The sequence below is a fragment of the Ureibacillus suwonensis genome (assembly GCF_042655065.1).
Lineage (GTDB): Bacteria > Bacillota > Bacilli > Bacillales_A > Planococcaceae > Ureibacillus > Ureibacillus suwonensis.
Genome location: NZ_JBHSNQ010000038.1, coordinates 1 through 56,812, shown reverse-complemented (window position 1 = coordinate 56,812; position 56,812 = coordinate 1). Strand labels below are relative to the sequence as shown.

Here is a 56,812-nt window from a genome sequence, read left to right as displayed (position 1 = left end):
TTCGGAGCTTATGAGAATCGCAAAAACGAAGGGCATCGCAACTTTCCTGGTCGGGCATGTAACGAAAGAAGGGCAAATTGCAGGTCCGAGAATATTGGAGCATATGGTGGATACGGTTCTTTACTTTGAAGGGGAGAGACATCACACGTACCGGATTTTAAGAAGCCATAAGAACCGATTTGGCTCCACAAATGAAATTGCCATTTTCGAGATGATTCACTCCGGTTTAAAAGAAGTATTAAATCCTTCTGAACTCTTTTTGGAAGAACGTTCACAAGGTGCTGCAGGCTCTACGGTGGTGGCTTCCATGGAAGGGACAAGGCCGATTTTGGTTGAAATCCAATCGTTGGTAACGCCGACAAGTTTCAACTATCCAAAACGGATGGCGACAGGCGTGGATCAAAACCGGGTTCAATTATTGATGGCCGTTTTGGAAAAAAGAATGGGAATGCTTTTGCAAGCCCAAGACGCATACGTGAAAGTGGCAGGCGGGGTAAAATTGGATGAACCGGCCATTGACTTGGCTGTTCTTACATCGATTGTTTCCAGTTACAAAAATCAGCCTGTGAATGTCACGGATGTGTTCATTGGGGAAGTGGGGCTTACTGGAGAAGTAAGACGGGTATCCCGTATAGAGCAGCGGGTTTATGAAGCTGCAAGACTTGGTTTTAAACGTGTATTCATCCCGGCTTCCAATCTGGGAGGATGGGAAAATCCAAAAGAAATTGAAGTGATCGGTGTTCAAACAATCAATGAAGCGGTGAAACTTTGTTTTGGCAATTGAGGGAATTTTACCATGTTTTGAGAAAAATGGGCATTTTTTCTTCAGGAATTGGAAAAAAATAAAGAAGAAGTTGATTTAATTTGCGAAAAAAAGGTAAAAAAGTCCAAAAAATGCGATGAAGCGTTCTTACAAATCGCAAAGGATTCATGAACCATGTATAATTATCAGTAAGATAATATATCAGAAAAAAGGAGGTGGCAGGATGCTGAAGAGAATCATTCAAATTGCGTTTCTGTTTATTGGTGGTGCTTTGGGTTTTGTCTTTTTACCGCCATTATACGAAATTATTAATTTATCATCTAGTCCATGGTTAAATAATCCATACACATCGGTAGCAATAGGGGCGTTATTGTTATTTCTTCTTTCGTTTTCATTATCAGACTATTGCGTGAAATTTATCAACTGGATGGAAGAGGTGCTTTTTAAAATTCCGGCAGCGGACTTATTCTTTGGTACTCTAGGGTTGATTATCGGTTTAATTGTAGCATATTTTGTGGGATTTGCGATTGAACGAATTAACATTCCGGTTATTACCGATTTCTTGCCGATTATTTTATCCATCATTCTGGGATATTTGGGATTTAGAGTCGGCTTTAAAAAAAGGGACGAACTTTCACAACTATTTACAAAATCAGGAGTCGGTGCGAAAAAGAAAGCCGGAGAAGCCGGCCAGCCCGGATCTGAAAAAACGTTATATAAACTGCTGGATACAAGCGTTATCATCGACGGCCGCATTGCGGATATTGCGACTACAGGATTTATTGAAGGGGTATTGGTGGTGCCGCAATTCGTTTTGACGGAATTGCAGCATATTGCGGATTCCAGCGATACGTTGAAACGCACCCGTGGACGCCGGGGGCTTGATATGTTGAAAAAATTGCAGGACGGAAAATCGGTAAATGTGATTATTTCAGAAGAGGACTTTGATGATATCCAAGAAGTTGATTTAAAATTAGTGCGGCTGGCGAAAAAAATGGGCGCGAAAATTTTAACGAACGATTTTAATTTAAATAAAGTGTGCGAACTTCATCATGTACAAGTATTGAATATCAATGAACTGGCAAACGCGGTGAAACCTGTTGTCATCCCCGGGGAAGATATGCAGGTTGTTGTCATCAAAGATGGAAAGGAACAAAATCAAGGAGTCGCCTATTTGGACGATGGCACAATGATTGTTGTTGAAGGTGGCCGTAATTATATCGGCCAAGCAATAACGGTTACGGTGACAAGCGTATTGCAAACATCCGCCGGTCGCATGATTTTTGCAAAACCGAAAGACGAACAAGTAGCATAAAAACACGCAACAATTGTAGGAGTTGAGCTTGTGGGTTATGAAGTGGTGTTGCCGGCAGCCGGCAGCGGAAAACGGATGGGGGCAGGAAAAAACAAATTATTTTTGCCATTGGCCAATAAGCCGATTTTGATCCATACTCTCGAAGTCTTTGAAAAGGATCCAAAATGCACAGGGATCTACTTGGCGGTTAAGCCGGAAGAAAGAGAATATATTCAAAACTTATTGAATGAATACGGTATTACTAAGGTAAAGGGGTTGCCGAATGGAGGGGAAGAACGCCAACATTCCGTTCATGCATGTTTAAAAGTCATGAAGGATGTGGAAATCGTTCTTGTCCATGATGCCGCAAGACCCTTTATACTTCAGTCGGTGATTGACCGTTTAGTGGAAACGGCTTATGAAAAAGGGGCTGCCATTGCGGGAGTCCGCGCAAAGGATACGATGAAAAAAGTGCGGGACGGCATCATCGTTGAAACGGTGGAGCGGGATGACTTATGGGCCATCCAGACGCCGCAAGCTTTCCGTTTCGAACTGTTGCTTCATGCAGAGGATGTCGCAGAAAAAGTGGGTTTTTTAGGAACGGACGAAGCGATGCTTGTGGAACGTCTCGGCTATGAAATTCACATCGTCGAAAGCAGCTATGAAAATATTAAAATTACCACAAAAGAGGACTTGGTCTTTGGTGAAGCGATATTAAGAAACCGGCAGCTGAAAACCTCACAAATCTGATCGATTCGTGAGGTCTTTTCTTGTTTAATGATCTAAAAGGATTGTTTGGGAAAAATGCTTACAATCCATACAAATGGGAAATATGTTAATATATGAAGTGGTCATTTGGATTCAGATATTATAGTAAAGGATGGTGAACGCTGCATAATAGACAGAAAGCGTCTAGTACATGCAGCTGATATATGTTTCGGGTTGGACAAGGATTTGACGTTCATGCATTTCAAGAAGGGCGTCCGCTGATTATCGGCGGTATAGAAATCCCCCATACAAAAGGGCTTTTAGGGCATTCCGATGCAGATGTACTATTACACGCGATTACAGATGCGGCCCTTGGAGCGATTGGTGAAGGGGATATCGGCCGCCATTTTCCGGACACAGATCCGCAATATAAAGATGCGGACTCAGCAAAATTATTGGAATATATCTGGAAAATCGTTGAGGAAAAAGGGTATGTTCTTGGAAATGTGGACTGTACGATTATGGCACAAAGACCAAAGATGGCTCCGTATATTGAACAAATGAAAAACCGGATCGCTCAATTATTACATGCGGAACCTTCCCAAGTGAACGTGAAAGCGACGACAACGGAAAAACTGGGTTTTGTTGGACGGGAAGAAGGCATTGCAGCGCTTGCGACCATTTTATTGATCAAAAAACAGTAGTACTTACATGTAAGGAAAAATCATTACGTTTCAGAAATGACAAAATTTCTTTCCTACCATCAACTTTTCAATGCTGCACTGGAGTGGTAAAATGTACAAAAGTCGAGGGAAGCATTGGAAATAGTAAGATTTTAGCAATGTAATAACGAAAAACACAGTTTGTCAACTGCACAACTTAGGAGGAAAATAAGATGGCAAAAGAAGTTCGTGTTCGGTATGCACCAAGTCCTACCGGTCATTTACATATCGGTGGAGCACGCACAGCGTTATTCAACTATTTATTTGCAAAACATTACAACGGAACATTTGTTGTGCGCATTGAGGATACGGATATAGAGCGCAATGTAGAAGGCGGTGAAGCATCCCAGCTTGACAATTTGAGATGGTTGGGCATTATTCCTGATGAATCCGTTGATATTGGTGGACCTTATGCACCTTACCGCCAAACAGAGAGATTGGATATTTATAAAAAACATGCGGAAGAGTTGTTGGAACGCGGTTTGGCTTATAAATGCTTCTGTACGCCCGAAGAATTGGAAGCTTCAAGGGAAGCGCAAAGAGCAAAAGGTATTGCGGCTCCAACATATGACGGTAAATGCCGCCATTTGACGAAAGAAGAAATCGCGGAAAAAGAAGCGCAAGGAATTCCATATACAATCCGCTTCAAAGTGCCTGAAAATGTCACTTATAAATTCAATGATATGGTGCGCGGAGAAGTATCGTTTGAATCAAAAGATATCGGCGATTGGGTCATTATGAAAGCGAACGGAATCCCTACCTATAACTTTGCGGTTGTACTTGATGATCATTATATGGATATCACGCATGTATTCCGTGGCGAAGAGCATTTATCAAACACACCGAAACAAATGATGATTTTTGATGCGTTCGGTTGGGAATATCCGGAATTTGGCCATTTGACGATCATTGTGAATGAAAATCATAAGAAATTATCAAAACGTGACGAATCCATTATTCAATTCATCTCTCAATATAAAGAGCTGGGATATTTGCCTGAAGCGATGTTCAACTTCTTCGCATTGCTCGGTTGGTCTCCGGAAGGGGAAGAAGAAATCTTTACGAAAGAACAGCTTATTGAAATGTTTGATGAGAAACGTTTATCCAAATCACCTTCCATGTTTGACCGGAATAAACTAACATGGATGAATAACCAATACATCAAAAAATTGACTTTGGAAGAAGTGGTGGAACTGGCGCTTCCTCACTTGCAAAAAGCGGGGCTGCTTCCTGAAGAGTTGAATGAAGAACAAAAAGAATGGGCGACAAAATTGATCGGCTTGTATCATAATCAAATGAGCTATGGCGCAGAGATTGTGGAACTATCAAGCCTATTCTTTAAAGACGAAGTGGAATATGATGAAGAAGCGCAAGAGGTATTAGGTTGGGAGCACATCAAAGAAGTGGTTTCATCATTCAAACAGCAATTGGAGTCCTTGGAAACATTCGATGCCCCTTCCATTAAAGCGGCGCTTAAAGCGGTGCAAAAAGAGACAGGATATAAAGGGAAAAACTTGTTTATGCCAATCCGGGTGGTGACAACCGGCCAAACTCATGGACCGGACTTGGCTAGTACGATTGAGTTGGTTGGTAAAGAAAAAGTGTTGGCCCGTTTAGAAAAATTGGCAAACTAAGATGTTCTTAATGAATGGTGCGAATGGTCGATAATTAAATAAAAGCGAAAGCGTTGAAAAGGAGAAGTACGTAAAATATGTTTGAAAGAGAGGGTCACCATTGGCTGAAAGTGACCTAAACCTCTGTTTTACGGAAATGCACCTTTGAGCACTTGGCTGAAATGGAGTAGGCAAGTCGGCTGGTCACCGTTACAGGCCGCAGAGTGGAAAGCGTTTATGCTTTCAATCAGAGTGGAACCGCGCGACTTTGGCGTCTCTGTCATAGAAATATGATGGAGGCGTTTTTTATTTAAATAATCCAAAACCAATGTTTTGATTTATTGGCTTCTTTCATAGAAAAGATGGTAATTTAAAAATAGGAGAAAAATGCACGGAAAATTCGATGATTCAACAAACAAATGGAATTTTGTAAAGGAGAGACTGGCATGGCAATTCAAATTTACAATACGTTGACACGGAAAAAAGAACCTTTTGTTCCTCTCGAAGAAGGAAAGGTGAAAATGTACGTATGCGGTCCGACCGTTTATAACTATATACACATCGGAAATGCCCGTCCGGCAATCGTGTATGATACAGTGCGGAGATACTTGCAATATAAAGGGTATGATGTGAAATACGTTTCAAACTTTACGGATGTGGACGACAAAATCATCAAGGCGGCCAATGAATTGGGAGAAGAGGTTTCAGGGCTTACGGAACGATTCATTAAAGCTTATTTTGAAGATATTACGGCTCTCGGCTGCAAGAAGGCGGATGTGCATCCCCGGGTAACGGAGCATATGAACGATATCATCGAATTTATAAAAGTATTGGTTGATAAAGGATATGCTTACGAGTCCCAAGGAGATGTCTATTTCCGCACACGTAAATTTGAAGACTATGGAAAGCTCAGCCATCAATCTATTGATGATTTAAAAGTGGGTGCCCGCATTGAACCGGGTGAAAAGAAAGAAGACCCGCTGGATTTTGCCCTTTGGAAAGCGGCAAAACCTGGGGAAATCTTTTGGGAGAGCCCTTGGGGAAAAGGGCGGCCTGGTTGGCATATCGAATGCTCTGTGATGGCCCGGGCGCATTTGGGCGATACCATTGACATCCATGCTGGAGGGCAAGATTTGACTTTCCCGCATCATGAAAACGAAATTGCCCAATCAGAAAGTTATACCGGAAAAACTTTCGCCCGTTATTGGATGCATAATGGGTATATTAATATCGACAATGAAAAAATGTCAAAATCCTTGGGGAACTTTGTATTGGTCCATGATATTATCCAAAAAATCGATCCGCAGGTATTGAGATTTTTCATGTTGTCCGTTCATTATCGCCATCCAATCAATTTCTCGGAAGAATTGATCGAATCGGCGCGCAGCGGGTTGGAACGCTTGCGCACAGCGTACTTGAACCTGCAGCATCGTTTGCAATCGACGACAAACCTTGCTGATGAGAGCGAAGAGTATTTAGAAAAAATTGATGAATTGAAAAAAGAATTTGAAAAGGAAATGGATGACGATTTCAATACGGCCAACGCAATCAGTGTTTTATTTGAACTGGCCCGTACGGCAAACACGTATTTGAACGAAATCAATACCGATGAAAAGGTGTTGAAAGCATTTATCGAAACTTTTGATGTGCTTAGTGAAGTATTGGGAATTAAACTGGCCCAAGAGACGGAAATTTTGGATGAAGACATTGAGAAATTAATCGAAGAGCGGAACATAGCAAGAAAAAACCGGGATTTCAAACGTGCGGATGAAATCCGGGATCAATTATTGAAGATGAACATCATTTTGGAAGATACGCGTCAAGGTACCCGTTGGAAACGAGGTTCATAATATGGCTCCATTAGTAGATGTCAATCAAATGAACGCGCTTGCCCTGGCCTATATGGGGGATGCGGTGTTGGAGGTGCGCATCAGGGAACATTTGCTGTTGAGCGGACGGATGAAGCCGAATACGCTGCACCACGAAGCGACAAAATATGTTTCCGCCAAAGCCCAATCCATGATTGTGCACCGCATGATCGAAGAACATTTTTTGACGGATGAAGAGCTGGCCATTTTTAGAAGGGGCCGCAATGCAAAGTCCGGCACCGTTCCGAAAAATACGGATGTCCAAACGTATCGCAACAGTTCAGGATTTGAAGCAATTCTGGGTTCTCTTTACTTAACGAAACAATATGAACGCATCGATAAGATTATTGATTACGCCATACAAATTGTGGAGGAAACGAAAGGAGTCGCGAAATGAGCGGGAATGGAGAGATTATTGCTGGAAAGAACCCGGTATTGGAAGCACTTCGTTCAGGCCGCGAAATGAACAAAATTTGGATTAGTGAAGGCGTGAAAAAATCGGGAATCAAAGAAGTGCTCGATTTGGCCCGTGAGCGCGGAGTATTTGTACAATTTGTTCCAAAGAAAAAAATCGATCAACTGTCAAACGCCAATCATCAGGGAATCGTCGCTTCCGTTGCTGCATACAAGTATGCGGAACTTGATGATTTATTTCAAGTGGCGAAAGAAAGAAATGAAGATCCATTTTTCATCATTTTAGATGAGTTGGAAGATCCCCATAATCTCGGTTCGATTATGAGAACTGCCGATGCGATCGGGGTTCATGGTATAATAATACCAAAAAGGCGTTCTGTAGGTCTTACAGCAACGGTGGCGAAAGCTTCAACCGGAGCAATTGAACATGTGCCCGTTTGCAGAGTGAACAACTTGGCGCAAACGGTGGATGAATTAAAAGAAAGAGGACTTTGGATTGCAGGGACAGACGCAAAGGGCAGCATCGATTACCGGAACATGGATGCTGCCTTGCCCCTGGCTATCATCATTGGAAGTGAAGGGAAAGGAATGAGCCGGCTTTTGAAGGAAAAATGCGATTTCCTCTATTCGTTGCCAATGGTCGGCCATGTCAATTCATTGAATGCTTCTGTCGCTGCGGCATTGTTGATGTATGAAGTGTACCGAAAACGGCAAGAAGTGAATGGTTAGTTATGGAAAACATTTTGATCGTTGATGGATACAATATGATCGGCGCTTGGAAAACGTTGCGCGCTTTAAAAGACACCAATTTGGAGGAAGCGAGGAACCGTTTGATCGAGCTTTTGGCCGAATTTCAAGCGGTGATGGGCTGGCGCGTCATTGTCGTCTTTGATGCTTATCACGTTTCGGGAGCCGAAAAGTCATATGTTCAAAATTCGGTGGAAGTCATATTTACGAAAAAGAATGAGACCGCCGATGAACGGATTGAAAAGTTATCCAATGAACTCAAGGGAAGAAAAGTCCAAATCTATGTGGCTACTTCCGACATGACGGAACAAAACGTCATTTTCGGAAATGGCGCGCTGAGAAAATCGGCCCGCGAATTGGAAATCGAGATGGAGATCATCCAATCAAATATATCAAAAAAAGTGGAAACATCGCAGAAAGAAAAACCGAAATCTAGAATCCCCTTATCGAAAGAAGTAGAGTTAGCCTTTGAGAAATGGAGAAGAGGTTTAAAATAACTCATTGACCTGTATTTTCCAACTCATTTATACTGTTCCTAATACGATTTATACGTCTGGGGTGAGGCCGTTGCTAAAAACAGAGCAATCGCAAACAGCACAATCCTTTGAAGAGATGACGGATGAACAACTTGTTGAACTGGTGCACCAAGGGAATACAGAGGCGTTGGATTTTTTGATTAATAAATATCGGGTGTTCGTAAAAGCGAAGGCGCGTTCTTATTTTTTGATTGGAGCGGATAAGGAAGACATCGTCCAAGAGGGGATGATTGGTTTATATAAAGCTGTCAGGGATTTTAAAGAGGATAAGCTGACATCCTTTAAAGCCTTTGCGGAATTATGTATTACGCGCCAAATTATTACAGCGATAAAAACGGCAACGCGTCAGAAACATATTCCGCTCAATTCTTATGTTTCGCTCGACAAACCCATTTATGATGAGGAGTCGGATCGGACGCTATTGGATGTCATCACAGGTGCGGAGTCGGAAAATCCGGAGCATCTGATGATCAACCGTGAAGAATATTCCCATTTGGAAGAAAAAATCAGCGAAATATTAAGCGAACTTGAACAACAAGTCCTTTCATTATATTTGGATGGACAATCCTACAATGAAATCTCCGAAGAATTAAACCGGCATGTCAAGTCGATTGATAATGCCTTGCAAAGGGTGAAACGGAAATTGGAGCGCCATTTGGAAAATGGGGAAATTATTTGAAACTCTGTTCGCAATTATTGACAGCGAGTTTTTTTGGTGTTAGTCTTTAAAAGATAAAATGCCAGAATAGAGGTTATTCCTGTGGCAAAGAAAATCGTTTTATGCTGTGAAGAGTGTGGTTCGCGGAATTACACTTACCCTGAAAAAGAGAACGCAACTAGAATAGTGCTCAAAAAGTATTGTCCACGCTGCAATCGACACACGTTGCACAAACAAACGCGCTAGTTGATATAGAGAATATAGATGAGTTATTCGGAGGTTACGCGAGAATGGGCAAAATCAAGAAATTTCTGCAAGAAGTCATGTCAGAAATGCGTAAGACAAGCTGGCCAAAGAGCAAGGAGCTTACAAAATATACAATCGTTGTAGTAACGACAGTCATTTTTGTAGCCCTCTATTTTGTGCTGGTGGATTTGGGGATTTCTGAATTGTTCCGCTGGTATTTAAATATATAATGAATCTTTAGCAAGCGATAGCTTAGAAAATAGCCCGTTCCTTATCCTACGGGTTTTTTTCATTTATTTTGTAAATTATAATATTAAACACGGAAAAGCCGTCAGCGGGTATGCGCATTTGTAAAGGAGGGAAGGACGAGGAGTCCGACAGGCATTATGGAAAAACAATGGTATGTAGTTCATACTTATTCTGGTTATGAAAATCGAGTGAAAGCAAATCTCGAAAAGCGTGTAGAAACAATGGGAATGCAGGATCTTATTTTCCGGGTCATTATCCCTGAACACGAAGAAACGGATTTGAAAGACGGAAAAAAACGAACAGTGATGCGTAAAGTATTCCCTGGTTATGTATTGGTTGAGATGATTTTGACGGATGAATCCTGGTATGTTGTCCGCAATACCCCAGGAGTGACAGGATTCATCGGGTCTTCAGGCGGCGGCGCGAAACCGACACCGCTACTTCCGGAAGAAGCGGATCGCTTGCTCCGTTCCATGGGCTTGCACAAAAAAGCGATTGGCGAGTTGGATATTTCGGTCGGCGATTTGGTGGAAGTGTTGGACGGTCCATTCAAGAACTTCAAAGGAAACGTGGAAGAAATCGATGTGGACAAAGGAAAAGTAAAAGTTTCTGTGGACATGTTTGGACGGGAAACAAAAATGGAATTGGATTTTGAACAAGTTCAGAAGGTATAACGGCGCAAAGCGTTCATCCTGACCGGTTTCATGCCGGAAACAGGCTGGAATATCAAATAATTTATCCCTTCGTAACATTTTTGCTTGCTTCATAATAAGAAAAATGGTATCATTTCAAAGGTCAGACTAGTTTTTCAGTCTGAGAAATGAGTTAAAGATATTTTATCGGCATGGCTGATAAATGGATATTTGAGTGGGAGGGGCAACCCAATATACCACATCACGGACTTTAAGGAGGTGTGTCTCGTGGCTAAAAAAGTAATTAAAATCGTTAAACTTCAAATCCCTGCTGGTAAAGCGAATCCGGCTCCACCGGTTGGTCCTGCGTTAGGTCAAGCTGGTGTAAACATCATGGGATTCTGTAAAGAATTTAACGCTCGTACTGCTGATCAAGCAGGTTTGATTATACCTGTTGAAATTACAGTATTCGAAGACCGTTCATTCACTTTCATTACGAAAACTCCACCTGCAGCTGTATTACTTAAAAAAGCAGCAGGCATCGAATCAGGTTCTGGTGAGCCAAATCGTAAAAAAGTTGCAACGGTTAAACGCGATAAAGTTCGCGAAATCGCAGAACTTAAAATGCCTGACTTAAATGCTGCGTCTGTTGAAGCGGCTATGAGAATGGTAGAAGGTACAGCACGAAGCATGGGTATTGAAATCGTTGACTAATCCCTTTTAAATCGTGTTGTGTTTCTGAGGTTGCGCAAGTTCTGTAGAACCCGCAACCTTTATTCGTGGGAGGTAAATTCCGCTAAAACCACAAAGGAGGAAAAAACAATGGCAAAACGTAGCAAAAGAATGCAAGAACTTTTAAAATTAGTTGATCGCACAAAATTGTATCCTGTTGAAGAAGCAATTGCATTAGCTCAAAAAACTAGCAATGTAAAATTCGATGCGACAGTAGAAGTGGCATTCCGCTTAAATATCGACACTCGTAAAAACGATCAACAAATCCGTGGAGCAGTTGTGCTTCCAAACGGAACTGGTAAAACTCAACGCGTGTTAGTGTTTGCGAAAGGCGAAAAAGCGAAAGAAGCCGAAGCTGCAGGAGCAGACTATGTAGGCGATTCAGATTATATCAACAAAATCCAACAAGGTTGGTTCGATTTTGATGTAATCGTAGCTACACCTGATATGATGGGTGAAGTTGGTAAACTTGGTCGTGTATTAGGTCCAAAAGGATTAATGCCAAACCCTAAAACAGGAACAGTAACTTTCGATGTAGCAAAAGCAATCGCAGATATCAAAGCTGGTAAAGTGGAATACCGCGCTGACAAAGCTGGTATCGTTCACGCTCCTATCGGTAAAGTTTCCTTTGATACACAAAAATTGGTTGAAAACTTCTTGGCTGTATTTGATGCAATCCAAAAAGCAAAACCTGCTGCAGCCAAAGGTACTTACATGAAGTCAGTAAACATCACTACTACAATGGGGCCATCCATTAAAGTTGATGCTTCAAGCGTAGTAGTTAACTAATAAATAAAAAAGGATAAAACTATTGACAATTATCCTATCCATGATTATTATGGATGATGTTCTGAATTAAATATAGCGACTCATTTGTACCGTAGACAGTAGGGGTGCATTCGCACTTAAACTTTCCCTACCGAGGTCATAAATCGATTCTTTTGATGATGACGTTTTATGCCTTCGTGTGTCTACACGGAGGCTTTTGTTTTATCGGTATGAATGACCCAATCCACAGGAGGTGTCAAAATGTCTAAAGCAATTGAAGCCAAAAAAGCGCAAGTACAAGAAATCGCGGATAAATTCAAAAACGCTGCTTCAGTAGTGATTGTTGACTACCGCGGTTTGAACGTAGCTCAAGTGACAGAATTGCGTAAACAACTTCGCGAAGCAGGCGTAGATTTCAAAGTGTACAAAAACACTTTAACACGCCGCGCTGTTGAAGAAGTTGGATTAGAAGGACTTAACGATTACTTAACAGGTCCAAATGCGATCGCTTTCTCAAGCGAGGATGTTGTAGCGCCAGCAAAAATTCTTAACAACTTCGCAAAAACTAACGAAGCGCTTGAAATCAAAGCTGGTGTGATCGAAGGTAACATCGCTTCTGTTGAAGAAGTGAAAGCTCTTGCCGACCTTCCATCCCGCGAAGGCTTGCTTTCTATGTTGCTTTCTGTATTGCAAGCTCCAATCCGCAACTTCGCTCTTGCTGCAAAAGCGGTTGCAGAACAAAAAGAAGAACAAGGCGCGTAATGATCGCTTAACCCATTATTTCGAAATCAGGCAAATTGCCTAACAAAATTACCAATATAGGAGGAATAAAGAATGACTAAAGAACAAATTATTGAAGCTATTAAAGAAATGACAGTTCTTGAATTAAATGATTTAGTAAAAGCAATCGAAGAAGAATTCGGTGTAACAGCTGCTGCTCCAGTAGCAGTGGTAGGTGGCGCTGCTGCAGGTGCTGCTGCTGAAGAAAAAACTGAATTTGATGTGGTACTTGCTAACGCTGGCGACCAAAAAATCAAAGTTATCAAAGTTGTACGTGAAATCACTGGCCTTGGCTTAAAAGAAGCTAAAGACTTAGTTGACAGCGCTCCAAAACCACTTAAAGAAGGCGTATCTAAAGAAGAAGCAGAAGAAATCAAAGCTAAACTTGAAGAAGTTGGCGCTTCTATCGAACTTAAGTAATAATCGCTTAAGGATTGTTTATACTAAAAATAAAAAAGCTCGTCGTATTTGGCGAGCTTTTCTTCATTTCTTTAGGGGGGCCGCCGAAATGACTGAACATTATTATTCCAAAAAGCCTCAAGTACAGAGTAATCCGCAGCAATGGCGTTATACGCTTTTGGGACATTCTTTTTTATTTGAAACGGATTCTGGAGTATTCAGCAAAGGCGAAGTAGATTTTGGGTCCCGTTTGTTGATTGAAACATTTGAGATGCCGGACATGGATGGGGCCGTATTGGATGTGGGTTGCGGCTACGGTCCAATCGGGTTGGCGATCGCAAAACAATACCCTGACCGCACAGTGTTCATGATGGACATAAATGAAAGAGCAGTGGAATTGGCGAAAAAGAATGCGGAAATGAACGGAATTCAAAATGTACGTATCTATGAAAGCGATGGAGTTTATATTGATAAAGGGGTCAAAGTTGCAGCCGTTTTAACAAATCCGCCGATTCGTGCGGGCAAAGAAACGGTCTTCAAAATTTATGATGGAGCGTTCCACCATTTGAGCGACGGCGGAGAGCTTTGGGTGGTCATCCAGAAAAAACAAGGCGCACCATCAACGCAGAAGTATTTGGAAGAAAAGTTTCGTTCAGTGGAAGTAGTCGAGAAGAAAAAAGGCTATTGGATTATCAAAGCTGAAAAGTAAATGGAATGACCATAAAATATTGACTTGACAAATTGGCTATGATAACATAATAAAATGCAAAAATATTATTTTTTGGGAGTATGTCCTTTTGTATGCAATGATTTCTAAGTGGGTATACTTGCCGTGGATAAATTAAGTTTAATCGAAAATGAGGTTTTAGAAAAGTCTCGTTTTCTTTTTGTCTTTGGAAAATCATACACCATTTATTTGATTTTGCAAAGACCTATTATCGCTTTATTGAGGGGTGAATAAGTTGACAGGTCAACTAGTTCAGTACGGACGACACCGCCAGCGTAGAAGCTTTGCGCGCATTAAAGAGGTGTTGGAGCTTCCAAATTTGATTGAGATTCAGACATCCTCTTATGACTGGTTCCTTAAAGAAGGATTGCTTGAATTGTTTAAAGAAATTTCTCCAATCGAGGATTTCACAGGTAATCTTTCTCTTGAATTCATCGATTTTTCATTGGGCGAACCAAAATATGATGTCGATGAATGCAAGGAACGTGATGTAACTTATGCTGCTCCATTGCGCGTGAAGGTACGTCTTCATAACAAAGAAACTGATGAAGTAAAAGAACAAGATGTTTTTATGGGTGACTTCCCATTAATGACAGAAACAGGAACATTTATTATCAATGGCGCCGAACGTGTTATCGTATCACAATTGGTACGTTCACCAAGCGTATATTACCATGATAAAACGGACAAAAACGGCAAAAAAGGATTCGGTGCAACAGTCATTCCAAACCGTGGTGCATGGTTGGAATTTGAAACGGACGCAAAAGATATTGTCTATGTCCGCATCGACCGCACTCGTAAATTGCCTGCTACCGTTTTATTAAGAGCGTTAGGATTCGGTTCCGATCAAGAAATCATTGATATTCTCGGTGATAATGAATATTTGCGTAATACGCTTGAAAAAGACAATACAGACAGCACGGAAAAGGCGTTGATCGAAATTTACGAACGCCTTCGTCCAGGCGAACCACCGACTGTTGACAGCGCAAAAAGCTTGCTGTATTCCCGTTTCTTTGATGCGAAACGATATGATTTGGCAGCCGTTGGTCGCTATAAAATGAACAAAAAACTTCATATTAAAAACCGTTTGTTCAATCAAAAAATTGCAGAAACATTGGTCGATCCTGAAACAGGAGAAATCATCGTTGAAAAAGATACAATTATCGACCGACGCACATTGGATAAAATTCTTCCTTACCTGGAAAAAGGTGTCGGATTCCGTACTTTATCCCAAGCAGGTGGTGTATTGGATGGAGACGTTACAGTCCAATCCATTAAGATATATGCTCCTAATGATGAAGACGGTAAAGTCATCAATGTAATTTCCAACGCGAACGTTGAAGAAGAAGTGAAACATTTGACGCCGGCCGATATCATTGCCGCACTATCCTACTTCTTCAACTTGCTGTACGGTGTAGGAAATGTTGACGATATCGACCATTTAGGTAACCGCCGTTTACGCTCTGTTGGTGAGCTGTTGCAAAACCAATTCCGTATTGGATTATCCCGTATGGAACGGGTTGTACGTGAACGCATGTCTATCAACGACACAGCTTCCATCGTACCGCAACAGTTGATCAATATCCGTCCTGTCATTGCCGCGATTAAAGAGTTCTTCGGAAGCTCTCAATTATCGCAATTCATGGATCAAACAAACCCATTGGCAGAATTGACGCATAAACGCCGTCTTTCCGCTTTGGGACCAGGCGGTTTGACAAGAGAACGTGCCGGTATGGAAGTGCGTGACGTTCACTATTCCCACTATGGCCGCATGTGTCCAATTGAAACGCCAGAGGGTCCGAACATCGGATTGATCAACTCGCTATCAACTTATGCGAAAGTGAATAAATTTGGTTTTATCGAAACTCCATACCGCAGAGTCGACCCTGAAACTGGGCGAGTAACAGATCAGATTGATTACTTGACAGCCGATGAGGAAGACAACTATATCGTGGCTCAAGCAAACTCACCATTAAATCCAGACGGTACATTTGCCAAAGAAGAAGTTTTAGGTCGTTTCCGTGGGGACAATACAGTTTTCAAAAGAGAATTGGTTGACTACATGGACGTATCACCTAAACAAGTCGTATCTGCTGCGACAGCATGTATCCCGTTCCTGGAAAACGACGACTCCAACCGTGCGTTGATGGGTGCAAACATGCAGCGTCAAGCAGTGCCTTTAATTCAGCCTGAGGCCCCTTATGTGGGAACAGGAATGGAATATGTAGCTGCCCGTGACTCTGGAGCTGCGGTAGTCAACAAATATGACGGTATCGTGGAACATGTTGAATCCCGTGAAATCCGTGTTCGCCGCATTGAAATCAAAGACGGCAAAGAAGTAAAAGGCGAATTGGATGTTTATAAACTTCAAAAATTCCAACGTTCCAACCACGGTACATGCATCAACCAACGTCCAATCGTGAAAGTTGGAGATCGCGTAAAACCAAAAGATATTTTGGCTGACGGACCTTCCATGGATAAAGGTGAACTCGCTTTAGGCCGCAACGTCCTTGTTGCTTTCATGACTTGGGAAGGTTTCAACTACGAAGACGCGATTATTATGAACGAACGTCTTGTGAAAGACGATGTCTATACTTCCATTCATATTGAAGAATATGAATCTGAAGCCCGTGATACAAAATTGGGACCTGAAGAAATTACACGCGATATTCCAAACGTGGGTGAAGATGCGCTCCGCAATCTTGATGATCGCGGTATTGTCCGCATTGGTGCGGAAGTCCGCGATGGCGATATCCTGGTTGGTAAAGTGACGCCAAAAGGAGTTACTGAACTTACTGCCGAAGAACGTTTGTTACATGCAATTTTCGGTGAAAAAGCCCGTGAAGTCCGTGATACATCATTGCGTGTACCGCACGGTGCTGGAGGAATCGTTCTTGATGTAAAAGTCTTCAACCGCGAAGACGGAGATGAATTGCCACCAGGCGTTAACCAACTCGTGCGTGTTTACATTGTGCAAAAACGGAAAATCCGCGTCGGGGATAAAATGGCCGGACGCCACGGTAACAAAGGGGTTATTTCCCGCATTTTGCCTGAAGAAGATATGCCGTTTTTGCCGGACGGAACTCCGGTTGACATCATGTTGAACCCATTGGGCGTGCCATCTCGTATGAACATCGGACAAGTGTTGGAACTTCACTTAGGTATGGCTGCCCGCAGATTGGGCGAATACATGGCAACGCCTGTATTTGACGGAGCAAACGAAGAAGACGTTTGGAGCACAATGGAAGAAGCGGGATTGGCTCGGGATGGTAAGACAATCCTTTATGATGGACGTACCGGCGAACCATTCGATAACCGGGTATCTGTCGGTATCATGTACATGATTAAATTGGCTCACATGGTTGATGATAAACTTCATGCCCGTTCAACAGGTCCATACTCTCTTGTAACGCAACAACCACTTGGCGGTAAAGCGCAATTCGGTGGGCAACGTTTTGGTGAGATGGAAGTTTGGGCGCTTGAAGCATACGGTGCAGCCTATACACTACAAGAATTGCTAACAATCAAATCTGATGACGTGGTAGGTCGCGTAAAAACATATGAAGCGATTGTAAAAGGAGAAAGCGTTCCGGAACCGGGCGTGCCTGAAAGCTTCAAAGTGTTGATCAAAGAACTTCAATCTCTCGGGTTAGACGTGAAAATGCTCACGGTCGATGAAGAAGAAATTGAATTGAGAGATATGGATGAAGATGATGATCTGCAACCAGCTGATGCTCTCAATATCTTGCCGGCTAAAGAAGAAAAACCTGTTGAAACACAAAAATAATGCATGCGGGCAGGAATTGTCCTGCCCCATTAAAACTTTACGGTTTTGATTAAAATAGGAATGCCAAAAGGACTTATTAAGGGAGGTAGGCTCCTTGGTTGACGTAAATGAATTTGAATTTATGAAAATTGGTTTGGCTTCACCGGATAAAATCCGTTCTTGGTCCTATGGAGAAGTAAAAAAACCTGAAACAATTAACTATCGTACATTAAAACCTGAAAAAGACGGTCTTTTCTGCGAACGCATCTTTGGTCCGACAAAAGACTGGGAATGCCACTGCGGAAAATATAAACGCGTTCGTTATAAAGGTGTCGTTTGTGACCGATGCGGTGTAGAAGTAACACGTGCGAAAGTTCGCCGTGAACGCATGGGACACATTGAACTTGCTGCGCCGGTTTCCCACATCTGGTATTTCAAAGGAATTCCAAGCCGTATGGGCCTCATTCTTGACATGTCGCCTAGAGCTTTGGAAGAAGTTATTTATTTTGCATCTTATGTAGTGATCGATCCAGGTGCCACAACACTTGAAAAGAAACAGTTATTGTCTGAAAAAGAATACCGTGCATATCGTGAAAAATTCGGCAACAGCTTTGAAGCCGGAATGGGAGCGGAAGCAATTAAAAAGCTCCTGGAACAAATTGATTTGGAAGAAGAAGCAAATAAATTAAAAGAAGAATTGAAAACCGCTCAAGGCCAACGCCGTACTCGTGCCATCAAACGCCTTGAAGTCATCGAATCTTTCCGCAGTTCCGGAAACAGACCGGAATGGATGGTGTTGGAAGTTCTTCCGGTTATTCCGCCTGAACTTCGGCCAATGGTGCAACTCGATGGTGGACGATTCGCTACATCCGACTTGAACGATTTATATCGCCGTGTGATTAACCGTAACAATCGTCTAAAACGACTACTTGATTTAGGTGCTCCAAGCATCATCGTCCAAAACGAAAAACGTATGTTGCAAGAAGCGGTGGATGCATTGATTGACAACGGACGCAGAGGCCGTCCTGTAACAGGTCCTGGTAACAGACCATTAAAATCTTTATCCCACATGTTAAAAGGGAAACAAGGCCGTTTCCGCCAAAACTTGCTTGGTAAGCGTGTTGACTACTCAGGACGTTCCGTTATTGTCGTAGGTCCAAACTTGAAAATGTATCAATGCGGTCTGCCAAAAGAAATGGCGATCGAATTGTTCAAACCATTTGTTATGAAAGAGCTTGTTGAAAGAGGATTGGCTCACAATATAAAAAGCGCAAAACGCAAAATTGAGCGCATGCACAATGAAGTATGGGATGTATTGGAAGATGTAATCAAAGAACATCCGGTACTTTTAAACCGTGCCCCAACCCTTCACAGATTGGGAATCCAAGCGTTCGAACCAACGTTGGTTGAAGGCCGTGCGATCCGCTTGCATCCACTTGTATGTACAGCTTATAACGCAGACTTCGACGGTGACCAAATGGCCGTACACGTGCCATTATCAGCGGAAGCTCAAGCGGAAGCGCGTCTCTTAATGCTTGCGGCACAAAACATCCTGAATCCAAAAGACGGTAAGCCAGTTGTAACACCATCCCAAGACATGGTATTAGGAAACTACTATCTAACACTTGAACGTAAAGGCGCCCGTGGAGAAGGTTCCGTATTCTCCAGCCCGGATGAAGTATTGATTGCTTACCAAAACGGAAATGTGCACCTGCACAGCCGGATTGCCGTTAAAGCAGGCTCTCTAAACAACAAAACGTTCACGGAAGAACAAAATAAAAAATTCTTAATCACGACTGTTGGTAAAATCATTTTCAATGAAATTTTGCCAGAATCATTCCCATACATTAACGAACCAACATCTTACAACTTGGAAGTGGCAACACCAGACAAATATTTCGTCGACTTGAAAATTGACGATGAAATGTTGAAAGAACTGGAAGCTTCCGAAGAATACAACCAACTTTCCGAAAAAGAAAAAATCGAATATCAACGGAAAGCGGTATTGAAAAAATATATCGAAGATCAAGAACTCATTACACCTTTCCGTAAAAAATTCTTGGGAAGCATTATCGCGGAAGTGTTCAAACGTTTCCATATCACGGAAACATCCAAAATGCTTGACCGCTTGAAAGACTTAGGATTTAAATATTCAACACGTGCTGGTATTACGGTAAGTATCGCTGATATCCTCGTATTGCCAGAAAAGAAAGAAATCTTGGATAAAGCTCAGAAAAAAGTGGATAAAGTTATGCAACAATTCCGCCGTGGTTTAATCACGGAAGAAGAACGATATGACCGAGTGATTTCAAGTTGGTCTGAAGCGAAAGACGAAATTCAATCTAAATTGATGGACTCCTTGCCAAAATTGAACCCAATCTTCATGATGAGTGACTCCGGTGCCCGTGGTAACGCATCGAACTTTACTCAGCTTGCCGGTATGCGTGGTCTGATGGCCAACCCGGCCGGTCGAATTATCGAACTTCCAATCAAATCTTCCTTCCGTGAAGGTTTGAGCGTATTGGAATACTTCATTTCGACGCACGGTGCCCGTAAAGGTCTTGCCGATACAGCGTTAAAAACAGCGGACTCTGGATATTTGACTCGTCGTCTCGTGGACGTAGCCCAAGACGTAATTATCCGCGAAGAAGATTGCGGTACAGACCGTGGATTAACAATTGGCGCATTAATGGATGGAACAGAAGTCATCGAATCATTGGAAGAACGTATTATTGGACGATACGCGAAGAAAACAGTACGTCATCCTGAAACGGGAGAAGTGCTTGTAGAACGTGACAAACTTATCACACAAGATATCGCTAGAAAAATTGTGGAAGCCGGCATTGAAAAAGTGACAATTCGTTCAGCCTTTACATGCAATACAAGACATGGTGTATGTAAAAAATGCTACGGCATTAACTTGGCGACTGGTGAAGAAGTTGAAGTGGGTGAAGCGGTCGGTATTATTGCAGCCCAATCCATTGGTGAACCAGGTACCCAATTAACGATGCGTACATTCCACACTGGTGGGGTTGCCGGTAACGACATCACGCAAGGTCTTCCACGTATCCAAGAAATCTTTGAAGCCCGCAATCCAAAAGGGCAAGCGATTATTTCTGAAATTCGTGGTATCGTCACAGACATTGAAGAAAGTCGCGATGGTTTAAGAGAAATTACCGTTGTCGGCGAAATTGAAACCCGCAAATATCAAGCGCCGTATAATGCACGCTTGAAAGTAGCGGTTGGAGATGAAGTGGAACCTGGCCAAGTGCTTACAGACGGTTCAATCGATCCAAAACAATTGTTGAAAGTAAAAGACGTGGCCACAGTTCAAGAATATCTGTTAAAAGAAGTTCAAAAAGTATACCGTATGCAAGGGGTGGAAATCGGCGACAAACACATCGAAGTAATGGTTCGCCAAATGCTTCGAAAAGTGCGTGTCATCGAAGCGGGAGATACAGAACTGCTTCCTGGAACGCTTCTTGATGTTCATCAATTTACAGACGCGAACAGAGAAGCGATTATGAGTGGAAAAATTCCTGCAACTTGCCGCCCAGTGATTCTCGGTATTACAAAAGCATCTCTTGAAACAGAATCATTCTTGTCAGCTGCATCCTTCCAAGAAACAACTCGCGTGTTAACGGATGCCGCAATCAAGGGCAAACGGGATCCATTGCTCGGACTCAAGGAAAACGTCATCTTGGGTAAACTTGTCCCAGCAGGTACTGGTATGCAAAGATACCGTCAAATAAAAATCAAAGAAGATCCGGTGGATGCACAGGAAGAAATGACATCCGTCGAATGATCGGCAATGAACGGGCTGTCAAATCCCTAATTTGAGTATCCGGTTATCCAGCGGAAGGCCACTGCCGCTTATAGAGAATAGCGGCGGACAGGATCCTTCTGCTGGATTAACTAAATATAAATAATGTTAGAAATTATTTTTATCACCCACATAAAAAATGAATTGACAGATTGAAATGATAATGATAATATACTTAGGGTTGATAGCAACTGTTTCTACTTCGGAGGATATGTAAATGTCTTATGAAAAAGTAAAACAGGCAACTAAAACAATCATAGGAACAAAGCAAGCAGTAAAAGCAATAAAGGCTGGCCGAGCCAAAGAGATTATCGTCGCACAAGATGCAGAAGAACGAGTGACTCAACCCGTTATCGCTCTTGCGGAAGAATACGGAATTCCGGTCGATTATGTGCAATCGAGAAAAGAGCTAGGCAAAGCGTGCGGAATCCAAGTTGGAGCTGCCGTTGTTGCAATTGCTGCGGATTAGTTTTTGTGAAAAACACAAAAGCTTTGTTTTTACCCTAAAAATGAACCACCTGGATGTGTGGAATTAAAAGATGAAATGAAGGGAGGAAAAAACAGATGCCTACAATTAACCAATTAGTGCGCAAACCTCGTAAATCTAAAATTACTAAATCTAAATCACCTGCGTTAAACAAAGGTTACAATAGCTTCAAAAAATCTCTTACTAACGTTAATTCACCACAAAAACGCGGAGTATGTACACGTGTTGGTACAATGACACCGAAAAAACCAAACTCTGCGTTACGTAAATATGCCCGTGTTCGCTTAACAAACCAAATTGAAGTTACAGCTTACATTCCAGGTGAAGGTCATAACCTTCAAGAACACAGCGTTGTATTAATTCGTGGTGGACGTGTAAAAGACTTACCAGGGGTACGTTATCATATCATCCGTGGTGCTCTTGACACTGCAGGTGTAACTGATCGTAAACAATCCCGTTCTCTATACGGTACGAAAAAACCAAAAGAGAAAAAATAATTAAAATAGATACAATCACATTCATCGAAAGGAGGAAAACACATGCCACGTAAAGGTCCTGTTCCAAAACGCGACGTGTTACCAGATCCACTTTACAATTCAAAATTAGTGACACGTTTAATCAATAAAATCATGATCGATGGTAAAAAAGGTACTGCCCAAAGAATTCTTTACGGTGCGTTTGACATCGTTAGAGAACGTACAGGTAAAGATCCACTAGAAGTGTTCGAAGAAGCATTAAATAACGTAATGCCAGTTCTTGAGGTACGTGCTCGCCGTGTTGGTGGTTCCAACTATCAAGTACCGGTTGAAGTTCGCCCAGACCGTCGTATCACTTTAGGTCTTCGCTATCTAGTGAACTATGCGCGTCTTCGCGGTGAAAAAACAATGGAAGAGCGCTTAGCGAATGAAATTTTGGATGCTGCAAACAATACAGGTGCTGCAGTGAAAAAACGCGAAGATATGCACAAAATGGCAGAAGCAAACAAAGCATTTGCACACTATCGTTGGTAATCTGAATTTTGTACTAGCTCTATGCTAGTACAAAATTTAAACATATTATTAAGTCTAAACCCAATATGGAAGGAGACAATTCCCTATGAAACGCGAATTCTCCCTAGAGAATACACGTAATATTGGGATTATGGCTCATATTGATGCTGGTAAAACAACAACAACTGAGCGGATCCTTTATTACACTGGTAAGATTCACAAAATTGGTGAAACTCACGAAGGTGCCTCTCAAATGGACTGGATGGAGCAAGAGCAAGAACGTGGTATTACAATCACTTCTGCTGCGACAACAGCTCAGTGGAAAGGCCATCGCATTAACATTATCGACACACCAGGACACGTAGACTTCACTGTGGAAGTTGAACGTTCTTTGCGTGTACTTGACGGTGCGGTAACAGTACTTGATGCTCAATCCGGCGTTGAGCCACAAACTGAAACAGTATGGCGCCAAGCAACAACATACGGCGTTCCACGTATCGTATTTGTTAACAAAATGGATAAAATCGGTGCCGACTTTTTATATTCAGTAAGTACTCTTCGTGATCGCTTGCAAGCGAATGCACACCCAGTTCAATTACCAATCGGTGCAGAAGATCAATTCTCTGCAATTATCGATTTGGTTGAAATGAAAGCTTATTTCTACACAAACGACCTTGGAACTGATATCCAAGTAGGTGAAATTCCAGAAGAATACCAAGCACAAGCTGAAGAATACCGTGAAAAACTCATTGAAGCGGTTGCTGAACTAGACGAAGAATTAATGGAAAAATACTTCGCTGGTGAAGAAATCACTGTTGAAGAGTTGAAAGCGGCTATTCGTAAAGCGACGATCGCAGTAGAATTCTATCCAGTTCTTTGCGGTAGTGCGTTCAAAAACAAAGGTGTTCAATTAATGCTTGATGCAGTAGTTGATTACTTGCCTTCACCAGTAGATATTCCTTCAATTAAAGGTACTACACCTGATGGTGAAGAAGTAGAACGCCATGCTAGCGATGATGAGCCATTCTCAGCATTAGCGTTCAAAGTTATGACTGACCCATATGTTGGTAAATTAACATTCTTCCGTGTGTACTCAGGTATATTGGAATCTGGTTCATACGTTCTAAACTCTACAAAAAATAAACGCGAACGTATCGGACGTCTCCTTCAAATGCATGCAAATCACCGTGAAGAAATTTCAAAAGTATTTGCAGGAGATATCGCAGCTGCAGTTGGTTTAAAAGACACAGTAACTGGTGACACGCTTTGCGACGATAAAAATCCTGTTATCTTGGAATCAATGGAATTCCCAGAGCCAGTTATCTCAGTTGCTATTGAACCAAAATCTAAAGCAGACCAAGATAAAATGAGTACAGCGCTTGGTAAACTTCAAGAGGAAGACCCAACATTCCGTGCGCATACAGACCAAGAAACTGGTCAAACAATCATCTCCGGTATGGGTGAGCTTCACCTTGACATCATCGTTGACCGTCTAAAACGCGAATTCAAAGTGGAAGCAAACGTTGGTGCTCCTCAAGTTTCATATCGTGAAACATTCCGTACGACTGCTCAAGTTGAAGGTAAATTCGTTCGCCAATCTGGTGGTCGCGGTCAATATGGTCACGTTTGGATCGAATTCTCTCCAAACGAAGAAGGAAAAGGTTTCGAATTCGAAAACGCTATCGTCGGTGGGGTAGTTCCTCGCGAATATATTCCAGCTGTTGAAGCAGGATTAAAAGACGCTATGGAAAACGGTGTTCTTGCCGGATACCCTCTTATCGACATCAAAGCGAAATTATTCGATGGTTCATACCACGATGTGGACTCCAGTGAAATGGCGTTCAAAATCGCTGCATCTATGGCATTGAAAAATGCAGCTCAAAAATGTAACCCTGTATTACTTGAGCCAGTAATGAAAGTGGAAGTTGTAGTTCCTGAAGAATATCTTGGTGATATCATGGGTCACGTAACTGCCCGTCGCGGTCGCGTTGAAGGTATGGAAGCCCGCGGTAACGCACAAGTGGTTCGTGCGATGGTGCCACTAGCAGAGATGTTCGGATATGCGACTACACTCCGTTCCGCAACTCAAGGACGCGGTGTATTCTCAATGGTATTTGACCATTACGAAGAAGTGCCAAAATCCATTGCGGAAGAAATCATCAAAAAAAATAAAGGTGAATAATAATTGAAATCTCACCTTTTATCAAGTATAAATAATTTGTAAGCTATGATTGTATGACAAGGAAACAATTTCTTGTCAGCAGTTGTAAAATATAAAAAAATACTAGTAATAGGAGGCTTTCTCTAATGGCTAAAGAAAAATTCGATCGTTCAAAACCACACGTTAACATTGGTACAATCGGTCACGTTGACCACGGTAAAACTACTTTAACTGCTGCTATCGCAACAGTTCTTGCGAAAAAAATTGGTGGTGAAGCTAAATCTTACGACCAAATCGACAACGCACCAGAAGAAAAAGAACGTGGTATCACAATCAACACTTCTCACGTTGAATATGAAACAGACAAACGCCACTATGCACACGTAGACTGCCCAGGACACGCTGACTACGTTAAAAACATGATCACTGGTGCGGCTCAAATGGACGGCGGTATCCTAGTAGTATCTGCTGCTGACGGTCCAATGCCACAAACTCGTGAACACATCCTTCTTTCTCGCCAAGTAGGTGTGCCATACTTAGTAGTATTCTTAAACAAATGTGATATGGTAGACGATCCAGAATTATTAGAATTAGTAGAAATGGAAGTTCGCGACTTACTTTCAGAATATGATTTCCCAGGTGATGAAGTACCTGTAATCAAAGGTTCTGCTCTTAAAGCTCTTGAAGGAGATCCTGAATGGGAAGCAAAAATCATCGAATTAATGGATGCAGTTGACGAATACATTCCAACTCCACAACGTGAAGTTGATAAACCATTCATGATGCCAGTAGAAGACGTATTCTCTATCACTGGTCGTGGTACAGTTGCAACTGGTCGTGTAGAACGCGGTCAACTTAAAGTTGGTGACGAAGTAGAAATCATCGGTCTTGCTGACGAACCAACAAAAACAACTGTAACTGGTATCGAAATGTTCCGTAAATTACTTGACTATGCAGAAGCTGGTGACAACATCGGTGCACTTCTTCGCGGTATCTCTCGTGACGAAGTACAACGTGGTCAAGTATTAGCGAAACCAGGTTCAATCACACCACACACTGCTTTCAAAGCACAAGTGTACGTATTATCAAAAGAAGAAGGTGGACGTCATACTCCATTCTTCTCTAACTACCGTCCACAATTCTACTTCCGTACAACAGACGTTACTGGCGTAATCACATTACCAGAAGGCGTAGAAATGGTTATGCCTGGCGACAACGTTGAAATGACTGTAGAATTGATCTCTCCTATCGCGATTGAAGAAGGTACTAAATTCTCTATCCGCGAAGGTGGACGTACAGTAGGTGCAGGTTCTGTATCTGAAATCATTAAATAATTGAAGTGAAATAGCTTACAATTTCAACCATCTTGTAGATTTTCTACAAGATGGTTATTTTTTTGCGATTCTATAGATAAAGTGAATATTGCTTATTCAAAATATGTATTTCATTTATGCAATGTTTTACTATTATAATTAAATTAAGAAGATTAAGAAATCTTCAAAAAATAGATTGTCAAAAACTCGAGGGGGATGCGGTGAATGGCAAATTACGTACAAGTAGGAAACTTACAAGTTGAAAAAATTTTATATGATTTTGTAAATGAGGTTCTGCCTGAAGCGGAAGTTGACAAAGATGAATTCTGGGCAGGATTCGACCAAATCATTCATGACTTGGCTCCGGAAAACAAGGCGCTTCTTGAAAAACGGAGAGAATTGGAAGAAGCAATTCATAATTGGCATAAAGAAAATCGGGGAAACTTTGATTTTGACAAATATAAAAAGTTTTTGGAAGAAATCGGCTACATTGAGCCAAAAGTGGAAGACTTTGAAGTGACAACGGAAAATGTTGATGATGAAGTGGCTGTTCAAGCGGGTCCTCAATTAGTAGTGCCGGTGAGCAACGGACGTTACGCACTAAACGCAGCGAATGCCCGTTGGGGAAGCCTTTACGATGCATTATATGGAACAGATGCCATCAGTGAAGAAGATGGAGCGGAAAAAGGAAGCAGCTACAACCCGGTACGCGGCCAAAAAGTAATCGAATATTCGAAGAAATTTTTGGATCAAGCGGTTCCATTAAAAGACGCTTCCCATGCGGATGCTGTAAAATATGCGATTGAAAATGGCAAACTTGTTGTGACTCTTTCAAACGGCAACCAAACAGGCCTTGTGGATGAGTCAAAAGCGGCAGGGTATACTGGTTCTCCGGAAGAGCCGACTGCGGTTCTGTTAAAAAACAATGACTTGCATATCGAAATTCAAATCGATCGCAATCATCCTGTTGGTAAAGACGATCCTGCAGGCATCAAAGATATCGTTTTGGAAGCAGCTATTACAACAATTATGGACTGCGAAGACTCTGTTGCAGCCGTTGATGCGGAAGACAAAGTGCTAGTATACAGCAACTGGTTGGGATTAGTTCGTGGCGATTTAACCGCAACTTTTGAAAAAGGTTCAAAAACGTTGACTCGTACACTAAATCCTGACCGTGCCTATAAAGATTTGAATGGAAATGAATTTACTCTACCAGGCCGTTCGTTGATGTTTGTCCGCAATGTAGGTCACTTAATGACAACGAATGCCATCTTGGATAAAAACGGGGAAGAAATCCCTGAAGGAATTATGGATGGCGTGATTACAAGCCTAATTGCGAAACTTGATATTATCGGCAAGTCAAAATACAAAAACTCCAAAAAAGGGTCCATTTACATCGTAAAACCGAAAATGCACGGTTCAAAAGAAGTGGCATTCACAAACAAATTATTTGGCCGCATTGAAGATTTGCTGGGTCTTGAACGCTACACATTGAAAGTGGGTGTCATGGATGAAGAGCGCCGTACATCATTGAACTTGAAAAACTGCATCAATGAAGTGAAAGAACGCATCATCTTCATCAATACTGGATTCTTGGACAGAACAGGCGATGAAATCCATACATCAATGGAAGCCGGCCCAATGATCCGCAAAAACGAAATGAAATCATCCGTTTGGTTGAATGCTTACGAAAAATCCAATGTATTTGTCGGATTACAATGCGGTTTGCAAGGCCATGCCCAAATCGGTAAAGGAATGTGGGCTATGCCTGACTTGATGGCGGCAATGCTTGAACAAAAAATCGCCCATCCAAAAGCGGGTGCCAACACGGCTTGGGTGCCATCGCCAACAGCTGCCACATTACACTCAATCCACTATCACCTAGTAAACGTAAAAGAAGTACAAAAAGGCATTACAGATTTCGAAGATTTACAAGATGACATTTTACAAATTCCTGTAGAGAAAAATCCAAATTGGAGCCCTGAAGAAATTCAAGAAGAGTTGGACAATAACTGCCAAGGAATTTTAGGATATGTAATCCGTTGGGTTGAGCAAGGCGTTGGATGTTCCAAAGTGCCTGACATCAACAACATCGGCTTAATGGAAGACCGGGCAACACTCCGCATTTCCAGCCAACATATCGCCAACTGGCTGCACCATGGCATTGTGACAAAAGAACAAGTGTATGAAACACTAAAACGCATGGCCGTAGTCGTTGATAAACAAAATGAAGGAGATCCAAACTACCGTCCAATGGCTCCAAACTTTGAAGATTCTGTTGGTTTCCAAGCAGCTTGCGACCTTGTCTTCAAAGGATATGAACAGCCAAACGGTTACACTGAACCAATCCTTCATAAACGCCGTCTTGAAGCAAAACAAAAATATGGCGTAGTAAGTGCCAATTAAAAAATAAGAGACATGTCTTCCTTTGAAGGCATGTCTTTTTTATTTCGTGATAAACGCCTGCGCCAAATCGATAAATTCCCGTACGGCGAAGGATAAATATTTATTTTTCCTCCAAGTCAACCCCAACTCCAGAAAGAGGTTTTCCTGTTTAAAGGGGATGGAAACGATTTTATCGTTTTGAAGTTTCTCACATATTGTTTTCGGAAGCAATGCAATGCCCACTTTGGCTGCCACCATTTCAACAATTAAATCTTTTTGGGATGATTCGCAGGCAATGGTTGGGTAGAAACCATGTTTTGAGCATTCTTCGATAATCCGATCGTACAAAGTGAAGTCTTTTCGGTAGATGATAAAAGCCTCCCTTTCCAACATGGACATATCCACAGTAGGGAGTTCAGCAAGCGGATGATCTTTATGAACAATTAACATGAGGGGATCTTTTAATATACTGATGGTCTGCAATTGATCGTTAGGCACACATAAATTGCAAATCAACCCTATATCCAATTCCCCTTCTTCAACCCCTTGCCGGATTTTTTTCGTGCCCACTTCGGTCAATTTTATTTCAATATAAGGATGCTTTTCTTTGTACAAACTAATCAGTTTTGAAAAAAACTCCACCCCCACAATGGGAGGAATGCCGATACGTATTTCCCCTTTTTTCAATTCCATTAAATCCGTCAATTCAGAGCGCAAATTTTTGAAAGCGGCTAGCACATGCTGGGCATTTGCCAAAACAGCCTTTCCTGCATCCGTCAACTCCAGCTGTTTGGATGAACGGTAAAACAGAGGAACACCCAGCTCAGCTTCCAAATTTTGAATCGCCTTGCTGATGGAAGGCTGGGAAACATGCAGGGTGGAAGCGGCTTTCGTAAAACTTAAATGTTTTGCAACTTCAGTGAAATATTCGATTTGGCGGATGTCCACAAGCAACATCTCCTTTAAACGCACGATTGTCCTTTGTTCCATTATACTGATTAAAAGAGAATTTTCTAATGAAAAAGAATTTAAATGTGGATTTTCATACACAAATGGCAAAATAAATTACAATAAAAGTAGAACATTTGATGGAGAGGTTGAAAAAATGAAAATCTTTCTGATAGAAGATGACCCGTCAATCTTCAATTTAATCAAAGAACGTTTCAGCCAATGGTCGATGGAAGTCGTAGGTCCAAAAGATTTTAAAAAGGTGATGGATGATTTTTTGAAAGAACAGCCGCATCTTGTCATCATCGATATTCAACTCCCTGCTTTTGATGGCTTTCATTGGTGCCGTGAAATTCGTGCCATTTCCCAAGTGCCGATTTTGTTTTTATCGTCGAGGGATCATCCAATGGATATGGTGATGGCGATGCAAATGGGAGCGGATGATTTTGTGCAAAAACCTTTCCATATGGAAGTGTTGCTTGCAAAGGTACAAGCCATTTTAAGAAGAACCTATGATTATGGGGACAAAACGCAACATGTCGCAAGATGGAATGGAGCTGTGATCGATTATGACAAAGGAACGGTTCAATACGGGGAAAAAACGGTGGAACTGACGAAAAATGAATTATTTATATTGAAAACATTATTGGCTTCCGTTGACAAAATTGTTTCCAGGGATGAACTGATGCGCAAACTTTGGGATGACGAGCGATTTGTGAATGACAATACTTTGACGGTCAATGTCAATCGTCTGCGGCAACGTTTGGAGGAGATTGGCTTAAAAGATGCGATTGTCACGAAAAAAGGACTTGGTTATATGGCGGTGACAAAATGATTGGACTATTTTTGAAAGAAAGAAGAGCGTGGATTTTATTTTTCCTGTTTTTGCAAATATGGCTGAATGGATTGTTTTTCATCGATAGCGGTTTGTCCAAGGTATCCATCCTATATGTGAACATCATGAATTTTTTGTTGTTTTTCCTTTTTATACTTTGGCGTTATGTGAAAGAAACAAAACAACTGAAAGCCATTTGTGAACAACCGGTCAATCGGGAGCTTCTATCGCCTTTTCAGCAAAAGTACATCGACCACTTTCAAAAGCAATACGAAAGATTGGAAGAATCGTTCCGTCAAATGAAAATAGAAGTGCTCGAACAACAGGATGAGGTGCTGGCATGGGTGCATGAAATGAAATCGCCGATGACGGCCATGAAATTAATCGTGGAACAAGTAGAACCTTATGCATTGAGAGAGAAGATTGAAAAAGAATGGATTCGCCTTTTTTTGCTGCTTGATCAAAAAATCCATGAAACAAGGCTTTCAACGATTGAAAAAGATAACCGTCTGGAGAAGGTTTGTTTGGAAACGGTCGTTCATCAACAAATCAAGGATTTCCGTTCATGGTGTATTGAAAAAGGGATTGGCGTGGAAACGAAAAGCCTGGATGAAACCGTGACAACCGATGCCAAATGGCTTGGGTTCATCATCCGCCAGATCTTTTCCAATGCAGTGAAATACAGTCGTGAAAACAGTGAAATCCATATATTCACAACCCGGGATCCAAAGGGGCATCTATTATTACATATACAAGACTTCGGTGTCGGGATCCGGGCTGAAGACTTGCCCCGAATTTTCCAACGGTCCTATACGGGAACGATCGGAAGGGAAACAACCGCTGCGACAGGGATGGGTCTATACTTGGCAAGGGAAGCGGCTGAAAAACTCGGGCTTACGTTGAAGGTAGAATCGCAAGTGGATGTCGGCACAACATTCACCATCCAATTTCCTCTTGAGAATCAATACATCCAATCTTATGGTATGTGACAAAATTGTCATTTACCATTTTTTATTTGTCACGAGAATCGAACGATTGTAAGGGGACGAAAGTGTACAATTTAGGTAACGAAACAATACAAGGGGCTGATGAAATGGCTGTTTTAGTGGCAAGAAAAATAAGAAAAACCTATGGAAAACGCACGTTAAAACAAGAAGTGTTAAAAGGGATTGACCTGGAAGTGCATGAAGGGGAATTTGTCGGAATCATGGGGCCTTCCGGTTCAGGAAAAACGACTTTATTAAATGTCCTTTGCTCCATTGATTTTCCGACAGAAGGGATTGTGGAAATCAACGGGAAACCGTTACAAAAAATGAAAGAACGGGATTTGGCAAAATTCCGCCGGGAACATTTAGGATTTATCTTCCAGGACTATAACCTGCTGGATACATTAACGGTGAAAGAAAACATCCTGTTGCCATTATCCATTAGCAAGGTTCCAAAGAAAGTGGCGGAACAACGCTTGGCCATGCTGGTTGAATATTTAGGCATTGCGGATATTTTAAATAAATATCCGAATGAAATATCCGGCGGACAAAAGCAAAGAACATCGGCGGCAAGGGCTTTGATTACAGAACCTTCCATCGTTTTTGCCGATGAGCCGACCGGGGCGCTCGATTCGAAATCGGCGACGGCCTTACTGACGAATTTGGAAAGCATCAATAAGGAAAGAGGAGCAACCATCATGATGGTGACCCATGACCCGGTTGCCGCCAGTTTCTGTAGCCGTGTATTGTTCTTAAAAGATGGTCAAATCTATACGGAACTTTATAAAGGGGATAAAACGAGACAGGCGTTTTTCCAGGATATTTTGAATACCCAAAGCGTGCTTGGCGGTGATGGTTATGACGTTAACTAATTTAGTGTTTAAAAGCATGAAGAAGAATATAAAGCATTACTACTTATACTTCTTTGCATTAATTTTTAGTGTGACCCTTTGCTTTTCGTTCATCACCATCCAATATAACCATTCTGTCACCAAGGCATTGGAAGCAAGCGGCACCGCCACGGCAGGTTTTGAATCCATTACGTATGTTTTATATTTTATTCTGATCTTTTTTATCCTTTATGCGAACCAACTATTTATGAAACGCCGCAGTAAAGAAATTGGCTTATATCAATTAATCGGGATGACCAAGGGTTTGATCTTCCGGCTATTATTGATTGAAAATGTGGTGCTATTCACGTTGGCTGTTGGAGTCGGAATGGTGCTGGGATTTTTAACTTCGCGGTTTTTTGCGATGATATTGATGAAGTTAATAAAAAACGATGCAATTGTCAGTTTATCGTTTTCCATGACGGCCTTTTCTAAATCGCTCATTATTTTTGCCCTTCTATTAGTGGTGGTTATGCTTCAAATTTTCATCATGATTCGAAAAGCATCATTATTGTCATTGTTTAATGCGGCCAAAAAAGCCGATGAACGGATTAAAAAGTTCAGCATTTTCCATATGGTCATGGGAATCATCGGAATTGGATTGATTGCTTATGGGTATTACGATTCCACAAGATTGTTCAGCGTGGGGGGCGCCACAACAAACAATCTCTTGATTAATATGCTGCTGATTTTAGGTTCCACAATTATTGGCTCCTATTTATTTTTCCGGTATTCTGTGGCGCTTATTATGAACTTAATCCGGAAAAGCAAAAAGGGGTATTTAAAAATAACGGACGTTTTAGGTGTCACAACGATTATGCACCGCATGAAGGGAAATGCCAGTTCCCTTACATTAATAACGGTGTTGACGGGGCTAGCCGTCGGGATTATGACGCTGTCTTATATTTCCTACTATTCTTCGGAATCCGATGCAAGACGGTTCTCTCCCTTTGATTACACTTTATTGAATAATAAAGGAATTGAATTTTTAGATCAGCTCGAGGCAGAAGGAATTGAATATGAAAAAGCAAGTTTTCAAATTTCTGTGGTAAATGTGAAAATGGCTGATTTATTTAATTTGGATGAAAAGAATGCCGAGTATATCAATGTCAATCAAGAGGCAACATCATCGGTCGTTCCTCTGTCGGATTATAAAAAAATCAATCCGGATGCCCAATTGAAAGACGGGGAGACCATTATTACAAGCTATGCCGATGTATTATCTGAATTGCTGCCGTTGGAAAGCAAAAAGAACATACAAGTAAAAACAAGCGGGAAAAATTACTCTTTATTCATCAAAGAAGTAAGGGAAGATGAGTTTTTCTTATCGGTGTTGGCAAGCGCCGGTTCGCCGGTATTGATAGTGACAGATGAATTATTCGATGAAATACAAAAGGTTCAAAAACCGGAAATTACAAGTCAAATCGGTATTAATTTAGTAAATGAAAAAGACCGTGAAAGGGCCGAAACATTATTTAAAAACTTGAGGGAACGAAAAGCCATTGAATATGATTATCAAAAAACTTACAAAGAATATTACGATGAGAATATAGCGCTTAACGGAATGACTATTTTTGTGACAGGATTTTTGGGACTGGCCTTTTTGTTGACAACAGGAAGCATTCTTTACTTTAAACAAATGGGTGAAGCGGAAGATGAAAGAGAGTCCTATACGATTTTGCGGAAAATCGGGTTTTCCAACGGAGAAATCATGCGCGGAATTTACGTCAAACAATTATTTAACTTTGGCATGCCGCTCTTGATTGGCCTCCTTCACAGTTACTTTGCGGTGAAATCCGGCTGGTGGCTGTTCGGTTCAGAGATGACAACGCCAATGATCATCATCATCCTGTTCTATGTAGCGATGTACACGGTATTTGGCATATTATCCGTTTTGTATTATAAAAAAATCGTAAAAGAAGCATTATAAGAACAGGAAACTATTTAAATAGGAAGAGAATAAGTTTCTGGATTCGATGAGCAAGTGGTTGGCAAAATTCGCTGACCACTTTTTTTGCTTTCATCCGGCATCCCTCCCGGCTTTTTTGCTGGTCAAAAAATTGTTCCTATTTATAATAGGAAACATGTTTAATTTGATGAAAGAGAAGCTAAATATTTAAATGAGATAGCGGAAAATTTTCAGAATTTTATTGGAGTTGATTTATATAAACTCCTCTTATATACTATAAAACAGCTTAGAAAGTACAAAATGAAAGGCCAATAAATTATTATAAATTTACGAAAACACTTGCTATCCGCTATGTTATTGTATATAATGTTGAATGTTGGTCTTTGACTGCGATGAAGCGGGAGGTTGCCGACACACCCGGCCGCTTTGCCATGGCGAGTGTGTGGGAAATTTCCGTGGAGAATGTCTAGTAATTAGGCGAAAAGGAGGGAAAATAATGGCAAAACAAAAAATTCGTATCCGTTTAAAAGCGTATGATCATCGTGTATTAGATCAATCCGCAGAGAAAATTGTTGAAACTGCTAAACGTTCAGGTGCTAGTGTATCGGGTCCGATTCCGCTACCAACTGAAAAAACAGTGTACACAATTCTTCGAGCTGTTCACAAGTACAAAGATTCCCGTGAACAATTCGAAATGCGTACGCACAAACGTTTAATCGACATCATTAACCCAACTCCTCAAACAGTGGATGCGTTAATGAAGCTTGATTTACCATCTGGCGTTGACATTGAAATCAAACTTTAATTGTCATAATAAAAATTTTTAACAATCACAGGAGGTGTGACAAATGACCAAAGGAATCTTAGGTAGAAAAATCGGTATGACGCAAGTTTTTGCTGAGAACGGCGATTTAATACCGGTAACAGTGATCGAAGCTACTCCAAACGTAGTGCTTCAAAAGAAAACTGTTGAAAATGATGGCTACGAAGCAATCCAACTAGGTTTCGAAGACAAGCGCGAAAAGCTTGCAAACAAACCTGAAAAAGGACATGTAGCAAAAGCAAACACTGCTCCTAAGCGCTTCATTCGTGAAATTCGCGGAGTAAACTTAGAAGAGTATGAAGTTGGTCAAGAAGTCAAAGTAGATATTTTCGCTGAAGGCGATTGGGTAGATGTAACAGGTACATCAAAAGGGAAAGGTTTCCAAGGTGTAATCAAACGCCACGGACAATCTCGTGGACCTATGTCCCACGGTTCTCGTTATCACCGTCGTCCTGGTTCAATGGGTCCGATTGCTCCTAACAGAGTATTCAAATCCAAAAACTTACCTGGACAAACTGGCGGTAATCGAGTAACAATCCAAAACTTGCAAATCGTAAAAGTAATTCCAGAACGCAACTTGCTATTAATCAAAGGGAATGTTCCTGGTTCTCGCAAATCTTTAGTAACAGTAAAATCTGCTGTGAAAAAATCTAAATAATTCACTGGAGAAAGGAGGAAACAGGAATGACAAAGGTAACTGTACTTAGTCAAACAGGTGCTTCAGTTGGAGAAATCGAATTAAAAGATGAAATTTTCGGCATCGAACCAAACGAAGCAGTTTTATTCGACGCAGTAATCGCTCAACGCGCTTCTCTACGTCAAGGTACACATAAAGTGAAAAACCGCTCTGAAGTTTCTGGTGGTGGTAGAAAACCATGGCGCCAAAAAGGAACTGGCCGTGCTCGTCAAGGTTCAATCCGTGCTCCTCAATGGCGTGGTGGTGGTACAGTATTCGGTCCACAACCAAGAAGCTACAGCTATAAATTACCGAAAAAAGTTCGTCGCTTAGCGCTTAAATCCGCTTTATCCGCTAAAGTGAATGAGCAAAACTTCCTAGTTTTAGATGCGTTAAAATTAGACGCGCCAAAAACAAAAGACTTCAAAGAAATCTTAAATAACTTGAAAATTGATTCAAAAGCTTTATTCGTTACAGCTGATTTAGATGAAAACGTGGCATTATCCGCACGTAACATCCCAGGCGTAACTGTGATCACAGCTAACGGAATCAACGTACTTGACTTATTAGGTCATGACAAAGTTGTATTCACGAAGGCTGCAGTAGAAAAGGTTGAGGAGGTGCTTGGATAATGGATGCACGTGATGTCATTAAACGTCCTGTCATTACTGAGCGTTCTTCTGAACTAATGGCTGAGAAAAAATACACTTTCGAAGTAGATCTTCGTGCGAATAAAACGCAAGTGAAAGATGCGGTTGAAGAAATCTTCGGTGTAAAAGTGGCGAAAGTCAACATCATGAACTACCAAGGTAAAGTAAAACGTGTTGGTAAATTCCAAGGATTAACAAACAGACGTCGTAAAGCTATCGTAACATTGACACCTGATAGCAAAGAAATTGAAATTTTTGATTTCTAATCGGGAAACGTAAGGATTTTGAAATGTAAAGAAGGAGGGAAACAAAATGGCGATCAAAAAGTATAAACCAACCTCAAATGGCCGTCGTAACATGACGTCGTTTGACTTTGCGGAAATCACAACAGATAAGCCGGAAAAATCATTGTTAGCGCCATTAAAACGCAAAGCTGGTCGCAACAACCAGGGTAAAATTACTGTTCGTCATCACGGTGGTGGACATAAACGCCAATATCGTATTATCGACTTCAAACGTGATAAAGATGGCATTCCAGGACGCGTTGCTACAATCGAATACGATCCAAACCGTTCAGCAAATATCGCATTAATCAACTATGCTGATGGTGAAAAACGTTACATCATTGCTCCAAAAGGATTACAAGTAGGTCAAGAAATTATTTCTGGTCCAGATGCTGATATTAAAGTGGGTAACGCTTTACCATTAGCAAACATTCCAATGGGTACTACAATCCATAACATCGAATTGAAACCAGGAAAAGGTGGACAATTAGTTCGTTCTGCCGGTGCATCCGCACAAGTATTAGGACGCGAAGGCAAATACGTAATTGTACGTCTTCAATCTGGTGAAGTTCGTTTGATCTTGGCTGCTTGCCGTGCGACAATCGGTCAAGTTGGTAACGAATCCCATGAGTTAGTAAACATCGGTAAAGCAGGTCGTTCACGTTGGTTAGGTAAACGCCCTACAGTTCGCGGTTCTGTAATGAACCCTAATGATCACCCACACGGTGGTGGTGAAGGTAAAGCGCCAATCGGTCGTAAGTCACCTATGACACCATGGGGTAAACCGGCTCTTGGTTATAAAACACGTAAAAAACGCAATAAATCTGATAAGTTAATTATTCGTGGACGTAAAAAATAATGTGATAAAGCTACGGTTCGATCGCAGAGCCGTGGTGAAATCACGGAGGGAGGTTACTAAATGGGTCGCAGCTTGAAAAAAGGACCATTTTGTGATGAACATTTAATGAAAAAAGTAGAAGCACAACAAGGTCAAGAAAAGAAACAAGTAATCAAAACTTGGTCTCGCCGTTCTACAATCTTCCCTAACTTCGTTGGACTTACAATTGCTGTTTATGACGGACGCAAACATGTTCCAGTATACATTACGGAAGATATGGTAGGTCACAAATTAGGCGAGTTCGTACCAACTCGGACTTATAAAGGCCACGGTAATGATGATAAGAAAACAAGACGCTAATTTTGAGAGGAGGTAGATCCTGATGACAACAAAAGCTAAAGCTGTTGCTCGCACAGTCCGAATTGCACCTCGCAAAGTGCGTTTAGTGGTTGATTTAATCAGAGGTAAGCAAGTAGGAGAAGCAGTTGCGATTTTACGTCATACTCCAAAAGCGGCGTCTCCAGTCGTTGAGAAAGTATTGAAATCCGCAGTTGCAAACGCTGAGCACAATTACGATTTAGATCCAAATAACTTATATATTTCTGAAATTTACGTTGATGAAGGACCAACTTTAAAACGCTATCGTCCACGTGCGCAAGGACGTGCAAGCGCAATTAACAAACGCACAAGCCACATCACTGTAGTGGTATCTGAGAAGAAGGAGGGTTAATTTTGGGTCAAAAAGTACATCCAAACGGATTGCGTATCGGCATCATTCGTGACTGGGAATCCAGATGGTACGCTGAAAAAGACTTTGCCGATTTGCTTCATGAAGATCTCAAAATCCGTAAATATATCGAAACGACATTAAAAGATGCAGCTGTTTCCAAAGTGGAAATTGAACGCGCTGCAAATCGTGTGAACATTACAATCCACACTGCGAAACCAGGAATGGTTATCGGTAAAGGTGGTACTGAAGTAGAAAACCTACGCAAATACTTAAGCGATCTTACTGGCAAACGTGTACACATCAATATCGTTGAAATCAAAAAACCGGATCTTGATGCAAAATTGGTTGCTGAAAATATCGCACGTCAACTTGAAAACCGTGTTTCATTCCGTCGTGCCCAAAAACAAGCAATTCAACGTACAATGCGCGCTGGTGCAAAAGGGATTAAAACTCAAGTGTCTGGTCGTCTAGGCGGTGCAGATATCGCTCGTGCAGAACATTATAGTGAAGGAACTGTACCACTTCATACGCTTCGTGCTGATATCGATTACGCTCATGCAGAAGCGGATACAACATACGGAAAATTAGGCGTAAAAGTATGGATTTATCGTGGTGAGGTCCTTCCTACGAAGAAAAACTCTGCGGAAGGAGGAAAATAATTATGTTAATGCCAAAACGCGTGAAATATCGTCGCGAACATCGCGGTAAAATGCGTGGTCAAGCAAAAGGCGGCCGCGAAGTACAATTTGGTGAATGGGGCCTTCAAGCTACAACAGCTAGCTGGGTGACAAACCGTCAAATCGAAGCAGCCCGTATTGCGATGACTCGTTACATGAAACGTGGCGGTAAAGTTTGGATTAAAATCTTCCCACATAAACCTTATACGAAAAAACCTCTTGAGGTACGGATGGGTTCCGGTAAAGGTTCTCCAGAAGGTTGGGTAGCTGTAGTAAAACCAGGAAAAGTTATGTTTGAAGTTGCCGGTGTATCTGAAGAAGTTGCACGCGAAGCTCTTCGATTAGCATCACATAAACTTCCTGTAAAATGTAAAATTGTGAAACGTCAAGAAACTGGTGGTGATTCTAATGAAAGCTAATGAAATCCGTGAACTTGCCACTTCTGAAATCGAAATGAAAATCAAATCACTTAAAGAAGAGCTTTTCAACCTTCGCTTCCAATTAGCGACTGGTCAATTAGAAAATACAGCTCGCATTCGTGAAGTTCGTAAAGCGATTGCGCGCATGAAAACTGTGATTCGTGAAAGAGAAATCAGTGGAGATAACTGATAAAGGAGGTCCGGTATATGTCTGAGCGTAAACAGCGCAAAGTTTACACTGGCCGTGTAGTTTCAGATAAAATGGACAAAACAATTGTCGTTTTAGTTGAAACTTACAAAAAACACAAATTATACGGCAAACGTGTAAAATACTCTAAAAAATTCAAAGCTCATGATGAGCATAACGAAGCTAAAGTTGGCGATATCGTGCGCATTATGGAAACACGCCCACTATCAGCTACAAAACATTTCCGTCTTGTTGAAGTTGTAGAAAAAGCGGTTGTTATTTAATAGAAATTCGGAAATAACGGAAATTCCGAAGGGAGGTAACCTAAATGATCCAACAAGAATCTCGTTTAAAAGTTGCTGACAACTCTGGTGCACGTGAAGTGTTAACAATTAAAGTGCTTGGTGGTTCTGGACGCAAAACTGCTAATATCGGTGATATTATCGTTTGCACAGTTAAGAAAGCAACACCAGGAGGCGTTGTTAAGAAAGGCGATGTTGTAAAAGCCGTAGTAGTACGCACAAAATCTGGTGTACGTCGCAAAGATGGTACTTATATCAAATTTGACGAAAACGCATGTGTGATCATCAGAGACGATAAATCACCACGTGGTACTCGTATTTTCGGACCGGTTGCACGTGAGTTGCGTGATAAAAACTTTATGAAAATCATTTCCCTAGCTCCAGAAGTTCTTTAATCATTTGATAGTACCAATTAAGGAGGTGCGACACATAATGCATGTTAAAAAGGGCGACAAAGTAAAAGTTATTACTGGTAAAGATAAAGGCAAAGAAGGTATTGTACTTGCCGCATTCCCTAAAAAAGATCGGGTAATCGTTGAAGGCGTTAATATTGTGAAAAAACATATGAAGCCTAACCAATTAAACCCGCAAGGTGGTATTGTAAGCCAAGAAGCACCAATCCACGTTTCGAACGTTATGCTAATCGATCCAAAAACTGGCGAGCCGACTCGTGTAGGTTATAAAATCGAAAATGGCAAAAAAGTTCGTGTTGCAAAAAAATCAGGTGCAGTTATCGACTAATAAGAAATTTTGAAAGGAGGTACAAACATGAGCCGCCTAAAAGAAAAATATAAAAACGAAGTAGTTCCTGCTTTAATGAATAAGTTTGGGTATAAATCTGTAATGCAAGTTCCTAAAGTTGAAAAAATCGTAGTAAACATGGGTGTTGGTGACGCTGTACAAAACTCCAAAGCGTTAGATGCAGCTGTTGAAGAACTAGCGATCATCACTGGTCAAAAACCTGTTGTAACTAGAGCGAAAAAATCAATCGCCGGATTCCGTCTACGTGAAGGTATGCCAATTGGCGCGAAAGTTACTTTACGTGGTGACCGTATGTATGAATTTCTTGATAAATTAATTTCTATCGCACTTCCACGTGTACGTGACTTCCGCGGTGTTTCTAAAAAAGCGTTCGATGGTCGCGGTAACTACACTTTAGGAGTTAAAGAACAATTGATTTTCCCAGAAATCGATTACGATAAAATTTCAAAAGTACGCGGTATGGATATCGTGATCGTAACGACAGCGAATTCTGATGAAGAAGCTCGCGAGTTATTGACACAATTCGGTATGCCGTTCCAAAAATAATAAAAGGAGGGCGAAATCGTGGCAAAAAAATCAATGATTGCTAAACAAAAACGCAAACCTAAGTTCCAAGTGCAAGCTTACACACGTTGTGAACGCTGTGGTCGTCCACACTCCGTATATCGCAAATTTAAACTTTGCCGTATTTGTTTCCGTGAACTTGCATATAAAGGACAAATTCCTGGTGTGAAAAAAGCTAGCTGGTAATGCCCAAAAAATGGGAAGGAGGTAAAAGGAATATGACAATGACAGATCCAATTGCAGATATGCTAACTCGCATCCGTAATGCGAACATGGTTCGTCACGAGAAGCTTGAAGTACCGGCTTCCAAAATCAAGAAAGAAATCGCTGAAATTCTTAAGCGAGAAGGCTTCATTCGTGATGTAGAATATATCGATGACAACAAGCAAGGTATCATCCGTATTTTCTTGAAATACGGAAAAAACAATGAACGTGTAATCACTGGATTAAAACGTATTTCCAAACCAGGTTTACGCGTATATGCAAAAACTGACGAAATTCCAAAAGTATTAAACGGATTGGGAATCGCTATACTTTCAACTTCTCAAGGTGTGTTGACTGACAAAGAAGCACGCGCTAAAAAAGTTGGCGGAGAAGTATTAGCTTACGTTTGGTAATAAGTAATATGCGAATGGAGGTGCAATGAAATGTCTCGTGTAGGAAAAAAACCGATTGAGGTTCCTTCTGGCGTTACAGTGACAGTTAGTGATGACAATACTGTAACAGTAAAAGGACCGAAAGGCGAATTAACTCGTCAATTCAACCAAGAAATGAAAATTGAACAAGAAGGAAATATCATTACAGTTGTTCGCCCTTCTGATTCAAAAGAACACCGTACAGTTCACGGTACAACTCGCGCGTTACTCGCTAACATGGTAAAAGGTGTATCTGAAGGATTCTCCCGTTCTTTAGAATTGATCGGGGTTGGGTACCGTGCTCAATTACAAGGTAAAAAGCTTGTACTAAACGTTGGTTACTCACATCCTGTAGAATTCACACCTGAAGCTGGTATCGAAATCGAAGTTCCTTCAAATACAAAAATCGTTGTAAAAGGAATCGATAAAGAACGTGTAGGTGCATTTGCAGCCGATATCCGCGCTGTACGTCCACCTGAACCATACAAAGGTAAAGGTATTCGCTACGAAGGTGAATATGTACGTCGTAAAGAAGGTAAAACAGGTAAGTAATTAGATTGAGCGTTAGAAAGGAGTGACCGCTATGATTACGAAACTAGACAAAAACAAAGTTCGTAAAAAACGTCATGCACGCGTGCGTACTAAAGTACACGGTACACCTGAACGTCCACGTTTGAACGTATATCGTTCTAATAAACATATTTACGCACAAATCATTGACGATGTTGCAGGACATACACTTGTAAGTGCATCAACATTGGAAAAAGGTTTCGAAGGTCCTGGCAGCAATAAAGAAGCTGCAGCTAAAGTTGGCGAATTGATCGCTAAACGTGCATTAGAAAAAAATATTACTTCCGTTGTATTTGACCGTGGTGGTTATTTATATCATGGACGTGTGAAAGCATTAGCAGAAGCTGCACGCGAAAACGGTTTACAATTCTAATAAGAAGGAGGGACATACTTCATGAGTCGTATTGACGCAAGCAAATTGGAACTTGAAGAACGCGTTGTTGCGGTAAACCGCGTTGCGAAAGTTGTAAAAGGTGGACGTCGCTTCCGCTTCTCAGCGCTAGTAGTAGTAGGTGACAAAAACGGTCACGTAGGATTCGGTACTGGTAAAGCTCAAGAAGTACCAGATGCGATCCGCAAAGCTGTAGAAGACGCGAAGAAAAACTTGATCGAAGTACCACGTGTGGGTGGAACAATTCCACATGAGGTGATTGGTCACTTCGGTGCAGGAAAAATTTTAATGAAACCTGCTTCAGAAGGTACTGGAGTTATCGCTGGTGGTCCAGTTCGTGCAGTACTTGATTTAGCTGGAATTTCTGATATCTTATCAAAATCTTTAGGATCCAACACACCTATCAATATGGTACGTGCTACTGTTGATGGATTAAAACAATTAAAACGTGCTGAAGAAGTTGCAAAGCTTCGAGGTAAGACAGTAGAAGAGCTACTAGGATAAGGGGGGATAATCATGGCAAACAAATTAGAAATCACCCTTACAAGATCTGTAATCGGCGCGAGCGAAAAACAGCGCAAAGTAGTTGAAGCTTTAGGTTTAAAAAAGGTGAATTCTACTGTAGAACATGCAGATAATCCTGCTATTCGTGGTATGATCAATAAAGTATCACATTTAGTTACTGTTAAAGAAATTTAATGGCTGAATTAAATATATAAGGAGGTGCCACCTAAGATGAAACTTCATGAGCTAAAACCAGCGGAAGGTTCACGTAAAAAACGTAACCGCGTTGGTCGTGGTATCGGTTCAGGTAATGGTAAGACTGCAGGACGCGGTCACAAAGGTCAAAACGCTCGTTCTGGAGGCGGAGTTCGTCCAGGATTTGAAGGTGGTCAAAACCCACTGTTCCGTCGTTTACCAAAACGTGGCTTTACTAATGTAAACCGTAAAGAATACGCAATCGTGAACCTTGACGCGTTAAATCGTTTCGAAGACGGTGCGGAGATCACTCCTGCATTGTTAATCGAAACAGGTGTTGTGAGCAAAGAAAAAGCTGGTATTAAGATCCTTGGAAACGGAACTCTTAACAAAAAGCTTACTGTAAAAGCTCACAAGTTCTCTGCTTCAGCAAAAGAAGCGATCGAGAACGCTGGCGGAACAGCTGAGGTGATTTAATGTTTCGTACTTTCGCAAACTTTATGCGCGTCCGCGATATTCGCAATAAAATTATCTTCACTTTACTAATGCTGATCGTTTTTCGTATAGGAACTTTTATCCCTGTACCGAACGTGGATTCAGATGTGTTAAAAGTAACGGATGATCTTAACTTGGTTGGTTTTCTGAACGTGTTTGGCGGCGGTGCTTTATCGAATTTCTCCATCTTTGCGTTGGGGATTATGCCTTACATCACTGCTTCCATCATCGTTCAATTGTTACAAATGGATGTCGTGCCTAAGTTTGCAGAATGGGGACGCCAAGGTGAAGTAGGCCGGCGTAAGTTGGCTCAATTTACTCGCTACTTTACCGTAGTATTGGCTTTCATCCAAGCCCTCGCCATGTCATTTGGTTTTAACCAATTATATGGTGGATCGTTAATTACGAATACAAGCTTCCTTTCCTATTTAACGATTGCAATCGTGCTTACTGCCGGTACAGCATTTTTGCTTTGGCTCGGTGAGCAGATTACCGCTCATGGCGTTGGAAACGGAATTTCAATCATCATCTTTGCAGGTATCGTTGCCGCGATACCTACTACAATTAACCAAATTTATGCCCAACAAATTGAAGGTGCAGGGGATCAACTATTCATCCGTATAATCGTTTTAGTGCTACTTGCATTAATTATGTTGGCTATCGTTGTTGGAGTCATTTACTTCCAACAAGCATTGCGTAAAATTCCAATCCAATATGCAAAACGGGTATCAGGCCGAGTACCGCATGTTGGAGCACAACAAACGCACTTGCCATTGAAAGTGAATGCTGCAGGGGTTATTCCGGTAATCTTCGCGGTGGCATTCATCATTACACCTCAGACGTTAGCGGCGTTTTTCGGTCAAAACAAAGTGACAACGTTCATTATCAACACGTTTGACTATACAAAACCTGTTGGAATGATCATCTATATCGCATTGATTGTTGCGTTCACATATTTCTACGCATTTGTTCAAGTGAATCCTGAACGCATTGCGGATAACTTGAAGAAACAAGGTGCGTATATCCCTGGAATCCGTCCAGGAAATGATACACAAAATTACTTAACGAAAGTGCTATACCGTCTAACATTTGTCGGTGCACTATTTTTATCCGTTGTTGCGATATTGCCTATTTTGTTTATTAACTTTATGAATTTACCAGCTTCCGCCAAAATTGGTGGAACAAGCGTCATCATCATCGTTGGTGTCGCGCTGGAAACAATGAAACAATTAGAAGCACAATTAGTAAAACGTCATTATAAAGGTTTCATGAAATAAAGGTTGGTTAGGAAACATTTTTTTGTTTCCTAAGCCAGCACCTTGGGGAGGGAAATGTCCGTATGAATATTGTTTTAATGGGCTTGCCAGGTGCCGGTAAAGGTACACAAGCAGAAAAAATTGTAAACAAATACGAAATCCCTCATATTTCTACAGGTGATATGTTCCGCGCTGCCATCAGTCAAGGCACTGAACTTGGTCTTAAAGCGAAATCCTATATGGATCAAGGTGCGCTGGTTCCTGATGAAGTAACTATCGGTATCGTTCGTGAAAGACTGGCTCAAGAGGATTGTGAAAAAGGATTCTTGCTTGATGGATTTCCACGTACGGTTGCACAAGCAGAAGCTTTAGACAACATCTTAGAGGAACTTGGCAAAAAAATTGATCACGTGATCAATATTCAAGTGGAAAAAGATGAGCTGGTAAAACGTTTGAGCGGTCGTCGCATTTGCAAAACATGTGGAGCTACTTATCACGTGGTTTTCAACCCTCCTAAAGTAGAAGGAAAATGTGATAAGGACGGCGGAGAATTATATGTTCGTGCAGACGACAATCCTGAGACAGTTGCTAATCGCCTGGAAGTAAATATGAAACAAGCACAACCTTTACTTGATTTCTATGAATCAAAAGGATTGTTAACTAATATTAACGGACAGCAAGATATCGAAAAAGTGTTTGCTGATCTCGACGCTCTACTCTTACAGGGCAGCCGCAGCTGATACCCGTCATTCTTTCGAAAGTCATAATACTTTTCGCGAGGGGTATTCGGAGGCAATATAACGAAAAAAAGTTGCAAAAGCATATAGTGCCCGGTATACACTGCTTGCGAAAGTGCTTATACTTACAAAAGAGTTCTTTTGTGAAGAGTGTTATGGGTTTCGTGGAAGCATCTAGTGAACGGGTATGAATTACTTGTGTTTCCGGACATCCTTAACAAAGGAGTACAGCTCTATACCGGATTGTTCATTCCCTGGATTGTGTGAAGCGAAACCAGCGAGCGTCTTTCGAACATCTCTCATACAATCCAATGTTTGTTAATGGAGTTGCTTCTAACCTGCAAAATTGTTGCGAGTGTTCTCAGACGGGAACCGTTTAGCACATAAAGAAGGGAGACAGGTTGATGGCGAAAGACGATGTAATTGAAGTTGAAGGAACAGTTGTTGAGACTTTGCCAAACGCGATGTTTAAGGTACAATTAGAGAATGGGCACACAGTGCTTGCACACGTTTCTGGAAAGATCCGTATGCATTTCATCCGAATTCTGCCTGGAGATAAAGTGACAATCGAATTATCTCCGTACGATTTGACTCGCGGTCGTATCACATACCGTTTTAAATAATCTTTGCACTCCGAAGACTTAAGGAGGTTGAGTTGAATGAAAGTGAGACCATCAGTAAAACCGATTTGCGAAAAATGTAAAGTTATTCGCCGACGCGGTAAAGTAATGGTAATCTGTGAAAATCCAAAACATAAACAAAAACAAGGATAATTTTTAAGGAGGTGCGAAAAATATGGCACGTATTGCTGGTGTTGATATTCCTCGCGATAAACGCGTAGTGATTTCATTAACTTATATTTATGGTGTTGGTAAAGCAACTGCTAAAAAAGTATTAGCTGCTGCTGGTGTTTCTGAAGATACTCGTGTACGTGATCTTACTGAAGACGAATTGGACAGAATTCGTACAGAATTAGATAAATATAAAATTGAAGGTGACTTACGCCGAGAAGTATCACTTAACATTAAACGCTTAATGGAAATCGGCTGCTACCGTGGTATCCGTCACCGTCGTGGTCTACCAGTCCGCGGACAAAATACGAAAAACAATGCACGTACTCGTAAAGGTCCTCGTAAAACTGTAGCAAACAAGAAAAAATAATAAGTAAAGGGGGTTTACCGAAATGGCTCGTAAACAACAATCACGTAAACGTCGCGTGAAAAAAAATATCGAATCAGGTATTGCGCACATCCGTTCAACATTTAACAATACAATCGTAACGATCACTGATATGCAAGGGAATGCAGTTTCCTGGTCAAGCGCAGGTGCTCTTGGATTCAAAGGTTCTCGTAAATCCACTCCATACGCTGCTCAAATGGCTGCCGAAGCTGCTGCAAAAGCGTCCCTTGAACATGGTTTAAAAACGTTAGAAGTAACTGTTAAAGGTCCAGGTGCAGGTCGTGAAGCAGCTATCCGTGCACTTCAAGCTGCAGGACTTGAAGTAACAGCAATTAAAGATGTTACACCAGTTCCACATAACGGTTGCCGTCCGCCAAAACGTCGTCGTGTGTAATGGGTGCAACTCTTTGGAGTACATCATTCTTGTGCAAGAAGAATTGTACAAATTTATAAAGTCAAGTTTTTTTGACTATTATGATGGTATGACCTATACAGTCGATGTTTTGAAGGAGGGTAAATTGAATGATCGAAATTGAAAAACCAAGGATTGAAACTGTTGAGATCAGCGAAGATTCCACATATGGTAAGTTTGTAGTAGAACCGCTCGAACGTGGATATGGAACTACTTTGGGAAATTCATTACGGCGTATCCTTCTATCCTCATTACCTGGTGCAGCTATTACATCTGTACAAATTGATGGGGTATTACATGAATTTTCAACAATTGAAGGGGTAGTAGAGGATGTTGCTTCCATCATTTTAAATCTTAAAAAACTTGCTCTGAAAATCTACTCTGATGAAGAAAAAGTTCTTGAGATTGATGTAAAAGGTGAAGCAACAGTAACAGCTGCTGATATCACTCATGATAGTGACGTTGAAATTTTAAATCCAGATTTGTATATTGCAACAATCGCAAGCAACGGTCATTTGCGTATGCGCATGTATGCAAGAAGAGGCCGTGGTTATACTCCTGCTGATCAAAACAAACGTGAGGATCTTCCTATCGGTGTGATCCCGATCGACTCTATTTACACTCCAGTTTCACGCGTTAATTATCAAGTGGAAAATACTCGTGTAGGACAAAACTCTGACTACGATAGATTATCCCTTGATGTGTGGACTGATGGAAGCATCGGTCCGAAAGAGGCGATTTCACTCGGAGCGAAAATTTTAACGGAACATTTAAATATTTTTGTTGGTCTAACTGATGAAGCACAAGCAGCGGAAATCATGGTAGAAAAAGAAGAGGACCAAAAAGAAAAAGTATTGGAAATGACAATCGAGGAATTGGATCTTTCTGTTCGTTCCTATAACTGTTTAAAACGTGCAGGTATCAATACAGTATTAGAACTTACGAATAAATCAGAAGACGATATGATGAAAGTTCGCAACCTTGGTCGTAAGTCTTTGGAAGAAGTAAAAGCAAAACTTGCAGAACTTGGCTTGTCTTTACGCAAAGAAGACTAAGCAATCGTTATTTATTATGTTCGAATAAAGGAGGGAACATTCATGGGTTACAGAAAACTTGGCCGTACTAGCTCTCAACGTAAAGCGTTATTACGTGACTTAGCAACTGATTTGATTATTAATGAACGCATTGAGACAACTGAAGCTCGTGCAAAGGAATTACGTTCAGTTGTAGAAAAAATGATTACTTTAGGTAAACGCGGGGATTTACATGCTCGCCGTCAAGCTGCAGCATTCATTCGCCGTGAAGTAGTGACAACAACTGATGAAGAAGGCAATGAAAAAACAAAATTTGCTCTTCAAAAATTATTCGATGATGTTGCGCCACGTTACGCTGATCGTCAAGGTGGTTATACACGAATTCTAAAAGTGGGTCCTCGTCGTGGAGATGGAGCACCTGTTGTAATCATCGAACTAGTTTAATTCTCAAGGGGGTATCCGGATAAACCGGCTAGGCTTGCCCCCTTTTTTACAAATGAATGATTTATACGACAATAAAGGCATCTGAGCGTTATGATGATCGAATGCTTCCATTCGTATCGTCTAGCTCTCCGCACCTCATTCATCCGGTTACGGCACGAAAAGGGAACGTTAATCGTTAACTGAAGGTTATTAGCGCATTTCTCCTGAATGAGGTGCGCGCTTTTTTATTCACATCAATTTCTCTATCAATATGTAAAAATAAAATACGTTTAATGATCTGGCAGAATTAAACGTGTTTTATTTTTATATATAGAAGTTTTCCAAGCAAACAGAGAAGGAGAGCCCTGTAGAGAGGAGCATAGAAATGACCGAAATTTTATCGTTTCAAAATGTATCTTTTTCATATACACCAGAAAAACCGGATGCCCGCAAAGCTGTCGACAACGTCTCATTTACGGTTCGTGAAGGCGAATGGATCGCCATTGTCGGTCATAATGGATCAGGCAAATCTACAATGGTGAAAATGGTTTGCGGCCTTCTCTTCCCTCAACAAGGAGAAATCCGCGTCATGCAAAATGTATTGAGCGAAGAAAACTTGTGGGATATCCGTTCGAAAATCGGGATGGTTTTTCAAAATCCGGATAACCAATTTGTGGGGGCAACCGTGCAAGATGACGTGGCTTTTGCTTTAGAAAATAACGGGATCCCTTATGAAGAAATGGTGGAGCGGGTTTCAGCATCTTTGAAAAGAGTGAAGATGTATGAATTCCTGAACCATGAGCCCCATCATTTATCCGGTGGGCAAAAACAGCGTGTGGCCATTGCCGGAGCTCTTGCAATGCACCCTAAACTGTTAATTTTGGATGAGGCCACTTCCATGCTGGATCCCCAAGGTCGCGCGGAGGTGCTGCAGACGGTTCTCGAATTAAGAAAAGAAATCGGGTTGACCGTATTATCGATCACCCATGACGTCGAGGAGGCGCTTCTTGCGGACCGCATCATTTTTATGAACCAAGGAAAAAAATACGCGGAAGGAACACCGGAAGAGATATTTGCATTAGGGGACAAGCTGATTGAATTTGGATTGGAATTGCCTTTTGCCATGAGAATGACAAAGCTGCTTCAAGCAAAGGGTGTGCCGCTTATAGGAAAAAATCTGACAGAAGAAGAGTTGGTGAATGATTTATGGACATCAAACTTCAACAAGTAAGCTTTGCATATTCAGTAGGTACACCATTTGAGAAGTACGCTTTATTTGATGTGGATTTAACGATTCCATCCAAAACATACCATGCCATTATCGGACATACCGGTTCCGGTAAATCGACGATTCTGCAACATTTCAACGGGCTCTTGAAGCCGACGAAAGGAACCGTACAGATCGGGGACCGTAAAATTGAGGCGGGAAAAAAGGCGAAAGATTTAAAACCTGTTCGCCAAAAAGTGGGCATTGTTTTTCAATTTCCGGAGCATCAGTTATTTGAAGAAACGGTGTTAAAAGATATCATGTTTGGTCCGATGAATTTCGGCGTTTCTGAAGAAGAAGCGGAAAAGAGGGCGCGTGAAGGCATCAAACAAGTAGGATTGCCTGAGGAAGTGCTCGAGAAGTCGCCTTTCGATTTATCCGGCGGGCAAATGAGACGTGTGGCCATTGCTGGTGTACTGGCGATGAATCCCGAAGTCATCGTTTTGGATGAACCGACTGCAGGGCTCGATCCAAGAGGACAAAAAGAAATCATGGATTTGTTTTATCGCTTGCACAAAGAAAGAGAATTGACGACGATTCTTGTTACCCACAGCATGGAAGATGCGGCCAAATATGCAGATCAAATTTCCATCATGCATGAAGGCCGCTGTGTGCGGACCGGAACTCCCCGGGAAATCTTTTCTGACAGCGAAACCCTTAAGAAATACCGGTTGGAAGTGCCGCGCATCGTCAATTTTCAGCAAAAGATAGAAAAGTTGATCGGAACGCCGCTCTCAAAAATATGTTTAACAGAGGAAGAATTGGCGGAAGAAATTGCCCGGGTGATAAAGGAGCGTGATCGTTGATGATGGAGAAAATGATTTTTGGGCGCTTTATTCCAGGCGATTCTTTTGTCCATCAATTGGATCCACGTTCCAAATTGATTTTTACTTTTATTTTTGTCATCATCGTGTTTTTGGCAAACAATACAATCACTTACTGCTTATTATTGGCATTTACTTTGCTGGCCATTCTTATTTCCAAAATTCGTCTCTATTTTTTAGTGAATGGGTTAAAACCTGTGATCATTTTGATCATTTTCACGTTTCTGATCCACATTCTCTTTACGAGAGAAGGCAGTGTCTTATTTGATCTTGGTTTTCTTAAAGTATATGAAGGCGGTTTGAGACAAGGAATTTTCATTTCCATCCGCTTCACCGTGCTTGTATTCATGACAACGATATTGACATTGACAACTTCGCCGATTTCCATAACGGATGGACTTGAGGTGCTGTTAAATCCTTTAAAGAAACTTAAATTGCCCATCCATGAATTGGCCTTGATGATGTCCATTGCGTTGCGCTTCATTCCGACTTTGATGGATGAAACGGACAAAATCATGAAAGCGCAAATGGCGAGAGGATCCGATTTGGGTTCAGGCCCAATCAAAGATCGGGTCAAAGCGGTTGTCCCGCTGCTGGTTCCACTATTCGTCAGCGCATTTAAACGGGCGGAAGATTTGGCGACTGCGATGGAGGTGCGGGGATACCGCGGAGGAGAAGGCCGCACACGTTATCGGAAATTAAAATGGGATGCGAAAGATACAATCTGCATTTTTGCACTAGTATTCATAACGGCCCTTTTAATCTTTTTCCGCAGTTAGAAAAGGGTGATCGAATTGCGACGAATGAAAGCGGTCATTGCTTATGACGGAACAAATTTTTCCGGCTATCAGGCACAACCGGGAAAACGGACCGTGCAATCGGAAATTGAAAACGTATTGACGGAAATGCATAAAGGTGAAAAGGTGCGCATTTATGCCAGCGGGCGTACAGATGCGCGGGTGCATGCCACTGGACAAGTGATTCATTTTGATACTAGGCTTTTCATCCCAAGCGAAAATTATAAAATTGCATTGAACGCGCAGCTTCCTGGTGACGTGCGCATATTGGAAATGGAAGAGGTATCGCCGGATTTCCATGCCCGTTTCAGCGCGAAGGGAAAACGGTATCGATATAAGTGGAATTGCGAGGAAGTGCAAAGTCCATTTAAAAGGCACTATACCGTTGAAACAAAAGGGAGAAAACCGGACGTCGGCAAAATGAAGGAGGGCGCGGGGTATCTCATCGGCACCCATGACTTCACAAGTTTTTGTGCCGCCAGCACCCCCGTGGAGGATAAAGTGCGTACCATCCATTCCCTTGATTTTGAATGGCACAACCAGGAGCTTCATATGGTCATTGAAGGAAGCGGCTTTTTATATAATATGGTCCGCATTATCGCAGGCACTTTGTGGGAAGTGGGGATCGGAAAAAGGGAGCCGGAATCCGTAAAGGAAGCCCTTGAAGCCAAAAACCGTGAAATGGCCGGCACAACCGCTCCACCCCACGGATTGTATTTGGAAAAAGTGTTTTATGAATAAGAAAACAACTTACCCTTGTGTATGACATTTTTCTTGACTAATGTTTTAATCTATAATATTATAACATATGGTATTTTCATTCCACTTATAAGCCCCGAAACTTATTAGTGTGAAAAATGGAAAATTAACGGTTCATGAAATCGATTAGGAGGATATATACATGCGTACAACATTTATGGCGAAAGGTCATGAAGTAGAGCGTAAATGGTTAGTGGTTGACGCAGAAGGCAAAACGTTAGGGCGTTTAGCTTCTGAAGTTGCGGCTATTTTACGCGGTAAACATAAACCAATCTATACACCACACGTTGACACTGGTGATCATGTCATCGTAATCAACGCTGAAAAAATTCAATTAACAGGTAAAAAATTAACTGACAAAATCTACTACCGTCACTCACTTCATCCTGGCGGTTTAAAGAAACGTACAGCAGGCGAAATGCTTGAAAAAGATCCAACAAGAATGATCGAACTTGCAGTAAAAGGTATGCTTCCTAAAAACTCTTTAGGACGCAAAATGTTCAAAAAGCTTCATGTTTATGCAGGTCCAGAACATCCACATGCTGCACAAAAACCAGAAAGCTATGAGCTTCGCGGATAATTAATTAGAGGAGGATATTCACTTGGCACAAGTTCAATATACTGGCACAGGTCGTCGTAAAAGCGCAGTAGCTCGTGTACGTTTAGTACCTGGCGAAGGCAAAATCATCATTAACAAACGTGATGTAGAAGAATATATTCCATTTGAAACATTACGTGAAGTGATTAAACAACCATTAAAATTAACTCAAACTTTAGGTAGCTACGATGTATTAGTAAACGTTCAAGGTGGCGGTTTTACTGGTCAAGCTGGCGCTATCCGTCATGGTATCGCTCGTGCGTTACTTCAAGTTGACCCAGATTTCCGTCCAACTTTAAAACAAGCTGGTTTACTAACACGTGACCCACGTATGAAAGAACGTAAAAAATACGGTCTCAAAGGCGCTCGTCGCGCACCACAATTCTCAAAACGTTAATTTATCAACGTTTACAGCCCATTCTGGATTTTTTAGAATGGGCTGTATATTTAATAAAAAGGGCTCTATAATATTTGGTGTTGGTGGATACAACCAGCACCAATTTTTTTACACAAAAAAATGAAACATGTGACAAACTCTGGTAAAATGTAATCGCCAAACCACATTTCCCAAAGGAGTTGTGTCGTAAGCCCGAATTCAAACGACGCATATCAATCGATCGTACCTCCCTGTAAGATAGAGTTATCGATTACAGAGGAGGTGTTTTTGTTTGGCAGTTGAAAAACTAAATATCGTCCCTGTCAATTTGGAATCCGATTCTGATTCAACTCCACCCTCAACGAGTCGTGGTCCTCTCAAACCTGTATGCGTTATTCAAGCAACAAATTTTAAAATCTCCTTTTACCCCGGTGTAAAACCTCACATCATTCAAACGGTCATCAAGGAGTTGAATAGCAGTGATTCATGATTTTACTAAGTGAAAAAATATCTATATCATTTGTGGTCGTACGGATATGAGAAAAGGAATTGATGGTCTTGCCACCTTAATTCAGGATTCTTTCGAACTGGATCCATATAGCAACGCCATTTTCTTATTTTGTGGACGGAAGAAAGACCGCTATAAATGTTTGTATTTTGATGGAGATGGCTTCGCCATGTTATACAAACGAATCGATAACGGCAAACTCCAATGGCCCAGAAATGAAAATGAGGTTCGAAATTTGACTCAACAGGAGCTTCGATGGTTGCTCGAAGGGCTCTCGATTCAACAACCTAAAGCCATCCAAAAATCGAAAAAAGGTGCCTTCTAAATACCGATTCATGATATAATCAACTCTATATAGAATCAGTACGGAAAAGTGGTGGATGTTGTGAACAATGATTCAAACGAAAAGTTAATTCAGTTATTAGAAGAGCAACTAGCTCATGCCAATCAAAAAAATGATGAACTGTTGAAACAAATTGAATTATTGTCACAACAAGTTCGTTATTTAACTAAACGGCTTTATGGCTCAAAATCTGAAAAATCAAAGTATCAAGCTCCAGACGGACAGTGTTCTTTGTTTGATGACGACTCTTTTTTTAATGAACCTGAGCACACAGGAGAAAAAAGCACGGACACTGTGACATACACAGTTGTTCGTAAACGACATAACAAGAAAAAACGAAATGATTCTTTTATGGATGGTTTAGAAATTGAAGAAATTCATCATCATCCAGAAAACTTACAATGCGAGTGTTGTCAATCACCTATGACAGAGATTGGCAGCACGATTGTACGAGAAGAAGCAAAATTCATACCAGCTACTATGAAGCGTGTTCAGCATATTGAACACGCTTATGAGTGCAGGTCTTGTAAAAAAGATTCGAATAAAGACTCACAAATCAAACGTGGAAAAGCACCGCAACCTGCCATTCAGCGAAGTATCGCAGGACCAACGGTCTTAGCAAAACTCATCTATGATAAATTTATTCTTTATTTACCTTTATATAGGCAGGTAAAGGAATGGCATCGTTATGGTTTACTAACCAATGATAAGAACCTATCCAACTGGGTGATTCGCACTGCAGAAGATTGGCTTCTTCCATTATATAATCGGATGAAAGAAACGCTCTTGAAAAAATCTATCCTTCATGTCGATGAAACCTATGCCCAAGTTTTGAACCGCTCTGATGGGAAGCCAGCCCAGTCTAAGGCTTACAACTGGGTATTCCGTAGCGTAGCATCTCAAGGTCCAGCAATTGTTCTGTTCCATAGTGCTTTATCTCGAAGTCGGGAAATTTTGACTGACTTTATAAAAGGCTTTAAAGGAACGATGATCTGCGATGGATATTCTGCATATCATGATGTATCGAATATTCATTTTGCCAACTGCTGGGCTCATGTTCGTCGATACTGGTTAAAAGCTGATAGTAAAAATGGACGGATTGGTGTGGATTATTGCAATCAACTTTATCGGTTAGAACGTAAATTTAAAAAACTTCGACCGAGTGAACGTAGAAAAGCAAGACAAAAGGAGTCCAAACCAATCGTCGAGGCATTTTTCAAATGGATTGATGAATCTCCTTTCTATGGAAAGAATGCCCTTGCCAAAGCTGCGGAGTATACATTGAAGCATGCCGAAGGCTTAAAAGCTTTTCTGTATGATGGGCGCATTGAAATGGACAATAACCCAGCTGAAAATGCGATTCGGCCAAATGTCATTGGAAGAAAAAACTGGCTGTTTTCCGTCAGTGAATCTGGAGCCGATGCGAATGCCATCTGTTTAAGCTTGGCTGAAACGGCAAAAGCTAATGGAATTGATTTTTATCAATACTTAGTGAAAGTATTGTCGGAACTCCCAAGTTTACCAATCCATCAACAGCCAGAAATATTAGATCGCTATTTGCCATGGTCGAAAACAATTCGTGAATCATGAGCAATGGCAAAATAGCCCTCAATCCGAAAAAACTTGGGATTGAAGGGCTATTCGTCGTGTGTACCAGAAGGGTGCGTATTTTTTTATTTATCTCACATATTTCGGGCTTACGTTGTGTCACATGTCTCACCATCATTCTATACGAAACCTACTCAATATAAAAGACAAAAATATCACATTTGATGAAAATTTTTGTTCTACCGAAACGATCAAAAAAGTAAAAGCTAAAGTCTTTCATGGGACGTTAACGTATCAACCAAAAGCTTGTTATGCTTGTGGCCATGTCTTTGATGANCCTAGCATTTCAGGTTTTCATACCTACTTAAAATTGCGTAAACAGCGTTATTTCTGTAAACATTGTCATTCCACGTTTACTTTAAAAACGAGCGTCGTGGCTAAAAACTGTTGTATTTCCAACAATACCAAAGTATCGATTGCTTTAAACGCCAAAGATAAAATATCCGAAAAAGATATTGCGATGAAACATAATGTTTCTCATGCCACTGTCAGTCGAGTCATTGACAGCTTTTATAGCTACTATCAACCAAATGTTCACTACCTTCCAAAGCATTTGTGTTTTGATGAGTTTAAATCAGTGAAATCCGCAGCTGGAGCGATGTCCTTTATTTTCTGCGACTCTGAAACGGGGGAGATTGTGG

Annotated in this window: 69 protein-coding genes and 2 other annotated features (1 of these 71 cut by a window edge); of the genes, 68 read left to right on the top strand and 1 reads right to left on the bottom strand. The window is 41.3% G+C overall.

All coding sequences use genetic code 11. From position 1 onward, the window contains the following. From radA to ACFPOH_RS03530, 26 genes are all read left to right on the top strand, one after another. Window positions 1-784 carry the 3' portion of a DNA repair protein RadA gene (gene radA / locus ACFPOH_RS03655; RefSeq protein WP_390308856.1) on the top strand. Its footprint begins 587 nt before the window's first position, so only the last 784 of its 1,371 coding nucleotides appear in the window; the start codon falls outside the window, past its left edge; its stop codon occupies window positions 782-784. Between the two features lie 202 nt (window positions 785-986). Next, the gene (locus ACFPOH_RS03650; protein WP_342470832.1) at window positions 987-2,078 is read left to right on the top strand and encodes a PIN/TRAM domain-containing protein; all 1,092 of its coding nucleotides are present in this window, start codon (window positions 987-989) and stop codon (window positions 2,076-2,078) included. A gap of 30 nt (window positions 2,079-2,108) precedes the next feature. Continuing rightward, the gene (ispD, locus tag ACFPOH_RS03645) at window positions 2,109-2,807 is read left to right on the top strand and encodes a 2-C-methyl-D-erythritol 4-phosphate cytidylyltransferase (protein ID WP_390308855.1); all 699 of its coding nucleotides are present in this window, start codon (window positions 2,109-2,111) and stop codon (window positions 2,805-2,807) included. Between the two features lie 182 nt (window positions 2,808-2,989). Next, window positions 2,990-3,469, top strand: a complete 480-nt coding sequence (ispF, locus tag ACFPOH_RS03640; protein ID WP_342470834.1) for a 2-C-methyl-D-erythritol 2,4-cyclodiphosphate synthase — start codon at window positions 2,990-2,992, stop codon at window positions 3,467-3,469. A gap of 191 nt (window positions 3,470-3,660) precedes the next feature. Then, window positions 3,661-5,121, top strand: a complete 1,461-nt coding sequence (gltX, locus tag ACFPOH_RS03635) for a glutamate--tRNA ligase (RefSeq protein ID WP_390308854.1) — start codon at window positions 3,661-3,663, stop codon at window positions 5,119-5,121. A gap of 44 nt (window positions 5,122-5,165) precedes the next feature. Next, window positions 5,166-5,382 (top strand) — a binding site (T-box leader). 164 nt (window positions 5,383-5,546) lie between these two features. Beyond that, entirely contained in the window at window positions 5,547-6,950 is a 1,404-nt protein-coding gene (cysS, locus tag ACFPOH_RS03630) for a cysteine--tRNA ligase (RefSeq protein WP_342580642.1), read from the top strand. Window position 6,951: 1 nt separating this feature from the next. Then, the gene (locus tag ACFPOH_RS03625; protein WP_342470838.1) at window positions 6,952-7,365 is read left to right on the top strand and encodes a Mini-ribonuclease 3; all 414 of its coding nucleotides are present in this window, start codon (window positions 6,952-6,954) and stop codon (window positions 7,363-7,365) included. Then, window positions 7,362-8,111, top strand: a complete 750-nt coding sequence (rlmB, locus tag ACFPOH_RS03620) for a 23S rRNA (guanosine(2251)-2'-O)-methyltransferase RlmB (RefSeq protein WP_342470839.1) — start codon at window positions 7,362-7,364, stop codon at window positions 8,109-8,111. The genes ACFPOH_RS03625 and rlmB overlap by 4 nt, the downstream gene beginning before the upstream one ends. Window positions 8,112-8,113: 2 nt before the next feature. After that, window positions 8,114-8,626, top strand: coding sequence for an NYN domain-containing protein (locus tag ACFPOH_RS03615; protein ID WP_342470840.1), 513 nt, complete (start codon window positions 8,114-8,116; stop codon window positions 8,624-8,626). 70 nt (window positions 8,627-8,696) lie between these two features. Further along, window positions 8,697-9,344, top strand: a complete 648-nt coding sequence (gene sigH / locus ACFPOH_RS03610) for an RNA polymerase sporulation sigma factor SigH (protein ID WP_342470841.1) — start codon at window positions 8,697-8,699, stop codon at window positions 9,342-9,344. An 81-nt stretch (window positions 9,345-9,425) separates the two neighbouring features. After that, window positions 9,426-9,569 (top strand): 50S ribosomal protein L33, encoded by a 144-nt coding sequence (gene rpmG / locus ACFPOH_RS03605; RefSeq protein WP_342470842.1) that lies wholly within the window; start codon window positions 9,426-9,428, stop codon window positions 9,567-9,569. Window positions 9,570-9,613: 44 nt separating this feature from the next. Next, entirely contained in the window at window positions 9,614-9,799 is a 186-nt protein-coding gene (gene secE / locus ACFPOH_RS03600) for a preprotein translocase subunit SecE (RefSeq protein ID WP_342470843.1), read from the top strand. A 156-nt stretch (window positions 9,800-9,955) separates the two neighbouring features. Next, window positions 9,956-10,492 (top strand): transcription termination/antitermination protein NusG, encoded by a 537-nt coding sequence (gene nusG / locus ACFPOH_RS03595; RefSeq protein ID WP_342470844.1) that lies wholly within the window; start codon window positions 9,956-9,958, stop codon window positions 10,490-10,492. Window positions 10,493-10,738: 246 nt separating this feature from the next. Continuing rightward, window positions 10,739-11,164 carry a 50S ribosomal protein L11 gene (gene rplK, locus ACFPOH_RS03590; protein WP_208651246.1) on the top strand — a complete coding sequence of 142 codons (426 nt, stop codon included), beginning with the start codon at window positions 10,739-10,741 and terminating at the stop codon, window positions 11,162-11,164. 108 nt (window positions 11,165-11,272) lie between these two features. Then, the gene (rplA, locus tag ACFPOH_RS03585; RefSeq protein ID WP_342470845.1) at window positions 11,273-11,971 is read left to right on the top strand and encodes a 50S ribosomal protein L1; all 699 of its coding nucleotides are present in this window, start codon (window positions 11,273-11,275) and stop codon (window positions 11,969-11,971) included. A gap of 71 nt (window positions 11,972-12,042) precedes the next feature. Then, window positions 12,043-12,180, top strand: a sequence feature (ribosomal protein L10 leader region). Window positions 12,181-12,211: 31 nt separating this feature from the next. Further along, the gene (gene rplJ, locus ACFPOH_RS03580) at window positions 12,212-12,712 is read left to right on the top strand and encodes a 50S ribosomal protein L10 (RefSeq protein WP_342470846.1); all 501 of its coding nucleotides are present in this window, start codon (window positions 12,212-12,214) and stop codon (window positions 12,710-12,712) included. 72 nt (window positions 12,713-12,784) lie between these two features. Further along, window positions 12,785-13,150 carry a 50S ribosomal protein L7/L12 gene (gene rplL / locus ACFPOH_RS03575; protein WP_390308852.1) on the top strand — a complete coding sequence of 122 codons (366 nt, stop codon included), beginning with the start codon at window positions 12,785-12,787 and terminating at the stop codon, window positions 13,148-13,150. Window positions 13,151-13,238: 88 nt separating this feature from the next. Beyond that, complete coding sequence (locus ACFPOH_RS03570; RefSeq protein ID WP_342470848.1) at window positions 13,239-13,838, top strand: class I SAM-dependent methyltransferase; 600 nt, start codon at window positions 13,239-13,241, stop codon at window positions 13,836-13,838. Between the two features lie 244 nt (window positions 13,839-14,082). Continuing rightward, complete coding sequence (rpoB, locus tag ACFPOH_RS03565) at window positions 14,083-17,643, top strand: DNA-directed RNA polymerase subunit beta (RefSeq protein WP_342470849.1); 3,561 nt, start codon at window positions 14,083-14,085, stop codon at window positions 17,641-17,643. A 94-nt stretch (window positions 17,644-17,737) separates the two neighbouring features. Then, a complete protein-coding gene (rpoC, locus tag ACFPOH_RS03560) occupies window positions 17,738-21,427 on the top strand; it encodes a DNA-directed RNA polymerase subunit beta' (RefSeq protein ID WP_342580639.1) in 3,690 nt (1,229 codons plus the stop codon). A 235-nt stretch (window positions 21,428-21,662) separates the two neighbouring features. After that, the gene (locus tag ACFPOH_RS03555; RefSeq protein ID WP_342470851.1) at window positions 21,663-21,914 is read left to right on the top strand and encodes a 50S ribosomal protein L7ae-like protein; all 252 of its coding nucleotides are present in this window, start codon (window positions 21,663-21,665) and stop codon (window positions 21,912-21,914) included. Between the two features lie 95 nt (window positions 21,915-22,009). Beyond that, on the top strand, window positions 22,010-22,429 hold the full coding sequence (rpsL, locus tag ACFPOH_RS03550) for a 30S ribosomal protein S12 (RefSeq protein ID WP_208651254.1): 420 nt from the start codon (window positions 22,010-22,012) through the stop codon (window positions 22,427-22,429). A 42-nt stretch (window positions 22,430-22,471) separates the two neighbouring features. Next, window positions 22,472-22,942 (top strand): 30S ribosomal protein S7, encoded by a 471-nt coding sequence (gene rpsG / locus ACFPOH_RS03545; RefSeq protein WP_342470852.1) that lies wholly within the window; start codon window positions 22,472-22,474, stop codon window positions 22,940-22,942. 85 nt (window positions 22,943-23,027) lie between these two features. Further along, window positions 23,028-25,103, top strand: a complete 2,076-nt coding sequence (gene fusA, locus ACFPOH_RS03540; protein WP_342470853.1) for an elongation factor G — start codon at window positions 23,028-23,030, stop codon at window positions 25,101-25,103. 125 nt (window positions 25,104-25,228) lie between these two features. Beyond that, window positions 25,229-26,416 (top strand): elongation factor Tu, encoded by a 1,188-nt coding sequence (gene tuf, locus ACFPOH_RS03535; protein WP_342470854.1) that lies wholly within the window; start codon window positions 25,229-25,231, stop codon window positions 26,414-26,416. Between the two features lie 204 nt (window positions 26,417-26,620). Then, a complete protein-coding gene (locus ACFPOH_RS03530; protein WP_390308849.1) occupies window positions 26,621-28,801 on the top strand; it encodes a malate synthase G in 2,181 nt (726 codons plus the stop codon). Window positions 28,802-28,840: 39 nt separating this feature from the next. Here the strand turns inward: ACFPOH_RS03530 and ACFPOH_RS03525 are convergent, their stop codons facing one another. Continuing rightward, entirely contained in the window at window positions 28,841-29,728 is an 888-nt protein-coding gene (locus ACFPOH_RS03525) for a LysR family transcriptional regulator (RefSeq protein ID WP_342470856.1), read from the bottom strand. A 157-nt stretch (window positions 29,729-29,885) separates the two neighbouring features. Here ACFPOH_RS03525 and ACFPOH_RS03520 point away from each other — a divergent pair, with 157 nt between their 5' ends. From ACFPOH_RS03520 to tnpC, 42 genes are all read left to right on the top strand, one after another. After that, window positions 29,886-30,563, top strand: coding sequence for a response regulator transcription factor (locus tag ACFPOH_RS03520; protein WP_342470858.1), 678 nt, complete (start codon window positions 29,886-29,888; stop codon window positions 30,561-30,563). Next, entirely contained in the window at window positions 30,560-31,552 is a 993-nt protein-coding gene (locus ACFPOH_RS03515) for a sensor histidine kinase (protein WP_390308848.1), read from the top strand. The genes ACFPOH_RS03520 and ACFPOH_RS03515 overlap by 4 nt, the downstream gene beginning before the upstream one ends. A gap of 104 nt (window positions 31,553-31,656) precedes the next feature. Next, the gene (locus ACFPOH_RS03510; RefSeq protein ID WP_342471213.1) at window positions 31,657-32,421 is read left to right on the top strand and encodes an ABC transporter ATP-binding protein; all 765 of its coding nucleotides are present in this window, start codon (window positions 31,657-31,659) and stop codon (window positions 32,419-32,421) included. Then, window positions 32,408-34,369 carry an FtsX-like permease family protein gene (locus tag ACFPOH_RS03505; protein ID WP_390308847.1) on the top strand — a complete coding sequence of 654 codons (1,962 nt, stop codon included), beginning with the start codon at window positions 32,408-32,410 and terminating at the stop codon, window positions 34,367-34,369. Before ACFPOH_RS03510 ends, ACFPOH_RS03505 begins: the two co-directional genes overlap by 14 nt. 475 nt (window positions 34,370-34,844) lie before the next feature. Continuing rightward, window positions 34,845-35,153 (top strand): 30S ribosomal protein S10, encoded by a 309-nt coding sequence (gene rpsJ / locus ACFPOH_RS03500; RefSeq protein WP_016839367.1) that lies wholly within the window; start codon window positions 34,845-34,847, stop codon window positions 35,151-35,153. A 43-nt stretch (window positions 35,154-35,196) separates the two neighbouring features. Beyond that, window positions 35,197-35,829 (top strand): 50S ribosomal protein L3, encoded by a 633-nt coding sequence (rplC, locus tag ACFPOH_RS03495; protein WP_342470861.1) that lies wholly within the window; start codon window positions 35,197-35,199, stop codon window positions 35,827-35,829. A 26-nt stretch (window positions 35,830-35,855) separates the two neighbouring features. Further along, complete coding sequence (rplD, locus tag ACFPOH_RS03490) at window positions 35,856-36,479, top strand: 50S ribosomal protein L4 (RefSeq protein ID WP_342470862.1); 624 nt, start codon at window positions 35,856-35,858, stop codon at window positions 36,477-36,479. Continuing rightward, window positions 36,479-36,763 (top strand): 50S ribosomal protein L23, encoded by a 285-nt coding sequence (gene rplW / locus ACFPOH_RS03485; RefSeq protein WP_342470863.1) that lies wholly within the window; start codon window positions 36,479-36,481, stop codon window positions 36,761-36,763. Before rplD ends, rplW begins: the two co-directional genes overlap by 1 nt. A 46-nt stretch (window positions 36,764-36,809) precedes the next feature. Further along, on the top strand, window positions 36,810-37,640 hold the full coding sequence (rplB, locus tag ACFPOH_RS03480) for a 50S ribosomal protein L2 (RefSeq protein ID WP_342470864.1): 831 nt from the start codon (window positions 36,810-36,812) through the stop codon (window positions 37,638-37,640). A gap of 60 nt (window positions 37,641-37,700) precedes the next feature. After that, on the top strand, window positions 37,701-37,979 hold the full coding sequence (gene rpsS, locus ACFPOH_RS03475) for a 30S ribosomal protein S19 (RefSeq protein WP_141601979.1): 279 nt from the start codon (window positions 37,701-37,703) through the stop codon (window positions 37,977-37,979). 22 nt (window positions 37,980-38,001) lie between these two features. Further along, a complete protein-coding gene (gene rplV / locus ACFPOH_RS03470) occupies window positions 38,002-38,349 on the top strand; it encodes a 50S ribosomal protein L22 (protein WP_141601978.1) in 348 nt (115 codons plus the stop codon). Window positions 38,350-38,351: 2 nt separating this feature from the next. After that, complete coding sequence (gene rpsC, locus ACFPOH_RS03465) at window positions 38,352-39,008, top strand: 30S ribosomal protein S3 (protein WP_342470865.1); 657 nt, start codon at window positions 38,352-38,354, stop codon at window positions 39,006-39,008. Window positions 39,009-39,010: 2 nt separating this feature from the next. Beyond that, on the top strand, window positions 39,011-39,445 hold the full coding sequence (rplP, locus tag ACFPOH_RS03460; RefSeq protein WP_208651269.1) for a 50S ribosomal protein L16: 435 nt from the start codon (window positions 39,011-39,013) through the stop codon (window positions 39,443-39,445). Further along, window positions 39,435-39,635 (top strand): 50S ribosomal protein L29, encoded by a 201-nt coding sequence (rpmC, locus tag ACFPOH_RS03455; RefSeq protein WP_342470866.1) that lies wholly within the window; start codon window positions 39,435-39,437, stop codon window positions 39,633-39,635. Before rplP ends, rpmC begins: the two co-directional genes overlap by 11 nt. Window positions 39,636-39,652: 17 nt before the next feature. Next, window positions 39,653-39,916, top strand: coding sequence for a 30S ribosomal protein S17 (rpsQ, locus tag ACFPOH_RS03450; RefSeq protein WP_342470867.1), 264 nt, complete (start codon window positions 39,653-39,655; stop codon window positions 39,914-39,916). A 44-nt stretch (window positions 39,917-39,960) separates the two neighbouring features. Then, on the top strand, window positions 39,961-40,329 hold the full coding sequence (gene rplN / locus ACFPOH_RS03445; RefSeq protein ID WP_342470868.1) for a 50S ribosomal protein L14: 369 nt from the start codon (window positions 39,961-39,963) through the stop codon (window positions 40,327-40,329). A 37-nt stretch (window positions 40,330-40,366) separates the two neighbouring features. Continuing rightward, complete coding sequence (rplX, locus tag ACFPOH_RS03440; protein WP_342470869.1) at window positions 40,367-40,675, top strand: 50S ribosomal protein L24; 309 nt, start codon at window positions 40,367-40,369, stop codon at window positions 40,673-40,675. A 27-nt stretch (window positions 40,676-40,702) separates the two neighbouring features. After that, window positions 40,703-41,242 (top strand): 50S ribosomal protein L5, encoded by a 540-nt coding sequence (gene rplE / locus ACFPOH_RS03435; RefSeq protein WP_342470870.1) that lies wholly within the window; start codon window positions 40,703-40,705, stop codon window positions 41,240-41,242. Window positions 41,243-41,260: 18 nt separating this feature from the next. Then, complete coding sequence (locus tag ACFPOH_RS03430) at window positions 41,261-41,446, top strand: type Z 30S ribosomal protein S14 (RefSeq protein WP_342580634.1); 186 nt, start codon at window positions 41,261-41,263, stop codon at window positions 41,444-41,446. Between the two features lie 32 nt (window positions 41,447-41,478). Continuing rightward, a complete protein-coding gene (gene rpsH / locus ACFPOH_RS03425) occupies window positions 41,479-41,877 on the top strand; it encodes a 30S ribosomal protein S8 (RefSeq protein ID WP_342470872.1) in 399 nt (132 codons plus the stop codon). A gap of 30 nt (window positions 41,878-41,907) precedes the next feature. Beyond that, on the top strand, window positions 41,908-42,447 hold the full coding sequence (rplF, locus tag ACFPOH_RS03420) for a 50S ribosomal protein L6 (RefSeq protein ID WP_342470873.1): 540 nt from the start codon (window positions 41,908-41,910) through the stop codon (window positions 42,445-42,447). Between the two features lie 31 nt (window positions 42,448-42,478). After that, on the top strand, window positions 42,479-42,838 hold the full coding sequence (rplR, locus tag ACFPOH_RS03415; RefSeq protein ID WP_342470874.1) for a 50S ribosomal protein L18: 360 nt from the start codon (window positions 42,479-42,481) through the stop codon (window positions 42,836-42,838). A gap of 21 nt (window positions 42,839-42,859) precedes the next feature. Beyond that, a complete protein-coding gene (rpsE, locus tag ACFPOH_RS03410) occupies window positions 42,860-43,360 on the top strand; it encodes a 30S ribosomal protein S5 (protein WP_342470875.1) in 501 nt (166 codons plus the stop codon). A 12-nt stretch (window positions 43,361-43,372) separates the two neighbouring features. Next, window positions 43,373-43,555, top strand: a complete 183-nt coding sequence (gene rpmD, locus ACFPOH_RS03405) for a 50S ribosomal protein L30 (protein WP_342470876.1) — start codon at window positions 43,373-43,375, stop codon at window positions 43,553-43,555. 36 nt (window positions 43,556-43,591) lie between these two features. Continuing rightward, window positions 43,592-44,032, top strand: a complete 441-nt coding sequence (rplO, locus tag ACFPOH_RS03400) for a 50S ribosomal protein L15 (RefSeq protein WP_342470877.1) — start codon at window positions 43,592-43,594, stop codon at window positions 44,030-44,032. Further along, on the top strand, window positions 44,032-45,327 hold the full coding sequence (gene secY / locus ACFPOH_RS03395) for a preprotein translocase subunit SecY (protein WP_342470878.1): 1,296 nt from the start codon (window positions 44,032-44,034) through the stop codon (window positions 45,325-45,327). The genes rplO and secY overlap by 1 nt, the downstream gene beginning before the upstream one ends. Window positions 45,328-45,389: 62 nt before the next feature. Then, the gene (locus ACFPOH_RS03390; protein WP_342470879.1) at window positions 45,390-46,046 is read left to right on the top strand and encodes an adenylate kinase; all 657 of its coding nucleotides are present in this window, start codon (window positions 45,390-45,392) and stop codon (window positions 46,044-46,046) included. Window positions 46,047-46,447: 401 nt separating this feature from the next. Further along, complete coding sequence (gene infA, locus ACFPOH_RS03385; protein ID WP_208651283.1) at window positions 46,448-46,666, top strand: translation initiation factor IF-1; 219 nt, start codon at window positions 46,448-46,450, stop codon at window positions 46,664-46,666. Window positions 46,667-46,702: 36 nt separating this feature from the next. After that, window positions 46,703-46,816 (top strand): 50S ribosomal protein L36, encoded by a 114-nt coding sequence (gene rpmJ, locus ACFPOH_RS03380; protein ID WP_000868344.1) that lies wholly within the window; start codon window positions 46,703-46,705, stop codon window positions 46,814-46,816. A 22-nt stretch (window positions 46,817-46,838) separates the two neighbouring features. Then, window positions 46,839-47,204 (top strand): 30S ribosomal protein S13, encoded by a 366-nt coding sequence (gene rpsM / locus ACFPOH_RS03375; protein WP_208651284.1) that lies wholly within the window; start codon window positions 46,839-46,841, stop codon window positions 47,202-47,204. Window positions 47,205-47,226: 22 nt separating this feature from the next. After that, complete coding sequence (gene rpsK / locus ACFPOH_RS03370) at window positions 47,227-47,616, top strand: 30S ribosomal protein S11 (protein ID WP_016839392.1); 390 nt, start codon at window positions 47,227-47,229, stop codon at window positions 47,614-47,616. A 128-nt stretch (window positions 47,617-47,744) separates the two neighbouring features. Further along, window positions 47,745-48,689: a DNA-directed RNA polymerase subunit alpha gene (locus tag ACFPOH_RS03365; protein WP_342470880.1), complete on the top strand. Its 945-nt coding sequence runs from the start codon at window positions 47,745-47,747 to the stop codon at window positions 48,687-48,689. 42 nt (window positions 48,690-48,731) lie between these two features. After that, complete coding sequence (gene rplQ, locus ACFPOH_RS03360; RefSeq protein WP_016839395.1) at window positions 48,732-49,112, top strand: 50S ribosomal protein L17; 381 nt, start codon at window positions 48,732-48,734, stop codon at window positions 49,110-49,112. Between the two features lie 364 nt (window positions 49,113-49,476). Then, window positions 49,477-50,322, top strand: a complete 846-nt coding sequence (locus ACFPOH_RS03355) for an energy-coupling factor ABC transporter ATP-binding protein (RefSeq protein ID WP_342470881.1) — start codon at window positions 49,477-49,479, stop codon at window positions 50,320-50,322. Beyond that, on the top strand, window positions 50,298-51,164 hold the full coding sequence (locus ACFPOH_RS03350) for an energy-coupling factor ABC transporter ATP-binding protein (protein ID WP_342470882.1): 867 nt from the start codon (window positions 50,298-50,300) through the stop codon (window positions 51,162-51,164). Before ACFPOH_RS03355 ends, ACFPOH_RS03350 begins: the two co-directional genes overlap by 25 nt. After that, window positions 51,164-51,961: an energy-coupling factor transporter transmembrane component T family protein gene (locus ACFPOH_RS03345; protein WP_342471214.1), complete on the top strand. Its 798-nt coding sequence runs from the start codon at window positions 51,164-51,166 to the stop codon at window positions 51,959-51,961. Before ACFPOH_RS03350 ends, ACFPOH_RS03345 begins: the two co-directional genes overlap by 1 nt. Window positions 51,962-51,976: 15 nt before the next feature. Next, window positions 51,977-52,720, top strand: a complete 744-nt coding sequence (truA, locus tag ACFPOH_RS03340; RefSeq protein ID WP_342470883.1) for a tRNA pseudouridine(38-40) synthase TruA — start codon at window positions 51,977-51,979, stop codon at window positions 52,718-52,720. Between the two features lie 160 nt (window positions 52,721-52,880). After that, window positions 52,881-53,318 (top strand): 50S ribosomal protein L13, encoded by a 438-nt coding sequence (gene rplM / locus ACFPOH_RS03335; RefSeq protein ID WP_342470884.1) that lies wholly within the window; start codon window positions 52,881-52,883, stop codon window positions 53,316-53,318. A gap of 22 nt (window positions 53,319-53,340) precedes the next feature. Continuing rightward, entirely contained in the window at window positions 53,341-53,733 is a 393-nt protein-coding gene (rpsI, locus tag ACFPOH_RS03330) for a 30S ribosomal protein S9 (protein WP_342470885.1), read from the top strand. A 271-nt stretch (window positions 53,734-54,004) separates the two neighbouring features. Beyond that, window positions 54,005-54,202, top strand: a complete 198-nt coding sequence (locus ACFPOH_RS03325) for a hypothetical protein (RefSeq protein ID WP_016839676.1) — start codon at window positions 54,005-54,007, stop codon at window positions 54,200-54,202. 19 nt (window positions 54,203-54,221) lie between these two features. Beyond that, entirely contained in the window at window positions 54,222-54,545 is a 324-nt protein-coding gene (gene tnpB / locus ACFPOH_RS03320) for an IS66 family insertion sequence element accessory protein TnpB (RefSeq protein WP_342581848.1), read from the top strand. A gap of 48 nt (window positions 54,546-54,593) precedes the next feature. Continuing rightward, the gene (gene tnpC, locus ACFPOH_RS03315) at window positions 54,594-56,153 is read left to right on the top strand and encodes an IS66 family transposase (RefSeq protein WP_465270736.1); all 1,560 of its coding nucleotides are present in this window, start codon (window positions 54,594-54,596) and stop codon (window positions 56,151-56,153) included. Window positions 56,154-56,812: the final 659 nt, after the last annotated feature.

Coding starts and splice junctions, on each gene's coding strand:
- ACFPOH_RS03515 (WP_390308848.1), top strand. CDS start 30,560: ATGATTGGACTATTTTTGAAAGAAAGAAGAGCGTGGATTTTATTTTTC.
- ACFPOH_RS03510 (WP_342471213.1), top strand. CDS start 31,657: ATGGCTGTTTTAGTGGCAAGAAAAATAAGAAAAACCTATGGAAAACGC.
- ACFPOH_RS03650 (WP_342470832.1), top strand. CDS start 987: ATGCTGAAGAGAATCATTCAAATTGCGTTTCTGTTTATTGGTGGTGCT.
- ACFPOH_RS03350 (WP_342470882.1), top strand. CDS start 50,298: ATGGACATCAAACTTCAACAAGTAAGCTTTGCATATTCAGTAGGTACA.
- gltX (WP_390308854.1), top strand. CDS start 3,661: ATGGCAAAAGAAGTTCGTGTTCGGTATGCACCAAGTCCTACCGGTCAT.
- rplV (WP_141601978.1), top strand. CDS start 38,002: ATGACAACAAAAGCTAAAGCTGTTGCTCGCACAGTCCGAATTGCACCT.
- infA (WP_208651283.1), top strand. CDS start 46,448: ATGGCGAAAGACGATGTAATTGAAGTTGAAGGAACAGTTGTTGAGACT.
- nusG (WP_342470844.1), top strand. CDS start 9,956: ATGGAAAAACAATGGTATGTAGTTCATACTTATTCTGGTTATGAAAAT.
- rpsQ (WP_342470867.1), top strand. CDS start 39,653: ATGTCTGAGCGTAAACAGCGCAAAGTTTACACTGGCCGTGTAGTTTCA.
- rplD (WP_342470862.1), top strand. CDS start 35,856: ATGACAAAGGTAACTGTACTTAGTCAAACAGGTGCTTCAGTTGGAGAA.
- ACFPOH_RS03520 (WP_342470858.1), top strand. CDS start 29,886: ATGAAAATCTTTCTGATAGAAGATGACCCGTCAATCTTCAATTTAATC.
- rplJ (WP_342470846.1), top strand. CDS start 12,212: ATGTCTAAAGCAATTGAAGCCAAAAAAGCGCAAGTACAAGAAATCGCG.
- fusA (WP_342470853.1), top strand. CDS start 23,028: ATGAAACGCGAATTCTCCCTAGAGAATACACGTAATATTGGGATTATG.
- rplR (WP_342470874.1), top strand. CDS start 42,479: ATGATTACGAAACTAGACAAAAACAAAGTTCGTAAAAAACGTCATGCA.
- rpsM (WP_208651284.1), top strand. CDS start 46,839: ATGGCACGTATTGCTGGTGTTGATATTCCTCGCGATAAACGCGTAGTG.
- rplW (WP_342470863.1), top strand. CDS start 36,479: ATGGATGCACGTGATGTCATTAAACGTCCTGTCATTACTGAGCGTTCT.
- ACFPOH_RS03355 (WP_342470881.1), top strand. CDS start 49,477: ATGACCGAAATTTTATCGTTTCAAAATGTATCTTTTTCATATACACCA.
- rplX (WP_342470869.1), top strand. CDS start 40,367: ATGCATGTTAAAAAGGGCGACAAAGTAAAAGTTATTACTGGTAAAGAT.
- secY (WP_342470878.1), top strand. CDS start 44,032: ATGTTTCGTACTTTCGCAAACTTTATGCGCGTCCGCGATATTCGCAAT.
- ACFPOH_RS03615 (WP_342470840.1), top strand. CDS start 8,114: ATGGAAAACATTTTGATCGTTGATGGATACAATATGATCGGCGCTTGG.
- ACFPOH_RS03530 (WP_390308849.1), top strand. CDS start 26,621: ATGGCAAATTACGTACAAGTAGGAAACTTACAAGTTGAAAAAATTTTA.
- ACFPOH_RS03570 (WP_342470848.1), top strand. CDS start 13,239: ATGACTGAACATTATTATTCCAAAAAGCCTCAAGTACAGAGTAATCCG.
- rplC (WP_342470861.1), top strand. CDS start 35,197: ATGACCAAAGGAATCTTAGGTAGAAAAATCGGTATGACGCAAGTTTTT.
- secE (WP_342470843.1), top strand. CDS start 9,614: ATGGGCAAAATCAAGAAATTTCTGCAAGAAGTCATGTCAGAAATGCGT.
- rplL (WP_390308852.1), top strand. CDS start 12,785: ATGACTAAAGAACAAATTATTGAAGCTATTAAAGAAATGACAGTTCTT.
- rpmJ (WP_000868344.1), top strand. CDS start 46,703: ATGAAAGTGAGACCATCAGTAAAACCGATTTGCGAAAAATGTAAAGTT.
- rplO (WP_342470877.1), top strand. CDS start 43,592: ATGAAACTTCATGAGCTAAAACCAGCGGAAGGTTCACGTAAAAAACGT.
- rpmC (WP_342470866.1), top strand. CDS start 39,435: ATGAAAGCTAATGAAATCCGTGAACTTGCCACTTCTGAAATCGAAATG.
- rplM (WP_342470884.1), top strand. CDS start 52,881: ATGCGTACAACATTTATGGCGAAAGGTCATGAAGTAGAGCGTAAATGG.
- rpsL (WP_208651254.1), top strand. CDS start 22,010: ATGCCTACAATTAACCAATTAGTGCGCAAACCTCGTAAATCTAAAATT.
- rpmD (WP_342470876.1), top strand. CDS start 43,373: ATGGCAAACAAATTAGAAATCACCCTTACAAGATCTGTAATCGGCGCG.
- rpsJ (WP_016839367.1), top strand. CDS start 34,845: ATGGCAAAACAAAAAATTCGTATCCGTTTAAAAGCGTATGATCATCGT.
- rpsH (WP_342470872.1), top strand. CDS start 41,479: ATGACAATGACAGATCCAATTGCAGATATGCTAACTCGCATCCGTAAT.
- rplQ (WP_016839395.1), top strand. CDS start 48,732: ATGGGTTACAGAAAACTTGGCCGTACTAGCTCTCAACGTAAAGCGTTA.
- rplB (WP_342470864.1), top strand. CDS start 36,810: ATGGCGATCAAAAAGTATAAACCAACCTCAAATGGCCGTCGTAACATG.
- ACFPOH_RS03365 (WP_342470880.1), top strand. CDS start 47,745: ATGATCGAAATTGAAAAACCAAGGATTGAAACTGTTGAGATCAGCGAA.
- rpsG (WP_342470852.1), top strand. CDS start 22,472: ATGCCACGTAAAGGTCCTGTTCCAAAACGCGACGTGTTACCAGATCCA.
- rplF (WP_342470873.1), top strand. CDS start 41,908: ATGTCTCGTGTAGGAAAAAAACCGATTGAGGTTCCTTCTGGCGTTACA.
- rlmB (WP_342470839.1), top strand. CDS start 7,362: ATGAGCGGGAATGGAGAGATTATTGCTGGAAAGAACCCGGTATTGGAA.
- cysS (WP_342580642.1), top strand. CDS start 5,547: ATGGCAATTCAAATTTACAATACGTTGACACGGAAAAAAGAACCTTTT.
- rpsS (WP_141601979.1), top strand. CDS start 37,701: ATGGGTCGCAGCTTGAAAAAAGGACCATTTTGTGATGAACATTTAATG.
- ACFPOH_RS03555 (WP_342470851.1), top strand. CDS start 21,663: ATGTCTTATGAAAAAGTAAAACAGGCAACTAAAACAATCATAGGAACA.
- ACFPOH_RS03505 (WP_390308847.1), top strand. CDS start 32,408: ATGACGTTAACTAATTTAGTGTTTAAAAGCATGAAGAAGAATATAAAG.
- ACFPOH_RS03625 (WP_342470838.1), top strand. CDS start 6,952: ATGGCTCCATTAGTAGATGTCAATCAAATGAACGCGCTTGCCCTGGCC.
- rplN (WP_342470868.1), top strand. CDS start 39,961: ATGATCCAACAAGAATCTCGTTTAAAAGTTGCTGACAACTCTGGTGCA.
- ispF (WP_342470834.1), top strand. CDS start 2,990: ATGTTTCGGGTTGGACAAGGATTTGACGTTCATGCATTTCAAGAAGGG.
- tuf (WP_342470854.1), top strand. CDS start 25,229: ATGGCTAAAGAAAAATTCGATCGTTCAAAACCACACGTTAACATTGGT.
- rpsK (WP_016839392.1), top strand. CDS start 47,227: ATGGCTCGTAAACAACAATCACGTAAACGTCGCGTGAAAAAAAATATC.
- rplE (WP_342470870.1), top strand. CDS start 40,703: ATGAGCCGCCTAAAAGAAAAATATAAAAACGAAGTAGTTCCTGCTTTA.
- rplA (WP_342470845.1), top strand. CDS start 11,273: ATGGCAAAACGTAGCAAAAGAATGCAAGAACTTTTAAAATTAGTTGAT.
- ACFPOH_RS03390 (WP_342470879.1), top strand. CDS start 45,390: ATGAATATTGTTTTAATGGGCTTGCCAGGTGCCGGTAAAGGTACACAA.
- rpsE (WP_342470875.1), top strand. CDS start 42,860: ATGAGTCGTATTGACGCAAGCAAATTGGAACTTGAAGAACGCGTTGTT.
- ACFPOH_RS03345 (WP_342471214.1), top strand. CDS start 51,164: ATGATGGAGAAAATGATTTTTGGGCGCTTTATTCCAGGCGATTCTTTT.
- rplP (WP_208651269.1), top strand. CDS start 39,011: ATGTTAATGCCAAAACGCGTGAAATATCGTCGCGAACATCGCGGTAAA.